Annotated in this window: 43 protein-coding genes (2 of these 43 only partly in view); 24 read left to right on the forward strand and 19 right to left on the reverse strand. The window is 62.8% G+C overall.

Going from position 1 to position 57,671, the window contains the following annotated elements:
* The 5 genes in view from MOK15_RS17325 to MOK15_RS17345 are tightly spaced (at most 37 nt apart) and all read left to right on the forward strand, a layout consistent with a single transcriptional unit that may run on beyond the window.
* On the forward strand, positions 1 to 187 hold the 3' portion of the coding sequence (locus MOK15_RS17325) for an MFS transporter (RefSeq protein ID WP_242932965.1). Its footprint begins 1,247 nt before the window's first position; only the last 187 of its 1,434 coding nucleotides appear in the window; its start codon lies off the left edge, out of view; the stop codon is at positions 185 to 187.
* 37 nt (positions 188 to 224) lie between these two features.
* Positions 225 to 983 (forward strand): nuclear transport factor 2 family protein, encoded by a 759-nt coding sequence (locus MOK15_RS17330; RefSeq protein WP_242932966.1) that lies wholly within the window; start codon positions 225 to 227, stop codon positions 981 to 983.
* 7 nt (positions 984 to 990) lie between these two features.
* On the forward strand, positions 991 to 2,418 hold the full coding sequence (locus MOK15_RS17335; RefSeq protein ID WP_242932967.1) for an NAD-dependent succinate-semialdehyde dehydrogenase: 1,428 nt from the start codon (positions 991 to 993) through the stop codon (positions 2,416 to 2,418).
* Positions 2,419 to 2,421: 3 nt separating this feature from the next.
* Positions 2,422 to 3,477 carry an amidohydrolase family protein gene (locus tag MOK15_RS17340; RefSeq protein ID WP_242932968.1) on the forward strand — a complete coding sequence of 352 codons (1,056 nt, stop codon included), beginning with the start codon at positions 2,422 to 2,424 and terminating at the stop codon, positions 3,475 to 3,477.
* Positions 3,474 to 5,078 (forward strand): MFS transporter, encoded by a 1,605-nt coding sequence (locus MOK15_RS17345; protein ID WP_242932969.1) that lies wholly within the window; start codon positions 3,474 to 3,476, stop codon positions 5,076 to 5,078. Before MOK15_RS17340 ends, MOK15_RS17345 begins: the two co-directional genes overlap by 4 nt.
* Positions 5,079 to 5,081: 3 nt before the next feature.
* Here MOK15_RS17345 and MOK15_RS17350 read toward each other — a convergent pair whose 3' ends face one another.
* Entirely contained in the window at positions 5,082 to 6,551 is a 1,470-nt protein-coding gene (locus MOK15_RS17350) for a carotenoid oxygenase family protein (RefSeq protein WP_242932970.1), read from the reverse strand.
* A 103-nt stretch (positions 6,552 to 6,654) separates the two neighbouring features.
* Here MOK15_RS17350 and MOK15_RS17355 point away from each other — a divergent pair, with 103 nt between their 5' ends.
* From MOK15_RS17355 to MOK15_RS17385, 7 genes are all read left to right on the forward strand, one after another.
* On the forward strand, positions 6,655 to 7,119 hold the full coding sequence (locus tag MOK15_RS17355) for a MarR family transcriptional regulator (protein ID WP_242932971.1): 465 nt from the start codon (positions 6,655 to 6,657) through the stop codon (positions 7,117 to 7,119).
* Positions 7,120 to 7,403: 284 nt separating this feature from the next.
* Positions 7,404 to 9,911 carry a TonB-dependent receptor gene (locus tag MOK15_RS17360; RefSeq protein WP_242932972.1) on the forward strand — a complete coding sequence of 836 codons (2,508 nt, stop codon included), beginning with the start codon at positions 7,404 to 7,406 and terminating at the stop codon, positions 9,909 to 9,911.
* Positions 9,912 to 9,970: 59 nt separating this feature from the next.
* Positions 9,971 to 10,738 (forward strand): glutathione S-transferase family protein, encoded by a 768-nt coding sequence (locus tag MOK15_RS17365; protein ID WP_242932973.1) that lies wholly within the window; start codon positions 9,971 to 9,973, stop codon positions 10,736 to 10,738.
* On the forward strand, positions 10,735 to 11,484 hold the full coding sequence (locus MOK15_RS17370; RefSeq protein ID WP_242932974.1) for a glutathione S-transferase family protein: 750 nt from the start codon (positions 10,735 to 10,737) through the stop codon (positions 11,482 to 11,484). The genes MOK15_RS17365 and MOK15_RS17370 overlap by 4 nt, the downstream gene beginning before the upstream one ends.
* 4 nt (positions 11,485 to 11,488) lie before the next feature.
* Positions 11,489 to 13,051 (forward strand): AMP-binding protein, encoded by a 1,563-nt coding sequence (locus tag MOK15_RS17375; protein WP_242932975.1) that lies wholly within the window; start codon positions 11,489 to 11,491, stop codon positions 13,049 to 13,051.
* 85 nt (positions 13,052 to 13,136) lie between these two features.
* Positions 13,137 to 15,266 carry a PQQ-dependent dehydrogenase, methanol/ethanol family gene (locus tag MOK15_RS17380; RefSeq protein WP_242932976.1) on the forward strand — a complete coding sequence of 710 codons (2,130 nt, stop codon included), beginning with the start codon at positions 13,137 to 13,139 and terminating at the stop codon, positions 15,264 to 15,266.
* A complete protein-coding gene (locus MOK15_RS17385; protein ID WP_242932977.1) occupies positions 15,256 to 16,158 on the forward strand; it encodes an amidohydrolase family protein in 903 nt (300 codons plus the stop codon). Before MOK15_RS17380 ends, MOK15_RS17385 begins: the two co-directional genes overlap by 11 nt.
* A gap of 68 nt (positions 16,159 to 16,226) precedes the next feature.
* Here MOK15_RS17385 and MOK15_RS17390 read toward each other — a convergent pair whose 3' ends face one another.
* From MOK15_RS17390 to MOK15_RS17415, 6 genes are all read right to left on the reverse strand, one after another.
* Positions 16,227 to 16,571 (reverse strand): L-rhamnose mutarotase, encoded by a 345-nt coding sequence (locus tag MOK15_RS17390; protein ID WP_242932978.1) that lies wholly within the window; start codon positions 16,569 to 16,571, stop codon positions 16,227 to 16,229.
* Positions 16,571 to 17,326, reverse strand: a complete 756-nt coding sequence (locus tag MOK15_RS17395) for an SDR family oxidoreductase (RefSeq protein WP_242932979.1) — start codon at positions 17,324 to 17,326, stop codon at positions 16,571 to 16,573. The genes MOK15_RS17390 and MOK15_RS17395 overlap by 1 nt, the downstream gene beginning before the upstream one ends.
* The gene (locus tag MOK15_RS17400; protein WP_242932980.1) at positions 17,299 to 18,501 is read right to left on the reverse strand and encodes a UxaA family hydrolase; all 1,203 of its coding nucleotides are present in this window, start codon (positions 18,499 to 18,501) and stop codon (positions 17,299 to 17,301) included. The genes MOK15_RS17395 and MOK15_RS17400 overlap by 28 nt, the downstream gene beginning before the upstream one ends.
* Complete coding sequence (locus MOK15_RS17405) at positions 18,498 to 19,757, reverse strand: aldo/keto reductase (protein ID WP_242932981.1); 1,260 nt, start codon at positions 19,755 to 19,757, stop codon at positions 18,498 to 18,500. Before MOK15_RS17405 ends, MOK15_RS17400 begins: the two co-directional genes overlap by 4 nt.
* Positions 19,758 to 19,783: 26 nt before the next feature.
* Positions 19,784 to 20,965, reverse strand: a complete 1,182-nt coding sequence (fucP, locus tag MOK15_RS17410) for an L-fucose:H+ symporter permease (protein ID WP_242932982.1) — start codon at positions 20,963 to 20,965, stop codon at positions 19,784 to 19,786.
* A 138-nt stretch (positions 20,966 to 21,103) separates the two neighbouring features.
* Positions 21,104 to 23,812 (reverse strand): TonB-dependent receptor, encoded by a 2,709-nt coding sequence (locus MOK15_RS17415; protein WP_242932983.1) that lies wholly within the window; start codon positions 23,810 to 23,812, stop codon positions 21,104 to 21,106.
* Between the two features lie 252 nt (positions 23,813 to 24,064).
* Here MOK15_RS17415 and MOK15_RS17420 point away from each other — a divergent pair, with 252 nt between their 5' ends.
* The 7 genes from MOK15_RS17420 to MOK15_RS17450 all read left to right on the forward strand — a co-directional run bounded on the left by MOK15_RS17420 (position 24,065) and on the right by MOK15_RS17450 (position 32,928).
* Positions 24,065 to 24,850 carry an IclR family transcriptional regulator gene (locus MOK15_RS17420; RefSeq protein ID WP_242932984.1) on the forward strand — a complete coding sequence of 262 codons (786 nt, stop codon included), beginning with the start codon at positions 24,065 to 24,067 and terminating at the stop codon, positions 24,848 to 24,850.
* A complete protein-coding gene (locus MOK15_RS17425; protein ID WP_242932985.1) occupies positions 24,847 to 25,815 on the forward strand; it encodes an alpha/beta hydrolase in 969 nt (322 codons plus the stop codon). Before MOK15_RS17420 ends, MOK15_RS17425 begins: the two co-directional genes overlap by 4 nt.
* Positions 25,812 to 26,606, forward strand: a complete 795-nt coding sequence (locus MOK15_RS17430) for a GDSL-type esterase/lipase family protein (RefSeq protein WP_242932986.1) — start codon at positions 25,812 to 25,814, stop codon at positions 26,604 to 26,606. Before MOK15_RS17425 ends, MOK15_RS17430 begins: the two co-directional genes overlap by 4 nt.
* Before the next feature lie 8 nt (positions 26,607 to 26,614).
* On the forward strand, positions 26,615 to 27,421 hold the full coding sequence (locus tag MOK15_RS17435) for an SGNH/GDSL hydrolase family protein (RefSeq protein WP_242932987.1): 807 nt from the start codon (positions 26,615 to 26,617) through the stop codon (positions 27,419 to 27,421).
* Entirely contained in the window at positions 27,421 to 29,046 is a 1,626-nt protein-coding gene (locus tag MOK15_RS17440) for an alpha-L-fucosidase (RefSeq protein ID WP_242932988.1), read from the forward strand. The genes MOK15_RS17435 and MOK15_RS17440 overlap by 1 nt, the downstream gene beginning before the upstream one ends.
* Positions 29,047 to 29,121: 75 nt before the next feature.
* Positions 29,122 to 31,458 carry a glycoside hydrolase family 31 protein gene (locus MOK15_RS17445; RefSeq protein WP_242932989.1) on the forward strand — a complete coding sequence of 779 codons (2,337 nt, stop codon included), beginning with the start codon at positions 29,122 to 29,124 and terminating at the stop codon, positions 31,456 to 31,458.
* Positions 31,459 to 31,470: 12 nt separating this feature from the next.
* On the forward strand, positions 31,471 to 32,928 hold the full coding sequence (locus tag MOK15_RS17450) for a GH1 family beta-glucosidase (RefSeq protein ID WP_242932990.1): 1,458 nt from the start codon (positions 31,471 to 31,473) through the stop codon (positions 32,926 to 32,928).
* Between the two features lie 8 nt (positions 32,929 to 32,936).
* On the opposite strand, the gene MOK15_RS17455 is transcribed toward MOK15_RS17450, so the two are convergent.
* Positions 32,937 to 33,863: a LysR substrate-binding domain-containing protein gene (locus MOK15_RS17455; protein WP_242932991.1), complete on the reverse strand. Its 927-nt coding sequence runs from the start codon at positions 33,861 to 33,863 to the stop codon at positions 32,937 to 32,939.
* Between the two features lie 308 nt (positions 33,864 to 34,171).
* Between MOK15_RS17455 and MOK15_RS17460 the strand changes: the two genes are divergently transcribed.
* Genes MOK15_RS17460 through MOK15_RS17470 form a run of 3 tightly spaced genes read left to right on the forward strand, consistent with a single transcriptional unit; the run spans position 34,172 to position 39,951 of the window.
* Complete coding sequence (locus tag MOK15_RS17460) at positions 34,172 to 37,363, forward strand: efflux RND transporter permease subunit (RefSeq protein WP_242932992.1); 3,192 nt, start codon at positions 34,172 to 34,174, stop codon at positions 37,361 to 37,363.
* The gene (locus tag MOK15_RS17465; RefSeq protein ID WP_242932993.1) at positions 37,356 to 38,561 is read left to right on the forward strand and encodes an efflux RND transporter periplasmic adaptor subunit; all 1,206 of its coding nucleotides are present in this window, start codon (positions 37,356 to 37,358) and stop codon (positions 38,559 to 38,561) included. The genes MOK15_RS17460 and MOK15_RS17465 overlap by 8 nt, the downstream gene beginning before the upstream one ends.
* Entirely contained in the window at positions 38,551 to 39,951 is a 1,401-nt protein-coding gene (locus tag MOK15_RS17470; RefSeq protein WP_242932994.1) for an efflux transporter outer membrane subunit, read from the forward strand. Before MOK15_RS17465 ends, MOK15_RS17470 begins: the two co-directional genes overlap by 11 nt.
* 87 nt (positions 39,952 to 40,038) lie before the next feature.
* Here MOK15_RS17470 and MOK15_RS17475 read toward each other — a convergent pair whose 3' ends face one another.
* A complete protein-coding gene (locus tag MOK15_RS17475) occupies positions 40,039 to 42,822 on the reverse strand; it encodes a TonB-dependent receptor (RefSeq protein WP_242932995.1) in 2,784 nt (927 codons plus the stop codon).
* 281 nt (positions 42,823 to 43,103) lie between these two features.
* Between MOK15_RS17475 and MOK15_RS17480 the strand changes: the two genes are divergently transcribed.
* Together MOK15_RS17480 and MOK15_RS17485 are read left to right on the forward strand one after the other, a co-directional pair.
* Positions 43,104 to 44,441 carry an MFS transporter gene (locus tag MOK15_RS17480; RefSeq protein WP_242932996.1) on the forward strand — a complete coding sequence of 446 codons (1,338 nt, stop codon included), beginning with the start codon at positions 43,104 to 43,106 and terminating at the stop codon, positions 44,439 to 44,441.
* Complete coding sequence (locus MOK15_RS17485; protein ID WP_242932997.1) at positions 44,441 to 46,264, forward strand: hypothetical protein; 1,824 nt, start codon at positions 44,441 to 44,443, stop codon at positions 46,262 to 46,264. The genes MOK15_RS17480 and MOK15_RS17485 overlap by 1 nt, the downstream gene beginning before the upstream one ends.
* Before the next feature lie 28 nt (positions 46,265 to 46,292).
* On the opposite strand, the gene MOK15_RS17490 is transcribed toward MOK15_RS17485, so the two are convergent.
* From MOK15_RS17490 to MOK15_RS17535, 10 genes are all read right to left on the reverse strand, one after another.
* Complete coding sequence (locus MOK15_RS17490) at positions 46,293 to 47,846, reverse strand: carboxylesterase/lipase family protein (RefSeq protein ID WP_242932998.1); 1,554 nt, start codon at positions 47,844 to 47,846, stop codon at positions 46,293 to 46,295.
* Positions 47,843 to 48,733 (reverse strand): LysR family transcriptional regulator, encoded by an 891-nt coding sequence (locus MOK15_RS17495; RefSeq protein ID WP_242932999.1) that lies wholly within the window; start codon positions 48,731 to 48,733, stop codon positions 47,843 to 47,845. Before MOK15_RS17495 ends, MOK15_RS17490 begins: the two co-directional genes overlap by 4 nt.
* 42 nt (positions 48,734 to 48,775) lie before the next feature.
* Positions 48,776 to 49,693, reverse strand: a complete 918-nt coding sequence (gene kdgD / locus MOK15_RS17500) for a 5-dehydro-4-deoxyglucarate dehydratase (RefSeq protein WP_242933000.1) — start codon at positions 49,691 to 49,693, stop codon at positions 48,776 to 48,778.
* Between the two features lie 181 nt (positions 49,694 to 49,874).
* Positions 49,875 to 50,540 carry a peroxiredoxin-like family protein gene (locus MOK15_RS17505; RefSeq protein ID WP_242933001.1) on the reverse strand — a complete coding sequence of 222 codons (666 nt, stop codon included), beginning with the start codon at positions 50,538 to 50,540 and terminating at the stop codon, positions 49,875 to 49,877.
* A 90-nt stretch (positions 50,541 to 50,630) separates the two neighbouring features.
* Positions 50,631 to 51,980 (reverse strand): LLM class flavin-dependent oxidoreductase, encoded by a 1,350-nt coding sequence (locus MOK15_RS17510; RefSeq protein ID WP_242933002.1) that lies wholly within the window; start codon positions 51,978 to 51,980, stop codon positions 50,631 to 50,633.
* Positions 51,981 to 51,996: 16 nt separating this feature from the next.
* Positions 51,997 to 52,788: a class II aldolase/adducin family protein gene (locus MOK15_RS17515; RefSeq protein ID WP_242933003.1), complete on the reverse strand. Its 792-nt coding sequence runs from the start codon at positions 52,786 to 52,788 to the stop codon at positions 51,997 to 51,999.
* 82 nt (positions 52,789 to 52,870) lie between these two features.
* Positions 52,871 to 53,821, reverse strand: coding sequence for an ABC transporter substrate-binding protein (locus MOK15_RS17520; protein WP_242933004.1), 951 nt, complete (start codon positions 53,819 to 53,821; stop codon positions 52,871 to 52,873).
* The gene (locus tag MOK15_RS17525) at positions 53,811 to 56,360 is read right to left on the reverse strand and encodes a TonB-dependent receptor (RefSeq protein WP_242933005.1); all 2,550 of its coding nucleotides are present in this window, start codon (positions 56,358 to 56,360) and stop codon (positions 53,811 to 53,813) included. Before MOK15_RS17525 ends, MOK15_RS17520 begins: the two co-directional genes overlap by 11 nt.
* A 155-nt stretch (positions 56,361 to 56,515) precedes the next feature.
* Positions 56,516 to 57,490: an aliphatic sulfonate ABC transporter substrate-binding protein gene (locus tag MOK15_RS17530; RefSeq protein ID WP_242933006.1), complete on the reverse strand. Its 975-nt coding sequence runs from the start codon at positions 57,488 to 57,490 to the stop codon at positions 56,516 to 56,518.
* 3 nt (positions 57,491 to 57,493) lie between these two features.
* Positions 57,494 to 57,671 carry the final stretch of an LLM class flavin-dependent oxidoreductase gene (locus MOK15_RS17535; RefSeq protein WP_242933007.1) on the reverse strand. It continues 911 nt past the right edge of the window, so only the last 178 of its 1,089 coding nucleotides appear in the window; its start codon lies beyond the right edge, outside the window; it ends in the stop codon at positions 57,494 to 57,496.

Raw genomic sequence — 57,671 nt, forward strand, 5'->3', positions numbered from 1 at the left:
CTTCGGGGCGATGGGCAGTTTCCTGGTGGGCCTGGTGCAGGACCATCTGATCGGCGATCCCAAGCAACTCTGGAAGACCCTGGTGCTGACGGCGAGCATCCTGCTGCCGATCGCCACGCTCTGCATGATCCGCGCCATCCGTCCTTATCGCGAGGAAGTCGAACGATTGGCGGCGGAGGCTAGCTAGTCTGTAAGTATTACATACAATAATAGGAGAGAGATTCATGCCCGACACGGATCGCATTGCCCGATTGGAACAGACCGTCACGGACCTCACCACCCGCCTGCAGCGGCGCGAGGATGAACTGGATGTGCGCAAGCTCCAACATCTCTACGGATATCTGATCGACAAATGCCTGTATAACGAAACGGTCGACCTGTTCACCGAGGATGGCGAGGTGCACTTCTTCGGTGGCATTTGGCGCGGCAAGGAAGGTATTCGCCGCCTCTATGTCGAACGTTTCCAGAAGCGCTTCACGCACGGCACCAATGGTCCGATCGACGGCTTCCTGCTCGACCATCCGCAATTGCAGGACATTGTCGATATCGACACCGATGGCGTCACCGCTCATGCCCGCGCCCGATCGATGATGCAGGCGGGCCGGCACAAGGATTATGCCGATCCGACCAACCCGATGCAGGCCGCACGCCAATGGTGGGAAGGCGGCATTTATGAGAATATCTACAAGAAGGTGGGCGGGATCTGGCGCCTCCATATCCTCAATTACATGCCGCAATGGCACGCCGATTTCGACACCGGCTGGGCGAACACCAGGGCCGAATATGTGCCCTTCCCCAAAATCACCTATCCTGAAGATCCGACCGGTCCCGACGCATTGATTACCGATCACTGGCTGTGGCCGACCCACAAGCTGGTTCCTTTCCATATGCCGCACCCCGTCACGGGCAAGCCGATCGTCGCCGAGCGCTGGCAGGGAGACATCGACCGCGAACGGGCAGCGCGCGAAGCGGTGAGCGCCTGAACGCCCCATGACATATCCTGATCTTTACCTGATGATCGACGGCCAGCGCCTGTCGGGTGGCGGACGACGCACGCATCGCGTCGTCAACCCCGCCACCGGCAGCGTGCTGGCCGAGCTGCCGCTGGCCGATACGGCGGACCTGGACGCCGCGCTCGCGGCGGCGGCACGCGGATTTCGTCGCTGGCGCGATTCCACCCCGCAGGAACGCGCAGCCGTGCTGCAGGGCGCGGCGCGGCTGATGGTCGAGCGGCAGGAGGAACTGGCCCGCATCGCTACGCTGGAACAGGGCAAGACCCTGGCCGAAGCGCGCATCGAAGTGATGATGAATGTCGGCCTGTTCAACTTCTATGCCGGCGAAGTCTTCCGCCTCTACGGCCGCACGCTTGTCCGCCCGACGGGGCATCGGTCCACCGTGACCAAAGAGCCGGTCGGCCCGGTCGCCGCCTTCGCCCCGTGGAATTTCCCGATTGGCAATCCGGGACGCAAGCTGGGTGCGCCCATCGCTGCGGGCTGTTCGGTGATATTGAAGGCGGCGGAGGAAACCCCGGCTTCCGCGCTGGCCGTGTTGCAATGCCTGCTGGACGCGGGACTGCCGGGTGATGTGGCGCAGGCCGTATTCGGTGTGCCGGACGAGGTGTCGCGTCACCTGCTCGGATCGCCCATCATTCGCAAGATGAGCTTCACCGGCTCCACCATAGTCGGCAAGCATCTCGCCAAGCTGGCGGCGGAGGATTGCAAACGCACGACCATGGAACTGGGCGGCCATGGCCCGGTGCTGATCTTCGCCGACGCCGATCTCGACAAGGCGCTCGATACGGTGGTTGCGGGCAAATATCGCAATGCCGGGCAAGTCTGCGTATCGCCAACCCGTTTCATCGTTGAAACAGCAGCTTACGATCATTTCCTCAAGGGATTTATTGAGCGCGCGGAGCGGATCGCCATTGGCGATGGTCTTGATGTCGCCAGCGTCATGGGGCCGATGGCCAATGCTCGGCGGCTCGATGCGATGGACCGGCTGATCGGCGATGCGGTGGCAAAGGGCGCCAGGCTGGAAACCGGCGGCGCGCGGATCGGCAATGCAGGCTTCTTCTTTGCGCCCACCATTTTATCGAACGTCCCGTTGGACGCCACGATCATGAATGAGGAGCCATTTGGCCCGGTCGCGCTCATCAATGCCTATTCCGATAAGGATGCGATGGTCGCCGAAGCCAATCGCCTGCCCTATGGCCTGGCTGCCTATGCCTGGACCGCCGATGCCGCGCGGCAGCGCCGGATTGCGCGCGAACTGGAAGCCGGCATGGTCGGCATCAACACGGCGATGATCGGCGGCGCGGACGCGCCCTTTGGCGGGGTCAAATGGTCGGGCCATGGCGCGGAGGACGGGCCGGAAGGCGTCGAAGCCTGCCTCGTCACCAAGGCCGTGCACGAAGGATAACCGATGACGCATATATTGAAGACCGGCGGCGACCGTGGCTATCTGCGCATCGCGACCGAGGAAGCCTTTGCCACGCGCGAGCAGATCGACGCTTATCTGCGAATGCTGCGCGACGGCACGGCGGATAAGGGCATGGTGTCGCTCTGGGGCTTCTACGGCCAATCCCCGTCGGAACGGGCGACGCAGATTATCGACCGGTTGCTGGACCTGGGCGATCAACGCCTGGCCGATATGGATGCGACGGGGATCGACGTGGCGATCCTGTCGCTTACCTCACCCGGCGTACAACCGCTGCTGGATGTCGGGGAAGCCAAGGCGATGGTCAGCCGCGCCAACGATCATCTGGCCGCTCGCTGCGCCGCTCATCCGACGCGCTTCGTCGGCATGACCTCGATCGCGCCACAGGACCCGGAATGGTCCGCCGCGGAAATCCGGCGCGGCGCCCGCGATCTGAACTTCAGGGGCGTGATGGTGAACAGCCATACCCAGGGCGAATATCTGGACGATGCGAAGTTCGACCCGATCTTCCGGGCGCTCGCCGATACCGGCCAACCGCTCTATATCCACCCGTCGACACCACCGGACAGCATGATCGGGCCGATGCTGGAGGCGGGGCTGGATGGCGCCATCTTCGGCTTCGGGGTGGAAACGGGGATGCATCTGCTGCGGCTCATCACCATCGGCATTTTCGACCGTTATCCCGATTTGCAGATTGTGGTCGGCCATATGGGCGAAGCGCTGCCCTATTGGCTCTATCGCCTCGACTATATGCACCAGGCCGGCGTGCGGTCGCGGCGCTATGCCCGGATGAAGCCGCTCCAGAAGAGCATTCACGATTATATGCGATCGAATATCTGCGTCACCACCAGTGGCATGGCCTGGGAACCGGCGATCCGTTTCGCGCAACAGGTGCTGGGAGAGGATCGGGTGATGTACGCGATGGACTATCCTTATCAATATGTGCCGGACGAGGTGCGGACCCATGACCTGCTGGACATTTCGGACGAGGCGAAGCGCAAATTGATGCAGACCAATGCCCAGCGTGTGTTTCGGCTGTGAGCAATTCCGCCCCCTCGCGCGCCACCGCTTATTATGCGCTGGCGCTGATCGCCGGGACCAATCTGGTCAGCCTGCTCGACCGCAACATCCTCGCGATCCTGGCGCCGGCGATCAAGGCGGACCTGAAGATCGGCGATGCGGAGATGGGGCTGCTCTACGGCACTGTATTCGCGCTGTTCTACGCGCTCTTTTCGTTACCGCTGGGACGGTTGGCGGATGGATGGATACGCACCAGGCTGCTCGCCATCACAATCACTTTCTGGTCGCTCGCCACCGGCTTCGCGGCGTTCGCGACCGGCTTCTTCACGTTGATGCTCTCACGCCTGTGCGTGGGCATTGGCGAGGCGGCTTCCCAGCCCGCCGGAACCAGCCTGGCCTATGATTATTTCCCGCGCGAGAAACGTGGCATGGTCATGGCGGTCATGGCTGCCGCGATCGCCATCGGCCTTGGTGGGTCGCTCATCATCGGCGGGGTGGCTGCGCAATGGTGGGACGCACGCTATGTGAGCGGCAACGCGCCGCTGGGCCTAAAGGGCTGGCAATTCGCCTTTGCCGTCGCGGCCCTACCCGGCTTCCTCATCGCCTTCCTCATGTCTCGCCTGCGGGAGCCACAGCGCGGCGCGATCGATGGGATCGTGACGCCGCCCGATCCACATCCTTTCCGCGCGAGCCTGGCCGTGCTGGGCGCGGTGACACCGGGCATCCATTGGCTGAGCCTGGCGCAGGCCCGCGCCAGCGGACGCGACTGGGCGCGCAATATCGGCTTGCTGGCGCTGATCGTCCTCGCGGTCCTGCTGGCGATCCACTGGGCGGAGGTTTTTTCCCCTCGCCCGCCGCTCATGCTGGGCGGCCTCGCGGTCAGCCCGCATGTCGTGCAATGGAGCGTTATCGGCTTCGGCGCCTTCGTCGTCGCCAACCTGCTGCAAAATCTGAAGCAGCGTGATGCCGTCGCCTTTGCAGTCATCACCCGCAATCCTTCGCTGCTGCTCTGCATCGCGGCGGGGGCATTGCAGAGCGTCATCAACTATGGCGTCATGGGCTTCACCCCATCCTTTCTCATGAAGAATTATGGCCTCTCACCTGCCGATACGGGAATGCAGTTCGGGTTGCTTTCGGCCGCGCTGGGCGTGGTCGGGCCGCTGATCGCCGGGCCGCTGTCCGACCGGATCGGGGCGCATCGGCTGTCGCGCCGTGTTTGGGTGGCGCTCTTTGCCATGGGTCTGTCGCCACTGCTGGCGCTATGGGTCTATCGCGCGTCCGATCCGGGCGCCTTCTACCTGCGCTTCACGCTTTACAGCCTGGTGCTGACCATGTGGATGCCGCCGCTCTATGCCGTGCTGTTCGAACAGGTGTTGCCACGAATGCGGGGGCTGACGGTCAGCCTCTATATCGTCGTGTCGACCATCTTTGGTCTCGGCATCGGTCCCTATGCGGTGGGGATGATAAGCGACGCGCGCGGCGGCGATCTGGCTACGGCAATCCTGTCGATCAACTGGGTTGCGCCGCCACTGGTGCTGTTGCTGCTGATCCTGCTGGTCCGGGTCGAGCGTGACCATGCCGGCCTGCTCCCCCGCGCACGGGCGGCGGGGGAGAAAGTCTGAAGATCAGGCCGCCAGTCCGATCTGCGCCGCCGTCGCCCAATTGCCGTGCAGCCCGAAGCGCAGGCGGATGGGCACGCGGATTTCGGCGATCGGTCCTTTGGCGATCTCCAGCGCGTTGAACAACAGCAGATCACTGCGATGCTCCTCCAGCCGATTGCAGATCTGGACGATCCAGCCGTCTCCTTCGGCAGCATCCGGGCTGCGCGGGATGAAACAGGGTTCCTGTAGCGACGACAGCGGCCCGCACCACCATTTCTGTTCCTCGCCGGTCTGGTGATCGATCAGGCCCAGCGTATTCATCAACATGCCCGCCGGACTGCCGCCCTTGAGTTCGACCGGCTTGGTCGGGTCGATCACCAGCATCCAGCCATAGCGATAAGGCAGGCCGGTATACCGATCGTCGATGCGCGGAAATTCGCCCATCATATTGGTCAGGCGCTGCACGTCCGTAAACGCCTCGCCATTGGACGCCATGTCCACCGTCCAGCGGGTGAGGAAGCTCGCCGCCTCCAGTGGATTGAATGGCTTCCCGTGAATGTCGGGGAAGAAGGGGAACATATTATTCTTCGCCTCGGGCGTATCGAAGTGGATCTTCGTGCCTTCCTGAAAGGCGTTCATGACATGGCTGGCGAAGCAATTGTCGCGCTTGAACCAACGGACGTCCGCGCCGGTCGCGTCGGCCCGGCGCGGCAGCACGCCCAGATAGACGGGCAATGTCGTATCGAACCCGAAATGCGGCAGTCCCTGTTCCAACCTCTCCCAGTTGGACGTGCTCGGCACGACATGGAATAGCGCATAGTCGGGCGTGATCGCGAAATCATGCATCATGGCATAATAGGGCAGTTCGAACCACAGCTCCCGCGTCAGCGTTCCGTCGGGCGCGACCTCATAATAGGTCATGTCTCGCGTCAGCACCCCCTTGGCCGCATAGCCGAAGGCGATCATGTCGCCTGTCGCCGGGTCGATCTTGGGGTGAGCGGTGAAGGTTTGCCCGGTCATCTTCCCTTCGAATCGCGTATAGCCGTCCGTCTCCAGCGTCGCCGGGTCCATGACCAGGGCCGGACTGTCCTCCTTCAACGCATAGAGCCGGCCGCCATGGATGAACGCCGTCGTGTTGGCCGTGCCGCGTATCTTGCCCTTGACGGACTCCTCGTCTGTCAGGGGGTTGCGATAGGCGCCGAACAACGCCCGGCCCGCTTCCTGCTCCAGCTTCCATTTGTCGGTCTTTGCCCAGCGCTGGCGCAGGTCGACCTTTCCATCCTTGATACGGAACATGGAGATCATGCCGTCGCCATTGAAAGCGATGTCGTCCCCCAACAGCGGTGGAAATTGCGGGTCGGGCTGTACCCGGTAGAAGGCGCCATCCAGTTCGGACGGCACCGCCCCCTTCACGTCCAGGTCGATAATGTCGGCCTCGATCCGCGAGGGCGTGTTGAAGCCGGTGAAGGCAGGCGTATCCGGGAAATGCGCCACGACGTGATCCTCTCCTGTTCTTGATGGCGATATTGTATGTATCACTCACATTTTTTCAAGTCGCAGGATTGACGCATGACTATTTAGTCCGCACACTGTTACTATGAATACCATGGACGATATGGAGCCGCTTGGCCTCTTCCCCGATCCTCGTCTCAGCGGCATCGACGGTCTGGTCGGGTTCCACATCCGGCTGGCGAGCGCGGCGGTCTACCAGCATTTCACCGAAACGTTCAGCGACCTTGGCCTGACACAGAAGCAGGTGGCTGTGCTCTGGCTGATCGAGGACCAGCCTGGCATCGCCCAGGCCGATATCGGCCGCCGATTGAAGATGGACCGCGCCAGCGTTATGGCGATCGTCAACCGGATGCAGGACCGGGGCTTCCTGAAACGCGGCGCTTCCGTCCAGGATCGCCGCCGCCAGACGCTCAGTCTGACCGAGTCGGGTCATGCCTCGCTCGAACAGGCGCGCACCTGTATCGCGGATCATGAGAAATGGCTGAAGGCGCGCTTCACCCCTGCCGAGACCGCGATGCTGGTCGAACTGCTGCGCCGCGTCTACGTTTGATCTTTCCTGCCATTGCCATCCCTGGTGAAAATCAGGGAAATAATGACGGATATTTCAGACAGACGACTTCATCCTGTTATTCCTGATACCACCAATAGAAATACCGATAGTATTTGCCCTCTCCCAATATCGGTAAATATTTTCATTATGGTCGTTGCTGAGCGGTTCAGGCTCTTGCAACGATGAAAATTGTATGTCTTACTAACAATATTACGGAAGGCGTTTACGGCGGATCACGTCTGGTCAGGACGGATCTGAAGCCGGTCTAGGAGAGGGGATTTCCCATGCAACACGATCTTCGTGCGATGATGGCGCGCGCCCTGTTGGCGTCCGCTTCGATAGTAGCGATCACCACCCCGGCAAGTGCGCTCGCGCAGGCCCAGCCAGCGGATACCGCGCCGCAGGCAGCCGATCAGGAAGCGCTGCCCGCCAACGCTGTGGCCGACATCGTCGTCACCGCCCAGTTCCGCGCCCAGCGGCTGCAGGACACGCCGATTTCCATCACCGCCGTCGGTGCGGCCGAACTGGAAGCCAAGAGCCAGACCAATCTGGCGCAAATGGCCGACGCCGCGCCCAACGTCTCATTAAAGCCGCAAGGCGCATCCTTCGGTCCGTCCATCACCGCCTCCATCCGTGGCGTCGGTCAGAACGATTTCAACCCCGCCTATGAGCCGGGCGTAGGCATCTACATCGATGACGTCTATTATCCGCAGCTTACGGGCGCCGTGTTCGAACTGCTCGACCTCGACCGCGTGGAAATATTGCGCGGGCCGCAGGGTACGCTTGCCGGCCGCAATGCAGAGGGCGGCGCGATCAAGCTCTATTCCAAACGTCCCTCCGGGGACGGCGGCGGCTTTGTCGAGGTGAATTACGGTATCCGCAACCGCATCGGCATCCGCGCCGCCGCCGATTTCGGCATCACCGATACACTGGCGGTCCGCATATCCGGCGTCGCCAAGCAGCAGGACGGCTTCGTCGACCGGGTCGACTATGGCTGCGCCAATCCGGGAAGCGGCATTCCCTCGACCCAGCCGCCCGGTGATTGCGTCATCAGCAAGCTGGGCGGCGTCGGCTATCAGGCGATCCGTGGCATCCTCTTCTGGGAACCCAGCGACAAGCTCGATGTCACCGTCATCGGCGACTATACGCGCGATGAACATACCATCGCGGGGGAAGTGCTGCTCGCCACCAGCCCGGTCAATTCGCCCAATACCAATCCGGCGCCCGGCATTCCCTATGACAACCGCTTCATCTGCGGCCGCTATTGCAACTATATCGGGACTGGGCAGCCGGCAGGCACCTGGACCCCGCCCATCCCGGTCGACCCTTATGGCGCCGCCGGTACGCCGCTCGCCGCAACGCAGGGAACCGATCGCAGCCTCTACAAGGGTTGGGGCGTTTCGGGACAGATCAACTACAGCCTGTCCGACGCCTTCAAGCTGACGTCGATCACCGGCTATCGCAGCTTCAATACCCAGTTCGATTCCGACGACGACATCTCACCCGCCAATATCGGTTTCGGCCGCAACTATCTGGAAAACTGGAGCTTCAGTGAAGAAGTTCGGTTGAACGCGGAGTTGGGGGATAATCTGAACGGCACGGTCGGCGGTTATTATTTCAAGCAGAAATCGACCTATGACTCGTTGCAGGACATTCGCTACGTCCCGGTCTATCCGCTCCAGTTCCGCCAGCCCGACCCGACCAAGGCCGAAGCCAAGGCCGCGTTCGCCCATCTGTCCTGGAAGCCGATCGACCGGCTGACCCTAAGCGGCGGCGTACGCTATACCAGCGAGACCAAGGATCAGACCTATTATCGCCTGAACTTTGATGGCACGGTCAATCACTTCCTCGATCCGGTGGGCGCCGCTTATGGTATCGGCTATTCGGGTGCGGACACGCTGGACTATAATGGCAACGGCAACACGTCCGAGATCGTCACGGCGCTTTCAGGCCTCACCGCCCATTACAGCGCCAAGCGCTGGGATTATCGCGTCGCGGCCGACTACCGCCTGACCGACAGCCTGATGGTCTACGGCTCGGTATCGACCGGCTTCAAGGGTGGTGGCTCCAACCCGCGTCCCTTCACCACGCAGCAGGTCATCGCCTTCCGCCCGGAAAAGCTGACTGCCTATGAAGTCGGCTTCAAGAGCGACTTCTTCAACCGCCGCGTCCGCCTCAATGCCGCGGCTTTCATCAACGACTATGTCGATATCCAGATCCCGGTGCTGACCTGCCCCACCGCGCCCTGCGCCGCGCGGCTCAATGCGGGCGATGCACGGGTCAAGGGGTTCGAAGCGGAACTGTCCGCCTATCCGATCGACGGCCTCGCGATCGATGCCTCGATCAGCTATCTCGACTTCAAATATAAGGCGAGCAGCCTCAGCCCGGCGGCCTCCTACCCGACCAATCCGGGCGGCGTGTCGGCCGATGATCCGCCCGTGTCGCCGCCCTGGAAGTTCAGCCTGGGCGCGCAGTACAAGATCGACCTCGACAAGGCCGGCAGCCTGACGCCCCGCTTCGACGTCACCTATGAGGACAAGAAGTTCGGCGGCGCATCGGTCATCGGCGGCACCCGCGTACTGAACTTCGTACCGGCCTACACGCTCGCCAATGCGCGGCTGACCTGGGCCAATGCGGATCAGGACCTCGACGTCTCGCTCGAAGTCACCAACCTGTTCGACAAATATTATTTCCTCTCCGTCTTCGACCTGCGCGGCGCGGGTGCGGGCGTCCGCAAGGGCCGCCCCGGCAATCCGCGCGAATGGGCGGTGACGGTGAAGAAGAAATTCTGATGCCTTGCCCGGCCGGGTGGCGCACCGCCTGGCCGGGTCTTCATGGAGACTTTCGCGGCATGACCGACGTCACACTCTATCATTGGGAACCCAACGCCAATTCGGGCAAGCCGATGCTGGCGCTGTTTGAAAAGGGTGTCGCGTTCGACAGCCATTATCTCGACCTGCTGAATTTCGACCAGCACAGGCCCGACTATCTGGCGGTCAATCCGCTCGGCACCATTCCCGCCATGACCCATGGCGACAAGGTGCTGACCGAATCCACCGCGATCATGGAATATGTGGACGAAGCGTTCGATGGCCCGCGCCTGATGCCCGCTGATCCGGTCGATCAATGGCGTGTGCGCTGGTGGATGAAGTTCCTCGACCAATGGCTGGCCCCCAGCTTCTCCATGATCGGCTGGAGCGTTTTCGTCGGCCCCTCCGTCCGGCAGAAAGACCCTGCCGAACTGGAAGCCGCGATCGATCGCATTCCCATGCCCGAACGCCGAACTGCCTGGCGCAAGGCGATCTATGGCGCTTTCTCGGCGGAGGAAATGACGGAATCGCAGAGGCGGGTCGCACTCGGCATCGGTTATCTGGAGGAAGCGTTGGGAAAGCGCGCCTGGCTGGCGTCGGACAGTTATAGCCTGGCCGATATCAACGGCTTCAACCTTGCCTACGCCATGCCGCTGTCCCAGCCGCAACTCTGCAATGACAGCCTGACCCCCAATATCATGCGCTGGCTGCGCGCCATCTATGCACGGCCCGCGACCCGCGCCTGCTGGGCGCTGGGCCGTACCGACCTTGCCCGCCGCATCACCCTGCTCGAAAGCGAACCCGCATGACCGGCATTCTCTATCATGGCCAACCCAACGGCCCCAGCTTCACCGTTCTCGCCGCCGCCTTCGAGAAGGGCGTCGATCTCGACCGCCGCCCGATCGATCTGGTCGCGGGCGAGCGACATTCCTCCGCCCTGCCCCACGGGCATGAGGTGGACCAGTCGATCGAAGGCGAAGGCCCGGTGCTGTTGGTTGGTGAGGTGGCGATGACCGACAGCATCTTCCTTGCCTGCTATCTGGATGAAACCGGTTCCGGCCCTGCGATCCGCCCGGCCGATCCCTATGCCCGCTGGCAAATGATGGCCTGGTGCCGCTATGTCATCGAGCGCGTCGCTCCGGCCGCTGCCTGCCTGGGCAATGCCGCCGCGCCGCCTGCTGCCGTGCCCGCTGGCATCGCCAGCGCGGATCTTGCGGCTCGCTGGAAGGATGCGGTTGAGCGCCATGCGGACGAAACCAAGCTGGCTGACAGCCGCACGAAGATCATCCAGGCGGTCGAGAAGGTCGAGGCGCAACTGGCCGATGGCCGCGACTGGTTGATCGGCGATTTCTCCATCGCCGATCTGGAGAGCTTCGCCTGGCTTGCAGGGATGCGCCGGATCGTCCCCGAAGCCTTCACCGCTTCGCCCCGTACCGATGCATGGGACGCGCGCCTACGCGCGCGACCTGCCGTGGCGCAGGCACTGGGCCTTGCCACCGTCCCGGAACCCGAAGCAGTCTGGGCGCCCGGCCCGGAGATTAATCGCTGGGGCTGACAGGATGCGTGCGATCGACTATTTCGACCGGGGCCATGATCGTGACCCCGCCTGCCCCTGCCTGATCGACGCGGCCAGCGGCGAGACGCTGAGCTTTGCGCAGGTGAGGGTGCTGACGCAGCGGATCGCCGCTGCCCTCCATGCGGCGGGATTTCGCGACCAGGAGCCGGTCGCGCTCTATGGTCCCAACAGTGCAACGATGATGATCGCCCTGCTCGCCATCTGGCGCGCCAATGGCCAGTGGGTGCCGGTCAACACCCGCAATGCCATCGACGCAAACGCCGCCTATCTCGACTATGTCCGTTGCGGCTGGCTCTTCTATCATTCAAGCCAGGCGGCGGACGTCGCGCAATTGAAGGCGCGCGTGTCCAGCCTGACCCGTTTCGTCTGCCTCGACCGCGAGATGGCGGGCGATCCCTCTCTTGATCGCTTCATTCGAGACAGCGAAGCGGACAGCTTGCCGGACTTTTCCGATCCGTTCGGCAAGCCCGACGACGTGGTAGGCCTCTTCCCCACCGGCGGCACGACCGGGCCGTCCAAGGGCGTGGTCGTGACCAATCTTGGCTGGGGCACGATGATCGAGACGTTGGCGCAAGCCGTCGATGGCCGCACGGACGCACCTGTCTCACTCGTTGTCGCGCCTATCACCCATGCCGCTGGCCCGGTGGCGTTGGCGACGCTGTCATTGGGCGCGACCCAGATCATCCTTCCCGGATTCGACGCCGGCGCCGTGCTGGAGTCGATCGAGCGCTATCGCGTCACCCATGTCTATATGCCGCCGACCGCGCTTTATTCGCTGCTCGACGCGCCGGGACTGGCGACCAGGGACACCACGTCGCTCAAAATCTTCCTCCTCGTCGGCTCTCCCGTTTCCCCGGAGAAACTGCGCCGCGCAGTGGAAATATTCGGCCCCTGCCTCTGCCAGGCCTATGGCCAGGTGGAATCGCCGATGATCGTCACCTGGCTTTCTCCGGAGGTCGTCGCCGCTGCTGCCGCCGGGGATCGCCCCGAACGCCTCGCGAGCTGTGGCCAGCCCAGCCGATCCGTCACCGTCGCGATCATGGATGAGGCAGGCAATCTCCTCCCCGATGGCGAAGCGGGCGAACTGGTAGTGCGCGGCGTCCTGGTCTCCCGCGAATATTATGAGATGCCAGAAGCCACCGCCGAAGTCCGCACCCATGGCTGGCACCATACGGGCGACATCGCCCGGCGCGATACGGACGGCTATCTCTACATCGTCGATCGCAAGAAGGACATGGTCGTTTCCGGTGGCTTCAACGTCTTTTCCGCCGAAGTGGAGGCTGCCGTCACCGAATTGCCCCAGGTGCGCGAATGCGCGGTTATCGGCGTGCCCCATGAAAAATGGGGCGAGGCAGTCCACGCCATTGTCGTTGCCGACAATATCGGGGAAACAGAGATCATCTCTCATGCCAAGGCCCGGCTGGGCGGAGTGAAGGCGCCCAAGAGCGTCGCCTTCGTCCCCGCCATTCCCCGGACCGCCGCCGGAAAGATGGACAAGAAAGCCCTGCGCGCCGCCTATTGGACCGGCGTGCGGATGGTCAACTGAACGATTTCCAGTCAATCGGAAGTCACAACAAACAAACGGCCTGAGCGAGATGAAGACATCCGCTCGACAGATGGAGAGGAAGAGGATGCGGATCGCCATTGCGCTGCTGCTGGGAACGAGCCTGGCCCTGTCGGCTTGCAGCCGGAGCGAAAACCAGAACGCCGCTGCTGTCTCGACTTCGGACGGAGTCGATGCCGCTCGCATCATCGCGGCCAAGCCGGCCGAATGGCTCTCGACCGGGCGCACCTATGATGAGCAGCGGTTCAGCCCCCTCTCCGCCATCAACCAGGAGAATGTCGGCAAGCTGGGCCTTGCCTGGTCGGCCGACATGGACACCAATCGTGGGCAGGAAGCGACGCCCCTCTTCATCGACGGCGCCCTCTATGCCTCCACCGCCTGGAGCATGGTGAAGGCCTATGACGCGCGCAGCGGCAAGCTGCTCTGGTCCTACGATCCGGAAGTCCCGCGCGAGACTTTGGTGAAGGCCTGTTGCGACGCGGTCAATCGCGGTGTTGCCGCCTGGGGCGACAAGATTTTCGTCGGCACGCTCGACGGCCGGCTGATCGCCATCGACCGCAAGAGCGGCAAGCCGGTCTGGAGCGTCGTCACGCTTGATCCCAAGAGCAACGCCACCATCACAGGCGCGCCGCGCGTGGTGGACGGGCTAGTCGTGATCGGCAATGGCGGCGCGGAGTTCGGCGCGCGCGGCTATGTCGCCGCCTATGATGCCGATACGGGCAAGGAACGCTGGCGCTTCTACACCGTCCCGGCCCAGCCCGGCACGGAAAAGGAACCGGACTATCTCAAGAAAGCCGCCGCCACCTGGTACGGCGAATGGTGGAAGCAGGGCGGCGGCGGCACCGTGTGGGATGCCATGGCCTACGACCCGGAACTCGATCTCCTCTATATCGGCGTAGGCAATGGATCGCCCTGGAACCAGGCCTATCGATCGGAGGGCAAGGGCGACAATCTCTACCTCTCCTCGATCGTCGCGGTCCACGCGAAAACAGGGGAATATGCCTGGCACTACCAGACGACGCCGGGCGATAGCTGGGACTTCACGGCGACCCAGCATATCATGCTGGCGGACCTGGAAATCGATGGACACAAGCGCAAGGTGCTGATGCAGGCGCCCAAGAACGGCTTCTTCTATGTGCTCGATCGCACCAACGGAAAACTGCTGTCGGCGAAGAATTTCGTGCCGGTCAACTGGGCGAGCGGTATCGACATGAAGACCGGCCGGCCGATCGAGAAGCCGGAAGCGCGCTATTATAAGACGGGCAAACCCTTCATTGGCTCCCCCGGCGCGACCGGCGCGCATAGCTGGCACCCCATGGCGTTCGACCCGAAATCATCGCTGGTCTTCATCCCCGCCAACCTCGCCGCCTTCCCTTATTTCCCGGAAAAGGGATGGAAGGCAAACAAGCTGGGCTTCAATGTCGGCGTAGACATTGCTGCTGCCGCTATGCCTGCTGACAAGGCCGTGCGCGACGCGGCGATGAAAGCGACCACCGGCGCGCTCATCGCTTGGGACCCGGTGGCGCAGAAGGAACGCTGGCGCGTTTCCTACAAGGGGCCGTGGAATGGCGGTCTGCTGGCGACTGGTGGCGATCTCGTTTTCCAGGGGACGGCGACGGGTGACTTCAACGCCTACGCGACCAGGGACGGCCGTAAGCTCTGGTCCTTCCCGGCGCAAACCGGCATCGTCGCCGCGCCGATCAGCTATGAACTGGACGGCCAGCAATATGTGGCGGTGATGGCGGGCTGGGGCGGCGTCTGGGCGCTGGCGCCCGGCATCCTCTCCGACAAGAGCGGCCCAAGCCGCAACATCAGCCGCCTGCTCGTCTTCAAGCTGGACGGCAAGGCGACCCTGCCCGCGCCGCCGCCCCATTCGGCCATGCCGCTCGACCCGCCGCCTTCCACCGCCAGCGCGGCGGATATCGCGGCCGGCGGCGCGCGTTTCGGCCGCTATTGCAGCACCTGTCATGGCGACGCTGCGGTCGGCGGCAGCATCGTCCCCGACCTGCGCCGCAGCGCCGCGCTGAACGACAAGGGCACATGGCAGATGATCGTCCATGACGGTGCGCTCAAGGATAATGGCATGGTCGGCTTCGCGTCGATTTTCTCAGCTCAAGAGATCGAAAATATCCGCGCCTATGTCATCCACCGGGCCAATGAGGACAAGAGACTGGAAACCACCGCCAATGCCCATTGATCCGACCAAAATCCTCGCCATCGACGTTCATGTCCATGCCGAAGTGTCGTGCCACGATCCCGAAGACCCGGTGATGGCCAAATATTTCGACGCCGCATCCACCTATTTCAAGGCGGATCGCAAGCGTCCGACCATCCCCGAAACCATCGCTTATTATCGCGAGCAGAATATTGCCTTCTGCCTGTTCACCGTCGATTGTGAGAGCGGCATCGGCGCCAAGCGGATCAGCAATTATGAAGTGGCGGAACTGGCCGCCGACCATAGCGATATCGTGATCCCCTTTGCCTCGATCGACCCGCGCAAGGGCAAGTTCGGCGCACGGGAAGCCCGCGATCTGGTCGAGAATTACGGGGTGAAGGGCTTCAAATTCCACGGCATCATGCAGGATTGCCATCCGGCCGATCGCGTAGCCTATCCCATCTACGAAGTTATCGCGGAGTATAAGCTGCCCGCCATCTTCCACACCGGCCATTCGGGCATGGGCACGGGTATGAAGGGTGGCGGCGGCGTGCGCCTGAAATACGGCCAGCCCATGCTGGTGGACGATGTTGCGGTCGATTTCCCCGACATGAAAATCATCCTCGCCCATCCAAGCTGGCCCTGGACCGACGAAAGCCTGTCGATGGCTTTGCACAAGAACAATGTCTTCATCGACCTCAGCGGATGGTCACCCAAATATTTTCCCAAGCAGATCATCCAATATGCCAACACGCAGCTCAAGCATAAGATGCTGTTCGGTTCCGACTGGCCGCTCATCCGCCCGGAAAAATGGATCGACGCCGCCCGCGAAGCAGGCTTCCGTGAGGAGGTGCTGCCCCTCATCATGAAGGATAATGCGGTGAAGCTGCTGGGGCTGGGCCAGAGCATTTTCCAGTCAGGTGGAAACGCCTGACTGGAAAATGCTTTAAACCAAAAACGTAGGGCGTTTGGCCTCAGAAACAAGGATCAGGAAGGCGTCTTTCAGGGCTGTTCGGCGAGGGAGTAGATACGGGTCGCTTCGGTCCATTTAACGCCGGGTATCGCCCAGGGAAGCGGGCGCTGGACTTCGTCCATCTGCGTTTCCCACGCCTGCACCGCCGGATTGGAGGCGTCGGCGGCCGCTTTGGCCGCCGGGTCGAAATCCGGGCCGGTCTCCATCAGCATGACCAGCCGATTGCCGCTGCGATAAATGTCCATCGCGGTGATGTCCGCATCGCGGATACTCTCCCCTATCGCGGGCGGAACCGCGCCTGACGCGTGCCAGGCTTCGTAGCGGGAGATGGCCTCGGCCTCGTCGACCAGGTCGATCAGCAGGATATGCCGCATCAGTTGACCCATCCACCGTCGATGACGTGGACCGCGCCGGTGGTGAAACCGGCCTCGTCACTGGCAAGATAAAGCACCAGCGCCGCAATCTCCTCCGCGCGCCCCAGGCGCCCCATCGGCTGGCGCGCCACGAACGCCGCCTGCGCCGCCTCATAATCGCCAGTGTCATGCAATCGCTGCTGCAAGGACGGCGTATCGATCGTGCCGGGGCAGATGCAGTTGCAGCGCACGCCCTGCCCCACGAAATCGGCCGCGACCGCCTTAGTCAGGCCGATGACGCCCGCCTTGCTCGCGCCATAAGCGAAGCGGTTGGGGATGCCCTTCACCGAACTGGCGATGGAGGACATGTTGACGATGGAGCCTGCCCCCTTCTCCAGCATCCCCGGCAGGAAAGCGCGGATCGTATGATACATGGCGGTCATGTTGAGCGAGAGGGCGAAATCCCAATCCTCCTGGCTACATTCCAGGATGTTGCCTGCATGGACCACGCCCGCGATATTGGCGAGTATGTCGATCGCGCCGACCTCCGCCGCCAACGCCCGCACCGCCGCGCCATCGGTCGCGTCGAGCGCGCGCAATTCGCAGCCGTCCAGGCCGTCCAGCGCTTGCGCGTCCCGGTCAGTCGCGATCACCCGCGCGCCCTCCGCCAGGAAGCGCTGCGCCGTGGCGCGACCGATACCGCGCGCCGCCGCCGTCACCAGCGCGACCTTGCCGTCAAGACGCCCGCTCATGCGCGCGCCCTCGTAGGCAGACATTCTGGGCCGATGGGATCGAAAGCCTTGTACGTCAAAATAAACTCCTGATGGCCGAGGGATTCCGAAATGCTGCGTTCGCCCGCCGCGACGGCAAGCACCTTGTCATAAATTTCCATGCCGACCTGCTCCAGCGTTGCTTCGCCTTCCAGGATTCGGCCGGCATTGATGTCCATGTCGGCGGCCAGGCGGCGCGCGGTGTCGGGATTGGCGCAAATCTTGATGACCGGCGAAATGGCCGATCCGACCACGGAGCCGCGCCCGGTGGTGAAAAGGGTGAGGTGCGCGCCGCAGGCGATCAGTTCCACGATCTCCGCATTGTCGGAAATATTGGGGAAGCCAAAACGCGGCTCGCCATCGGGCACTACGTCGAGCAGATAGAGGCCACCTGTCGGCGGCACGTCGCCCGGCTTCAATATGCCGTCGATCGTGGAGGAGCCTGATTTGCTATAGGCGCCCATCGACTTTTCTTCCTGCGTGGTAAGGCCGCCCTCTGCATTGCCCGGCGCGAAACTCCCGAAGCCCATGATGGTGTAATAGGCTTCGGCCTTCTGCACACAGGCCTCGATCGCCGCGGCCAGGGCAGGGGTCGCCGCGCGATCGGCCATGATCGTCTCGCAGCCGACCAGTTCGCCCGTCTCCTCGAAGATGCAGGACGCCCCGTCCGTCACCAGCCGGTCGAAGGCGCGCCCTACCGCCGGATTGGCCGTGATGCCGCTGGTGCCGTCCGACCCGCCGCATATGGTACCGACCACCAGTTCCTCTATGCCCATCGGTACGCGCGGGGTGTCGGCGATGGCGGCGCGCACGCGCTGCACCGCCGCTTGTCCCGCCGCGATCGTCGCCGCCGTGCCACCTGTTTCCTGGATCACCAGCAACTCTGCGGGACGCCCGCTCGCTCGCGCCACCGCCAGCAACCGCTCGCGGTTGAAGCTCTCGCAACCCAGCGACACGATCACCAGCCCACCGACATTGGGATGGGTGGCGATCGCTTCCATCATCCTGGTAGCATAGGCATTGGGATAGCAGCCGGGGAAGCCGATAAGCTGCACGTCCGGATCGTCAGCCTTGTCGACGATCCGCCGCGCGACATGATGCGCGCATTCGACCAGATAGGCGACCGCAACGACATTGCGGATGCCCTTGCGTCCATCCTGCCGGAGCCAGGCCTCGATCATGCCCCTTCCTCCAGAGCGTTGCGCGTATGGCTGCTGATATAGTCGCTTTTCATATTGTGCATATGGACCCAATCGCCCGTAGTGGCGTCGACCGTCATCGACCCGATTGGCGCGCCATATTTGATGACCTTGTCCCCGATCCTGAGCGGCACGCGGGCGACCTTGTGCCCGATCGGGATGCCTTCGCGCGCCGGGATGGTGCCGCCCGAAACCGTGAGCACGTCGTTCGCCTCGATCGCGCGGACGCAGATCAGCACATTGTCGTCGGGGTGCAGCAGGATCAGCCGCACATCGTCCTGCAGCATGGCGGGACCTTTCTGGAAGGGATCGGGGTTGAGCGCCGCGTCGAGCGCGGGCCAGAGCGGTTCGGGCAATGGCGTTGCCATGCGCGCGATGGTGTCGGCAACCTGATCCGCGCCGACCAGGCCTGGAATGACACTGACGACCTGCGGGTGCCGGAGCGGGAATTGCAGGGCGGCGGCGGGCAGCGGCACGCCGAAATCGGCGCAGGCCTGGGCCAGGCGCCGGGCCTTGCCGATAATCTCTTCGCTGGGCGCAGCATAGTCGAAATGCAGCGTGCCACTCAGGTCGCGCGCCAATATGCCGCTATTATAGGGACCACCGACGATCAGCCGGACACCCTGCTCGGCGCATCGCTCCAACAGCTTAATGGCGCTGCGGTCGAGCAAGGTATAGCGCCCCGCAAGCAGGATCACGTCCAGCTCGACATGATCCAGAAGCGTGTCGCAGATTGCGACCTCATTGACCCCGATCCCGATCGCGCCCACCGCGCCACCTTCGCGCAAATCGCGCATGGCGCGATATCCGCCGTTCAGGAAAGCGTGCAGATGACCCTCATGCGCGTCGCCATGGGTCGCGCGACCCAGGTCGTGTGCGAGCAGCAGGTCGATCCGGTCCCGTCCCAGCCGTCCGCAACTCCCCTCGAAGGATTGCAATATGGCGTCATGCGAATAGTCGAAGACCGGCTCGAACGGGTCGGCATCGACGAAACCGTGCCGCTCGCCCCCTATATCGGTCGGCACCAGCAGGCGGCCGACTTTGGTCGAAACGATGGCCTCGCCCGCCCGATCGCGGTCAGACAGCATCGCGCCCAGCCGCCGTTCGGCCAGGCCGAAACCATAATGGGGCGCCGTATCATAATAACGGATGCCTGCATCCCAGGCGGCGTCCAGCGTCGCGCGGGCCTCCGCCGCATCCACTATGCGATAGAGATTGCCGACGGGCGCGGTACCCATACCTAGTGTGGGGAAATGTGCTTGGGTCATATAGGTCCTGCTCGACATGCGGCGCGGGCATACAATGCGACGACGGCGAAGCAAAGCGCAGGCACCAGCATCGCCGCACGGATCGTGCCGGCCAGATCGGACAATAGTCCCATCGCCATGGTGAGCACCGCGCCACCGATGATGGCCATGACGATCATCGACGCGCCCGCCTTGGTCAACGGCCCCAGGCCGCGCAGCGACAGGATGAAGATTGTGGGGTACATGATCGACATGAAGAAGCTGGTGATTACCAGCGCGGCAAGGCCGATGACACCCCCTGCCATCGCCGCCAGAAGCGACAGCGCGATGTTGACGCCGGCGAACAGCACCATCAGCCGCGCGCCGTCGAAGCGCGCCAGCAACGCCGTGCCGATGAAGCGGCCAAGCATGAAGATCGCCAGCGACAATGTGAGCAGCCAGGCGGCCTGCTGCGCACCGATGCCCGGCACTGCGGCTTCGGCATAACGGATCAGATAGCTCCAGATCCCGACCTGCGCACCGACATAGAAGAATTGCGCAGCCACGCCCGCCATATAGCGCGGACGTCGCAGCAGGGCGCCATAGCCCGCGAAGATCGGGCCGGACACCCCCTCCGCCTGGGTCGCGGCGCGCGGGAAACGGGTGCAGGCCAGCACCGCCGCCCAGCCCAGCACGACCAGCGCGATGACGAGATACGGCAGCCGCACTGCCGCAGCCCCCGCCGCACCCTGCCCCGGCGCGTCGGACAGGATCAGCGTCGCGCCGAGCGCCACGCCGGCGATCGAACCCAGGGGATTGAAGGCCTGCGCCAGGTTGAGCCGCTGTGCGGACCCTTCCGCCGGTCCCATCACCGCCACCATCGGATTGGCGGCGGTTTCGAGGAAGGCGAGGCCGCTGGCGATCACGAACAGGGCGACCAGGAAGAAGCCATAGCTCAGTTGCATCGACGCGGGCAGGAACAAGAGCGCTCCGCCGCCGAACAGCAACAGCCCCATGATGACCGTCGCCTTGTAGCCCAACCGCTCCGCCGCCAGCGCGGCTGGAATGGCAAAGCAGAAATAGCCGAGGTAGAAGGCCGACTGGACCAGCCCCGACTGGAAGTCCGACAGCGAAAAGACATGCCGGAAATGGGCGATCAGCACATCGTTCAGATTGTTCGCCACGCCCCACAAGAAGAAGAGGCCCGTGGTCAGGACCATCGCTCTCCGACTGCTTCGTTCGATGCCGGCTCCCTGCATGTGCATCAGGCTATCCTCTCTTGTTCCTCAAGAGGCAGATCGGCCCTTTATGGGTCCGATCTGCCAGGGAAGGTGCGTTATGAATGGCTACGTGCCGGATCAATAAGTGATCCGGGCCGTAAGGCTGATGCGGCGATCGTTGACGACGACGTCACGCGGCCGCGTATCGATGCCGAAATAGGTCGAGCGTCGGGTGTTCGTCAGGTTCACGCCATCAAGCGCCAGCGCGAATTTCGGCGTCACATTATAGCTGATGGACGCATCGAGCTGACCGAATGGCTTGTTGAAGATCGGCAGATTGCCCGTCCCGTTTCCGGCCGTAGTGACCACATATTTGCTGCGCCAATTATAGGCGACACGGGCCGACAGACCACCCAGTTCATAGATGCCGACCAGATTGTAATTATATTTGGACAGCATTTCCAGCGGCACGTTCGTCACCGGACCCGAAGTCGCCGGCGAGGGCGCTTGGGAGTCGACATAAGTGAAGTTGGCCTGCATCCCGAGGCCTTTCAGCGGTCCGGGAAGGAAGTCGAAGAACTGCTGATAGGCGAGTTCGAAGCCCTTTACCTTACCCTTGGTGACATTGTCGTAGGACGTCACTTGATAGTCATAGCTGTTGCCATTGTCGAAGGTGACAGTGCGGGTTGAGACCGCTGTCTGGATATAGTTATGAATATTCTTGTAGAAGGCCGCCGCGGTCAGCGATCCGGTCCGCGAAAAATACCATTCCAGCGAGGCATCCAGATTGTCCGATTTCATCGGTTTCAGATTCGGGTTGCCGCCACTTGTCAAATGGAGCTGGTTCTGCTGCGCTTTTCCCGGCTCGGTGATCGTCAGGCTCGGGTTGAGTTCCGTGAAGGACGGACGCGAGATGTTCTTCGCCGCCGCCAGACGCAATTGCAGATTATCGGTCAGGTGGACACGCAGGTTCAGGCTCGGCAGCACCGAAGTATAATCGCGCGACGCCGCGATCGGGTTGAACACGGTCGGGCCGTTGCTCTCGTTACCATTCTCGTCCAGCACGATCGAGGTCTGCTGATAATAGCCCGACACGTCGAGATTGGTGCGGACCACCCGGACGCCGATATTGCCGTCGACCGGGTCGGCCTTGAAGAAAGCGCTGACATAGCCGGTATAAGTCTTCTGCCGCTGCTGATTGGTCCCACTCTGGACATAGGCCGGCGCACCGGCGATGCCCAACGTGTCGAGCGTGTCCTGATAATTGCGGATGATGCCACGGTTGAAGGCGATGATGTTGCCGAACAGGTCGGCATCGCCACGGAAGAAATTGCTGAGGTCGACATTTTCCAACTGCGTCGGCACGCTCGGCAGGCCGCTGTAGCGATAGCCGGTGTCGATCATCTTGTTGCGACGATCGGCATAGCGCAGGCCAGCCTTGATCGACGACAGGATGCCCGCGTCAAACCGATATTCCGCGTCCAGACGCGCGGTTTTGTCCGATGCCTTCGACTCATTGAGATTATCGAGATAAAAGGCGCTGTCGTAACTGGCAGGGTTGGTCAAACCCGTCGCAGAACCGATGTTGACCACCGGCACCGAACCGGAAAGATCCTGATACAGCGTGTCAGCTGTACCTTCGAGACCAAGGATCGAACGCAGATTCTTGGTCTTTGCGTCGACATATTGGCCGTCGGCCGTCACGGTCAGATTGGCCGTGGGCTTCCACTTGAGGTTCAGTGAATAGTCGGTCGTCGTGGAGTGACGGGTCTGTGCGCTGGTGTTGTTGCCAGTCGGCAGGTTGATGAAGGTGCCGCTCTGGAAATCCCCATTATCGGCATAGGTGAAGGGCGCGCCGGGTTGCGGCACGATCGCACTGTTCGAGGTGTAGGCGAAGAAGCTGTAATCGTCGAAACGGAACTTATAGTCCGAACGGAAGACTTCGGCGGTCAGTTCCAGCGTGTCGCTTGGGCGCCACTGGACGGCGATGTCGGTGCCCAGGCGACGGCGATCGCCATAGACTTCGCCGATACCCGTGCCATGCGGCAAGGTGGTCGTCTGGCCGGTGCGGCCCAACGTTGCCAGTACGGCGGCGTCGGCCGGAACGCTGGGGTCGAGCGTATAGAAAGGCTCGGTCGAGATGGTGTCCTGGCGAAAGGCGGTCTTCTGGTAGGAGACGCTGGCGAGAACGCCGATTTCACCGATGCCCGTATCCCAGCGATCGCTGAGCAGCAGCGAGGCCGACGGCCGGAACTTGTCGGTCAGGTCGAAATAGCTCTGGGTGAAGGCTGCCGCTGCCTTGAACCCGTCAAAATCGAAAGGCTTGCGCGTGCGGAAATTGATCGTACCCGAAAGCTGGTCTTCGATCAGGTCCGCCGAGGGGTTTTTGTAGACATCGATACCAGCGAGCAATTCGGACGGGATGTCTTCCAGGCTCAACTGGTTCGCCCCGCTGGCGGTGAAAATGTCGCGGCCATTGAGTTCGGTGCGGACCTGGGTCAGGCCGCGGATCGCGACGGAGCTGCCCTCGCCATATTGACGCTGAACCTGGATGCCGGGGATGCGCTGGAGCGCTTCGGCAATGTTGCGGTCGGGCAGCTTGCCGATGTCTTCTGCAACGATGGAGTCGACGATGACGTCGCTGTTGCGCTTGATCGACTGGGCGCTGCTCAGGCTCGCGCGTACGCCGGTGACAACGATGTCCCCTTCGCTCGCGGCGGAATCGTCAGTCTGTTGTGCAGCGGCGTCCTGGGCATGGACGGCCGTACTGCAACCAAGCGCAACGCTGGCCAGCGAAATACCTGCAAGCAATTCCGCTCGCGACGGCATATGAAGATTTTTGAACATCTAACCCTTACTCTCCTCAGGCTCCTTGTCCGGAGCGCTGATTGATTCGACACCGCATATGTGCGGCAAATATTTCCTTGGCGTCCGTATCCGCCCGATTGGGAGCGATACCAAAGCACGGCGCTATTACGCTCGCAATTCGATCTGTGAAATATAAAAATTGATTTTACCTGTAGGCGGTGTGTAGGAAGAGCCCAACGGATGATGGCGCTACCAAAGTCGGCAGAGCGCCCGTAGAGGAGGGGGAAGGCGATGAACGGCAAGACGCGCTACCAGGCACCCGCCCTCAAAAAAGGGCTGGAAATTCTGGAGCTTCTTGCCGGCGCCAGTGATCCGCTCATCATGTCCGACATCTCCACCGCGCTTGGACGATCGGTCAGCGAAATCTTCCGTATGCTTCAGGTGCTGGAGGAGCATGGCTATATCACCCGGGCCGAAGACGGCTATCGCCTGACCAATAGATTGTTCGCCCTGGGCATGAGCCAGCCGCCCATTCACGACCTGGCCTCCACCGCCCTGCCCGTAATGCAGGAACTGGCGCGCAAGGCGGGGCAAAGCTGTCATCTGGCCGTCGCCTCGGGCGCGGAAATGGTTGTCATCATTGCGATCGAAGCGCCGGGCCTGTCCGGCTTTGCCGTGCGCGTCGGCTATCGCCGCCCGCTCCATCGCTCCAATTCCGGCCGCATCCTGCTTGCCTTCCAGCCGCCCGAGGCGCGGGCCGGGATGCTCGACGCGATCCGCGCGACCGGCGACCAATGGGACGAAGCGGAGCTTGAGGCGCGCCTGAAGGCTGCTGTTGCAGCAGGCGGCGCGATTTCGCCCAGCCCGATGCTGACAGGCATCACCGACCTGTCCGCACCGATCCTGATCGGCGGGGAAGCGCGGGCCGCGCTCACTATGCCCTTCGTCGATGGCGCCGCCAATCGCGCAACGGTGGAAAAATGCGATCAGTTGGTGCGACATGCTGCCGCCACGATCGGCACTGCCATGTCGCCGATCATGGCGGTGCCGCCCCGGAGCAAAGAGGAAGAACAATGACGGTTCTGGATCGCCGCACGGCCCTGATCGCGGCGGCGGGGCTGGCCGCCCTGCCCCACCTAGCCGTCGCGCAGACCAGCGCCGCTGACGAGATTGTCGAGCTGTGGCCCGGCCCGCCGCCGGGCGATACCGGCGCGAAGATCGTTCGCAAGATTGTCGACCAGTCGAAGGATCCCGCCAAGCCCGACCGCTGGGTGACGGGGATCGCGCGTCCCGTCCTCGTCGTCCGTCGCCCCGCTCGCCCCAATGGCGCGGCGATGCTGGTGGTGCCGGGCGGTGGCTATGGCTTCCTGTCCTACGACAATGAAGGCACCAGCCAGGCTGCATGGCTCAACGACCGTGGCATCACCGCCTTCATCCTGCTCTACCGCCTGCCCGGCGAAGGCTGGGCAAGGCGCGAGGATGTGCCGCTGCAGGATGCGCAGCGCGCCATGCGGCTGATCCGCGCCCAAGCTGTCCGTTTCGCTGTTGATCCAAGGCGCGTGGGCGTGCTCGGTTTCTCGGCTGGCGGGCATCTCGCAGGATCATTGGCGACACGTCATGACGAGAAAGTCTATGACGCCGTTGATGCCACCGACGGGCAGGACGCACGCCCCGATGTCGCCGGCCTGATCTACCCCGTGGTCAGCCTTGAGGCGCCTTTCACCCATGGTGGATCGCGCGACAATCTGCTCGGTCCGAACGCAACGGAACAGGCGCGGAAAGCCCGGTCCGTCGAATTGCGGGTCGATGCGACAACCTCACCCATCTTCCTGGTCCACGCCACGGATGACGGTCTTGTGCCGCCTGCCAACAGCATAGCGTTGTTCCAGGCGATGGAGGCCGCGAAGCGCCCTGTCGCGCTGCATATTTTCGAGGATGGCGGCCATGGCTTCGGCACGCGCCTGCCCGATACAATGCAGGCAGCGGCCTGGCCCGGCCTGTTTGCGACTTTCGCTGCAAGGCATGGATTAATCGACCAATGAAGACAGCGCTGTCTATTCTGACACTTGCGCTGCTGGTCGCAGGCACGGCACAGGCCGCGCCCGACGAATATCAAAGCGCGCCGCAGCGACGCACCGTCATGGAGAAGGACTGGGGACCATGGCTCGGCCCGTTCCGCGCCAGGCTGGTGCCCAGCCTGATGCAGGATTTTGGCGAGCGCTATCTCTACGCCCCGGCCAACGCCGCCCTGCCCGCCCCCAGGCCGGGCGAGCGGCGCGTCGTCTTCCTGGGCGATTCCATCACCGATCGCTGGAACCTGGCCGCCAGCTTCCCCGGCAAGCCCTATATCAATCGGGGCATCGGCAGCCAGGTGACGGCGCAGATGCTGTTGCGCTTCCATCAGGACGTGGTCGCGCTTCACCCCCGCGCCGTCGTGATCCTTGCCGGGATCAACGATGTGCAGGGTTTCATGCAACAGGAAACGCCCGAACAGATTGAGAGCAATTGGGAAGCGATGGCCGATCTGGCCGACGCCCATGACATCAAGCTGGTGTTCGGGTCGATCCTGCCGGTCAACAACTATACCAAGGCCGCAAGCAATGTGGTGAAGGAACGCAAGCCCGAGGAGTTGGCCGCTCTCAACGCCTGGCTTCGCGCCTTCTGCGCGCGGCGCGGCTATGGCTATGCCGATTATCATACCGCGCTGGTCGACAGGAACGGGCTGATGGCCGCCGCTTACACACAGGACGGCGTGCATCCGCTCGACAATGGCTATGCCGTGATGGCCCCGATTGCCGAGCGGGCGATCGACCAGGTGCTCCAGAAGAAGTGAGGAAGAAAATGCTGCGCCTTACCGCCCTTGCCTGCGCGCTCGCGCTTGCCACTCCAGCCCTGGCCGAAACCAAGGTGCCGGGCGATCCCTATGCCGACGATCCGGTCGGCATCGTTGCCGATCCCTGCCCGGTGCATCCCAAGCCGACCGACGGGGCGGGCTGGCAGATGGGGAATCTCCACATGCTGACCCGCGATTTCGGTCAGCTATGCCGCTATGCCGCCGATAATCACGCGCTGGCCAGCCAAATCGCCGATCGCAAGGTGCTTGTCGTCTTCATGGGCGATTCCATCACTGACAACTGGATCAATCTGGACCCGGAGATGTTCAAAGGCGGCCTGGTCGATCGCGGTATCAGCGGTCAGACCACCGCGCAGATGCTGGTCCGCTTCCGTGCCGACGTGATCGCGCTGAAGCCGCAAGCCGTCCACATCATGGCGATGACCAACGACATCGCCGGCAATACCGGCGCGGCGACGATGGAAACCGTGCTGGGCAACATCCAGAGCATGGCTGACCTCGCCCGCGCGCACGGGATCAAGGTCATCATCGCGTCCGTGCCCCCCGCCGGCGCCTTCCCCTGGAGCCCCGACAAGCAGCCTGTGCCGCAGATCGCGGCGATCAACCAGTGGCTGGCGGACTATGCCCGCGCCAATGGCTTCACCTTCATCGACTATCATGCGGCGATGGCCGAGGCGGACGGTGCGATGAAGCCCGGCCTTTCAAGCGACGGCGTGCATCCGACCAAGGAAGGATATGCGATCATGCGCCCGCTCGCCCTCGCCGCGATCGCCAAGACATTGGGAGAGAAATAATGCGATCCTTCGGACGGCGATCCTTCCTCGCCGGGACGGCTGCGCTTGGCCTCGCCCGCGCCGCGCGCGCCGCCAGCCCCATGGGCGCCGCGCGCGGGCTGGTCCAGGCAAGCTGGTCCTCGCTGGTCGACAATTACCGCTATCCCGACTGGTTCCGCGACGCGAAGCTGGGCCTCTGGTCGCATTGGGGACCGCAGGCAGTGCCCGAACAGGGCGACTGGTATGGCCGCCTCATGTATATGCAGGGCCATCCGATGTACGAGCATCACCTCAAGACCTACGGCCATCCGTCGGTGACGGGGATGATGGACATCCAGAATCTGTGGACCGCCGACCAATGGGACCCGGACGCGCTGATCGCCCGCTACCAGAAGGCCGGCGCCAAATATTTCATGGCGCTTGCCTGCCATCACGACAATCTCGATTGCTATGACAGCCGCTATCATGCCTGGAACAGCCTGCGCGTTGGGCCGAAGAGGGATGTGGTCGGCATCTGGGAAAAGGCAGCGCGGCGCGCTGGCCTAAAATTCGGCGTGTCGAACCATGCCGCCCATGCCTGGCACTGGTATCAGCCCGCTTATGGCTATGATCCGGTCGGCCCGCAAAAGGGTGTGCGCTACGATGCGTTCAGGCTGCGCAAGGCAGACGGTACGGGCAAATGGTGGGACGGCCTGGACCCGCAGGAACTCTATACCGGGGGCCACGCCGTCCTGCCCGACGGCATCGATTCCATCGAAGCGATGAACCAGTGGCACAACGCCCATAACGGCCAGTGGATCGAAAGCGGACCGAAAGACGACCCGGCCTATGTCACCCGCTGGCTGCTGCGCCAGACCGACCTGATCGATAAATACAAACCCGATCTCGTCTATTTCGACGATTATGAACTGCCCTTTGGCCCAGTGGGGCTGGAGGCGGTGGCTGACTATTATAACCGCTCGATCGAATGGCACGGCAAGATCGACGTGGTGCTGACCGCCAAGCAGTTGAAGCCCTATGCGCGTTTCGGCGTGGTGCAGGACGTCGAACGTGGCTTCACCGACCATATCTGGGACGAACCGTGGCAGACCGACACCTGCATCGGCGACTGGTTCTACAATGTCGCCCGCCTCAACGACAAAAGCTACAAGACCGCCGAAGAGGTGATCCAGCGCCTGGCCGATGTAGTGTCGAAGAACGGCAATCTGCTGCTCTCTATCCCTCAGCCCGGCAATGGTTCGATCGACAGCGAGGCGGAAAAGACCCTCGACGGCATGACCGACTGGATGACCCACGGCAGCGAAGCGATCTTCGGGTCACGCCCCTGGCGCATCTATGGCGAGGGACCGACACAACCGGTCGTGGGTATGCAGAATGAGGATCAAGCCAAGCCTTTTACCCCACAGGATATCCGCTTCACCACCAACAAAGGCGCGCTCTACGCGCTGTTCCTGGGTCGACCGGGCGGACCTACGACTATCCGCTCACTGGCGCGCGGCCATGTTGACGGCATGATCGAGCATGTGACGCTGTTGGGCGGCGGTCCGCTCCGCTTCCGTCAGGATGCGACGGGTCTCCACATCGACATGCCGCGCAGCACCGGTTTCGTTCCCGCCATCCGCATCGATGGCCGGGGGCTTGTCTAGCACTCCACATGGTCCTGCAAAGGCGCGACCATGTGTCAAATCAAACGGGCACATAGAACGCAAGGAAAGACAGGGATGATCACAAAAGGCTTCAAGACGAAACTGGCAGGCATGGCGCTCGGCGCATCCTGCCTCGCAATGGCGGCCCCTGCCTTTGCGGAGCCGCTGGCTTTGCTCGATCGTCATGGCAGTAGCGTCGCGATCGAGCCTTATGCGCCGAACATCGTCCGCGTGACGATCGCGCTGGACAAGGCGCTGGCCGAAGCGCCTCCGGGCGAAGGGCCGAACGCCAAATCGGACGCGGCCGGATGGACCCATCGTACCGACGCGACCGGCGACATCTTTTCCTCCTCGGCGCTGACCCTGACGGTAGACGCCAAGCCATGGCCGGGCGCGCCGACACAGATGCAGCGCTATTTCGCGCCCGCTCTGCCGCCGGTCAGCCTGTCCGTTCGCGATGCCAGCGGCACGGTGCTGACCAAGATGACCGGCTGGGAAATGGCGCCGGTGACAGTGAACGGCGAAAAGACCTTCAAGGTCGGCGCCAGTTTCGATTCCCCGGCGGACGAACATTATTACGGCCTGGGCCAGAACCAGGAAGGCTATATGGACCTGCGTGGCAAGCAGATCGATTGCCAACACTATTATGACGCGCCGGCGGGTGAGACGGTCTGCGTGCCCTTCATGGTCACGAACAAGGGCTATGGCATCGTCTGGGACAATCCGGCCCGCACGCTGATCTGGCCGGGCCTGCACAGCAGCACCCATTGGCAGAGCCAGGTGGGTGAACGCGTCTCCTTCTTCGTCATCACCGGCAAGACGACCGATGAACTCTATGCCGGATACGCCAAGCTGACCGGCGCGACGCCGCTGCCGCCCAAGGCGGGCTTCGGCCTCATCCAGAGCAAGGCGCGGTACGAGAGCGAGAAGGAACTGCTCGACATCGCCAATGGCTATCGCCAGCGGAACCTGCCGCTCGACGTGATGGTGCTCGACTGGTTCTACTGGACGCGCATGGGCCAGCTCGACATCGACCGCACCTATTTCCCCGATCCCAAGGGGATGAACGACCAGTTGAAGTCGATGGGGATGCGGTCGATCATCAGCGTGTGGCCGCGCTTCGAACGGGAATCGCGTTATTTCGACATGCTGGCGACCAAGGGCTGGTTCTTGCACGACAAGGATGGCAATCCGGTCGATGGCCTGCCGATGCGTTCCGATCGTGCAGGTGCGCTGCTCGACAGCACCAATCCCGAAGCGCGCGAATGGTTCTGGGGCAAGCTCCGCGACAATATCGCGAGCCAGGGCTTCGACTGGTTCTGGCTGGACGAGACCGAACCGGACCTCGTTCCCGACGGCTATTTCTATGCCAAGGGTTCGGGCGACCGCTATCACAACCTTTACCCGCTGGTGCATACGACCGGCGTGGCGGAAGGGTCTGAGCGCGACCGCCCCGGTTTCCGCAACATGATCCTGGCCCGCGCCGCCTATCTGGGGTCGCAGCGCAATGGCGGCCTCTTCTGGTCGTCGGACATCAAGTCAACCTGGGAAGCGCTGCGTCGACAAGTGCCGGCCGGCCTCAACTTCACTGCCTCGGGCCTTGCTTATTGGGGCAGCGATATCGGCGGCTGGCAGTGGCCCAACGGTCCCAAGGCGGAAAATCCGATCCTGGTCGATCCGGCGGGCGCGACCGCGATGGGCGCCGGCTATCCCGACTATCCCGAATTGTTCGTGCGCTGGTTCGAATATAGCGTCTTCACGCCGACTCTGCGCATCCATGGTCAGCGTCCGGGCACGGCGCTGTGGGAATATGGCAATGCGGCCGAGCCGATCCTGGCCGACTGGCTGCGCCTGCGCTACACGCTGATGCCCTATATCTATGCACTGGGCCGCCACACCTATGACACGGGCGCGCCCTTCATGCGCGGTCTGTTCATGGATTTCCCGAACGATCCCAAGGTCTCCGACATCGGCGACCAATATATGTTCGGTCCCGCCTTCCTGGTCGCTCCAGTGACGCAGCAGGGCCAGACGAAACGCCCGGTCTATCTGCCCGCCGACACCGCCTGGTACGATTATTGGACCAACCAGCGCTATGAAGGCGGCCAGACGGTCGAAGTCGACACGCCGATCAACCGCATTCCGATCTTCGTGAAGGCCGGGTCGATCGTCCCCATGGGCGCGCAGGTGAAGAGCACGGCGGAGAAACAGGCATTGGAGAGCATCCGCGTCTATCCCGGCGCCGATGCGCGCTTCACCCTCTATGATGATGATGGTACGACCAACGCCTATCGCAAGGGCGGCGCTAAGGCCGAATTGGTCTGGGACGACAAGGCAAAGACGCTGACGAGCAAGACGAAGCTGCCCACCGGCCAGGCTGTAACCGGCCTGGTGCAGGTCGTCGGTCAGTAAGGAGACAGGAACATGACAGGCATTAATCGCCGCGAATTGGGCATGGGCTTGGGTGCTGCGGCGCTGGGCGCCTCGCTCATCGGCAGCACGACCGCCACGGCGCAGACCGCACCGGCCGCTATGCCACGAGACGATCTGTCCTTCCCGCCCGACTTCCTCTGGGGCTGCGCCACCGCCGCCTACCAGATCGAAGGCGGTGTGAAGGAGGATGGTCGCGGCACCACCAACTGGGACATCTTCTCCCACACGCCCGGCAAGGTCGCCAATGGCGATACCGGCGATGTCGCCTGCGACAGCTATCACCGCTATCAGGATGACATCGCCCTCTTGAAGGCGTTGGGCGTCAAGGCCTATCGCTTCTCCATCGCCTGGTCGCGTATCTTCCCAGACGGCAAGGGCAGGCCCAACCAGAAGGGCGTGGACTATTATAACCGGCTGGTTGACGGACTGCTGGCGGCGGGCATCACGCCGCACGCCACGCTGTTCCACTGGGATCTGCCCGCCGCCTTGCCGGGCGGCTGGCAGAACCGCGACACTGCCTACGCCTTTGCCGACTATGCGGGCTATATGGCGGGCCGGCTCAATGACCGGGTGAAGCATTTCATGACAGTCAACGAACTGCGTTGCTTCACCGATTTGAGCTACATGACCGGCGGCAAGGCGCCGGGTCTGAAGCTGCCCATGGGCGAAGTGAATCAGATCCGCCATCATGGCGTGCTCGCCCATGGCCTGGGGGTGCAGGCGATCCGTACCGCGACGAAGACGGGGACGCAGGTCGGCATCGCCGATAATCCCAGTATCTTCGTTCCCGCGATTGAAACGCCCGAACATATCGACGCGGTGAAGAAAGCGGTGCGCGAAGAGAACGCCATGTTCCTGACCGCAATCCTGGAAGGCCGCTATATCGACAGCTATCTGACCGCGCAGGGCAAGGACGCACCCAAGGTCAGGGATGGCGACATGAAGCTGATCGGTGCGCCGCTCGATTTCCTGTCGGTCAATGTCTACACCGGCAACACCGTGCGCGCCGACGCCTCGCAGCCGTCAGGCTACAAGATCCTGCCGCATCCCGGCCAGGCACCGCGTATGCCCTCCCCCTGGCTCTACGTCACGCCGGAGGTCATCTATTGGGGGATGCGCGCCATCAGCGAGAACTGGAAGCCCAAGGCGCTCTACATTTCCGAAAATGGCTGCTCGGCCGACGACACGGTCGCGGCGGACGGGAAGGTCTATGACACAGATCGCGTCATGTATCTGCGCAACTATATGACCCATCTCCAGCGCGCCTCGCGCGAAGGCCTGCCGGTGAAGGGCTATTTCGTCTGGAGCCTGATGGACAATTTCGAGTGGGAGGACGGTTATACTAAGCTGTTCGGCATCCACCATGTCGACTTCAAGACCCAGAAGCGCACGCCCAAGCTGAGCGCTGACTGGTATCGCGAACTGGTGCGCACCAACAAGCTGGTGTGAGGGCGTGACTACCCGATACTGGCCGTTGATGGCGATGATTCCTCGTCGCCATCAACGGCCAGTATCCTTTGCTTGAACATCAGCGACGTGGGCGACAGATCATGGCGGTGGACCAGCCATAGGCGGCTGATGACTGGCGTCGCCAGCGAGCGATAAGCCAGATTGTCGATATGTAGGCGCGTCAGCGATTGCGCCAGGATTGTCGCGCCAAAGCCGGCCGCCACCAGCCCGAGCAAGGTGGCGAGGCTGCCCGCTTCCTGCGCGATAATCGGACGGAATCCGGCGGTTTCGCAAAGCGCGAAGAAATGCTCATTGAAACCGGCGCCGATGATGGCGCTGTACAGCACCATCGGTTCACCCTTGAGATCCTCGATCGACGGGTTGCCGCTCTGCTGCGCCAATCGATGATCCTGCCGGATCGCCAGGAACATTTCTTCTTCGATCAGCGGCACAGATATCAACCCATCAGGCAAATAGGGTTGATCGAAGCCCCGGACGATCGCAACGTCCAGCTGCCTGCGTTCGACCGCATCGATCTGCTCGTCGCGTCCCAGTTCCAGCAGGGTCAGCTCAACATTGGGGAAAGACTGGCGGAACGTGTGTAGCGCGCCCGCGACGCGCGGAACAAATGGCCCCGACGCGGTAAAGCCCAGGGACAAGTGACCAATCTGTCCCATCTGCGCCAACCGCGCGGTCTGCGCTGCACGCTCGGCCTGGACGAGTGTGGCCTTTGCTTCCGGCACGAACAGCCGTCCTACCTCGGTCAATGCCACACGCCGGCTGGTCCGCTCGAACAGTTGGACGCCCAGTTCTTCCTCCAGCGCGCGGATCTGCTGGCTTAGCGGCGGTTGTGAGATGCCCAGACGCAGGGCGGCACGGCCGAAATGCATTTCTTCGGCCACGCACAGGAAATAGCGCAAATGTCGCAGGTCCATGAATCAAGTCGTCCAAGCTATCGATATAGCCATATTATATATTAGACCGGGAAGATTCTAGGTTGCATGACGAAACCAGATGTGGCGATGGTCCGTCGTCGTTCCGAAGGCTGCGCGCGATCCGCCCCCTGATGCCGTAGCCTGCCGGACCCGGACCATCGCCACATTCATGAATGACATTCATCAGCTCATGCCGTGACAAGCGGCTTTATCCGCAGGGATGATTGCGGTAACGACATGACATCCCTTCTGGAGAGGCATCATATTTTCAGTCCCGGCGTTTCTGCCGGCGCGTCCCGGAGTCGTGGATGATCGGTATCGTCAAGGTTGCCCTCAACCGTCCTTTGACATTCATTGTGATGGCTATCCTGATCGCGATCGTGGGCTTGCTCGCGGCCTTCCGCACGCCTGTCGACATGTTTCCCAATATCCGCATCCCGGTGGTTGCGGTCGCCTGGCAATATGCCGGTCTGGCGCCGGAAGACATGGCGAACCGCATCGTTGGCCCTTATGAGCGCGTGCTGACCACCACGGTCAACGACATCGAACATATCGAAAGCCAGTCGTTGCAGGGCATCGGTATCGTGAAAATCTATTTCCAGCCCGGCGCCGACATCCGCACGGCCACGGCACAGGTGACATCGGTGTCGCAGACGGTGCTGCGCCAGATGCCGCCGGGCGTCACGCCGCCCCTAATCCTGAACTACAGCGCGTCCACCGTGCCGATCCTGCAACTTGCCTTGTCCGGCAAGGGATTGTCGGAACAGCAATTGTTCGATCTGGGCCAGAACCAGATCCGCCCGCAGCTCGTCACCATTCCCGGTCTGGCCATGCCCTTCCCCTCGGGCGGCAAGCAACGGCAGGTGCAGATCGACCTCAACCCGCTGGCGCTCCAGTCCAAGGGGTTGTCGGCGCAGGATGTGGGCAACGCCATCGCCGCCCAGAACCAGATCAACCCGGCCGGCTTCGTCAAGGTCGGCGCTACCCAATATAGCGTCCGCCTAAACAATGCGCCCACCTCGATAGAGGCGCTCAACGACCTGCCGGTCAGGGTGGTGAACGGCGCGACCATCTATATGCGCGACGTTGCCTATGTCCGTGACGGCAGCGGTCCGCAGCAGAATATCGTCCATGTGGAAGGCAGCCGTTCGGCGCTGTTGACCGTGCTCAAGAACGGCGCGACCTCCACCTTGGCGATCGTCGACGGGGTCAAGGAAGCGCTGCCACGGATCGCCGCGACCCTGCCCGATACATTGAAGATCATCCCGATCGGCGACCAGTCGCTGTTCGTGAAGGCCGCGGTCGAGGGTGTCGTTCATGAAGGCGCGATCGCCGCGGCGCTGACGTCGCTGATGATCCTGCTCTTCCTGGGTAGCTGGCGTTCGACCGTCATCATCGCCTTGTCGATCCCGTTGGCGATCCTGGCCGCCATCGCCGCGCTTGCGGCCTTCGGTCAGACGCTCAACGTCATGACCCTGGGTGGACTGGCGCTGGCGGTCGGTATCCTGGTCGACGACGCCACGGTGACGATCGAGAATATCAACTGGCATCTGGAACAGGGCAAGGGCGTGACCCAGGCGATCCTGGACGGCGCGGCGCAGATCGTGACGCCGGCCTTCGTCGCTCTGCTCTGCATCTGCATCGTCTTCGTGCCGATGTTCTTCCTGCCGGGCGTCGCGGGGTTCCTGTTCGTGCCCATGGCGCTGTCGGTCGTGTTCGCGATGATCGCGTCCTTCATCCTGTCGCGTACCCTGGTTCCGACCATGGCCATGTATCTGCTGAAGCCCCATGTGGAACATGGTGACACGCACATGGCCGGTAGCCCGACCTCGCATAACCCGCTGATCCGTTTTCAGCGCGGGTTCGAGCGGCGGTTCGAGGCGATCCGCACCGGCTATGTCGGACTGCTCCAGCGCGCCCTTATTGTACGGAAACCCTTCCTGCTGGGCTTTCTGGCGATCATGATCCTCTCCTTCGGGCTGCTGCCGATGCTGGGCAGCAATTTCTTCCCCTCGGTCGATTCCGGTCAGATCGCCATGCATGTCCGCGTGCCTGTGGGGTCCCGCATAGAGGATACTGCCGCCCGTTTCGACCGGATCGGTCAGGAAGTGCGAAAGCTGATCCCGGCGGCCGAACTGGGGTCTGTCACCGACAATATCGGCCTGCCGGTCAGTTCCATCAACACCGTCTATAATAATAGCGGCACGATCGGCCCGCAGGACGGCGATATGCTGATCGCGCTAACCCATGGCCATCGCCCGACCGACGACATCGTCGCCGAACTGCGCCGCGAACTGCCCAAGCGCTTCCCCGGCACCAGCTTCGCCTTCCTGCCGGCCGACATCACCAGCCAGATCCTGAACTTCGGTGCCCCCGCTCCGATCGACATCCAGATAGCGGGCCGGGATGCGCAGGCCAACCGCGCCTATGCGCAGGCTCTGCTGGCCAGAATTGCGACCATTCCGGGCCTGGCCGATGCACGCATCCAGCAGCCCGGCCGCGCCCCGCAGTTGGACGTCGATGTCGACCGCTCCCGCGTCGGCCAGTTCGGCCTGACCGAACGCGACGTCACCACCAGCCTGGCGAGCCAGCTTGCAGGTACGTCGCAGACGGCGCCCGTATTCTACGTGAACCCGGAAAATGGCATCCAGTATCCAGTCGTCGCGCAGGCGCCTGAATATCTGGTCGGGTCGCTCAGCGATCTGTCCAACGTCCCCGTCTCGGGCGCCAATGCGACGACGGTGCAGCCGCTGGGCGGGCTCGCCACCATCGTTCGGTCGAACACCGTGCCGGTCGTGTCGCACTATAATATTGCGCCGGTGCTCGACATCTTCGCCACCACCCAGGGCCGTGATCTTGGCGCGGTGGCAGGGGATGTCGAGGATGTCATTAAAGCGATGGAGAAGGACCAGCCCAAGGGCGCGACTGTAACCATTCGCGGGCAATATGCGACGATGAACACTGCCTTTTCGGGGCTGGGATTCGGCCTGGCCGGCGCGGTGGTGCTCATCTACCTGCTGATCGTGGTCAATTTCCAGAGCTGGGTCGACCCCTTCGTCATCATCACCGCGCTGCCGGCGGCGCTGGCGGGCATTGTCTGGATGCTGTTCATGACCGGCACCACCTTGTCGGTGCCGGCGCTGACCGGCGCCATTATGTGCATGGGCGTCGCGACCGCAAACTCGATCCTTGTGGTCAGTTTCGCGCGGGAGCGGCTCGCCGAACTGGGCGACGCGACCAAGGCCGCGCTGGAGGCAGGCATGGTCCGCTTCCGCCCGGTGCTGATGACCGCGCTGGCCATGATTATCGGCATGGCGCCCATGGCGCTGGGCCTGGGCGAAGGCGGCGAACAGAACGCCCCGCTTGGTCGCGCCGTCATCGGCGGCCTGATCTGCGCCACCATCGCCACTCTCTTCTTCGTTCCCACCGTCTTCGCCCTTGTCCACCGCAAACATGGTCAAAAGACCCCCACTACGGAAATGCAGCTGAGCCATGTCTGAGCATGAAACCCCCATTGATAATTCGGCCGAAGCCGGACCGGACAGCCGGACCTTGAAGCGCGTCGGCATCGGCGCGGGCATCCTGGCTCTCGCCGTCGTGGGCGTCGGCGTTGCTTCGCGTATCAGCGCGACCGAGGAACTGCGCCAGACCGCTGCGCAGGCAGCGTTGCCGACCGTCGCGGTGGTGACGCCCAAGGCGGATACGGAGGGCAATGCGCTGGTGCTGCCGGGCAATGTTCAGGCCTATAACAGCGCCGCCATCTACGCCCGTACCAACGGCTATGTCCGCCGCTGGCTGGCGGATATCGGCGATCAGGTGCGGACCGGGCAACCGCTCGCCATCCTCGATGCGCCGGAAGTCGATCAACAGCTCGCCGCCGCGAAGGCCGACTATCAGACCGCGCTCGCCAACCAGCGTCTTGCGGCGACGACATCGGTACGCTGGGCGACGATGCTGAAGGAAGATGCGGTATCGCAGCAGGAAACTGATGAGAAGGCCGGCGATCTCGCCGCGCGTGTCGCCGTCTCCAATGCCGCGCTCGCCAATGTGAAGCGGCTGAAAGCGCTGCAGGGCTTCACCCGCCTTGCCGCGCCGTTCGACGGCGTCGTCACCAGCCGTTCGGCCCAGATCGGTGCGCTGGTCGTCGCGGGCAACGCCGCCGCCCAGCCGCTCTTCACCGTGTCGGACGTCCATCGCGTGCGCATCTATGTCCGCGTGCCGCAAGGCTATTCGGCCGCAGTCAAACCGGGGACGGCAGCCACCTTGTCGCTGCCCGAATATCCCGGCCGGACCTTCACTGCGATCATGACCAGCAGCGCGGGCGCGGTCGATCCGCAGTCGGGCGCCGTGCTGGTGCAGTTGCAGGCCGCCAATCCCGACGCCGCGCTGAAACCCGGCGCCTTCGCGCAGGTCCGTTTCCAGGTCAGCGCCGGTCACGGCAATGCGCTGGCGCTGCCGGGCAGCGCGATCCTCTACGGCAATGACGGCCCAACCGTCGCGGTGGTCGGCAAGGATGGCCGCGTCACCGTGAAACCCGTCACCATCGCCCGTGACGAGGGCGCGACCGTCCAGCTTTCAAGCGGCGTCACCACGCAGGACAGGGTGATCGACACCCCGCCGGACGCGATCCGCACGGGCGACAGGGTTCAGGTGCAGACGGCTGCAGCCGAAGGGAAGGGCGTCGCGAATGGGCGTTGATCGCCGCGCCGTGGTACTATTGCCCGCGCTGTTGGCCGCTTGCTCGATGGCGCCGGACTATCATCCGCCCGAAACCGTCGCTCCCGCCGCCTTCAAGGAAGTGACGGGCTGGACCGCCGCTCAGCCGATGGATACCGCGTCGCGCGGCGCCTGGTGGGAGGCGTTCGGCGACCCGGTGCTGAACGATCTGGAAACCCGTGCGGAAAAAGCCAGCCCGACACTGGCCGCCGCCCTCGCCCGCTACGACCAGGCGCGCGCCGCCGCGCGGGTCGAGGCATCGGACCTTGTTCCAACCGTCAGCGCAGGGGCCGACGCCAGCCGTCGCCGCGTTTCGGGCAACCGCTTTCAGGGTAATGGCAATGCTGTTACCTATAACGACTATGTAGTGGGCGGTTCGCTCGACTATGAGTTGGACCTGTGGGGCCGTATCCGCAACAGCGTGAAGGCCGCCCGTGCCGATGCGCAGGCGAGCGAGGACGATCTCGCATCGGCCCGGCTCAGCCTCCAGGCGTCGGTTGCCGATGCCTATGCGCGGCTGCGCGGCCTTGATGCGCAGGCGGCGCTGTTCCGTCAAACCGTGGAGGCGTTCGGGCGGGCCTATAATTTGACTGCAACCCGGCGCAAGGGCGGCATCGCATCGGGCATGGATGTCAACCGCTCGAAGACCGCCCTCAGCAACGCCCGCGCGCAGATTTCCGCCATCGCCAACGAACGCGCTGCGACCGAGCATGAGATCGCTGCGCTGATCGGGGTGGTTACTTCCGACTTTTCCATCGCCCCGCAGGATGCGTTGCCGCAGATGCCCGTCGTCCCGGCCGGCACGCCGTCCGAGCTGCTCCAGCGCCGACCTGACATTGCTGCGGCCGAGCGTCGTATCTATGCCGCCAACGCCCGGATCGGCGTCGCCAAGGCAGCCTATTTCCCGTCCCTTACGCTGGGCCTGACCGGTGGCTGGGAAGCTACCCGCGGCGACCTGCTGAGCAGTGCCAATAGTTTTTGGGGGCTGGGTCCGTTGTCGGCGCTGGTCACACTGTTCGATGGCGGCCGTCGCAATGCGCAAGTGAGAATATCGCGCGCGGAATATGACGAACTGGCCGCAACCTATCGCGAAACGGTGCTGAACGCCTTCCGCCAGGCGGAGGACGCCATCGCCGCCAGCCGACATCTTGCCACCCAATCGGTAGACCAGCGCGACGCCGCGCAGGCGGCGCTGCGAACCAGCAAAATCGCTTATAGCCGCTATCGCGATGGTGCGTCGGATTATCTGGAAGTGGTCACAGCACAGACCGACGCGCTGGAGGCGCAGCGCGCACTGCTCGCCGTCGAAACCAGCCGGATGCGCGCCAGCATCGCGCTGGTGAAGGCCATGGGCGGCGCAGCGGGCGCCTGACCCGCACTCTTCCACACCCAAAAAGAAAGCCAGTTGTCCGGTAAGGACAACTGGCCTTGGGTGCGTCCCGCTTCGGGAAGGGAGGGATTAGAAGCTGTAGCGCGCACCGAAGTTGATCTGGCGACCGCTATGGGTCAGCACGTTTAGGCGGTTCGTCTCATCCACGAACTGGTCATTCTTCTGATCGGTCAGGTTGATCGCCTCGACGGTCAGCTTCAACCGGTCGGTCAGATTGTAGCTGGCCTGCCCGTCGACGTTGAGCGTGTGGTTGGTGCCATTATAGCTATTGCCTTCCGTTCCAGGGACGGCGGTCAGATATTTGGACCGATAGGCAAGCGACCCACGGATCTGGAACTTCTTGGTTTCGTAATAGAGGGTGAAGTTCGCTGCCTGCTTGGACAGGCCGACCAGGGGCGCGGTGACAGAAGAGGCTCCATCGGCCGAGGTCAGATATTCTATATCCGATTTCACATAGGTATAGTTGGCCAGTACGCCGAAATTGGAGAGCAGGCCCGGCAGGAAGCTGAAGGGCTGCTGGACGTTGATTTCGAAGCCCTTGAGGATGCCGCCATCCGAATTGACCGGCTGGCTGACGATGAAGATGTCACTGGGCGAGGCAGTGGTGCCGTCGAGCAGCGAGTCCGGCAAGCCGAGGCTGCTATAGGGCACGCCGACGCTGAGCGTCTGGGCGAAGGTGCCGATATCCTTGCGGAAGGCCGAAACCGCGTAGATCGCACCCTGCATCGGATACCATTCGATCGACGCATCCAGATTCTTCGAAGAGGTAGGCTTGAGGTCCGGATTGCCCGAGCTGTAGGTGCGATTGCCGCCCGACACGTTGAGATTGCCGCCCGGCGTCAGTGATGCGATGCCAGCACGCGCCAGCGTCTTGGCGGCGGCGAAACGAAGCTGGAGATTGTCGGTGATGTTGCCGACCAGATTGAGCGAGGGCAGCCAGCGCTTGTAGCTGCGATCAGCTGTGACCAGATTGACCGCACTGCCCCGGCTGGCATAGCCGGTCGAGAACTGATCGGTCTTCACATAGCGCAGGCCGATGTCGCCGCGGATCGGCACACCGACAAACTCCTGCAGATTGAACTGCGTCACGCCCCAGATGCCGGTATCCTCTTCCGTCACCGTGATATAGGAGCCGCGCGCCGTGGCGTTTTCAATGCCGCCGGTGGCGTAGAGCGGATTGCTGTAGATGCCGGCCTGGCTGATGAAGGCGTTGAGGTCCGGGACGATCCAGGCCGTCGGGGTGCCCGCCGGCACGTTCAGCCCCTTGCCGAAGCCGGAGAAGAGCGTCGTCATACCCGCCAACTGCGCGGCGCTGAGCGGCGCAACCACGGATTCACCCGACAATCGGCGGCGTTCGGTTGAGTCATATTCGAACTTGCGCCAATCGAGGCCGCCCTTCAGCGTCACGCCATCAATGGCTTCCCATTCGACAAATCCCTTGGCGGTGGTGAACCTATTGCTGACCGTCTGCGGCCGGATGCGTACTTCCGACGTGCCGTTGACGAAGGCCCAGGTCGACGGATTGGCGACATCGACGCCCGGTTGGATGTTCGGAAAGCGGGTCGAGAAATCATATTGGAAATTGCCGGTGTTGCTCGCGTCGATCGTCACCGTCGTCTGGATCGGGTTGCTGAATTCGGAACTGGCATGACCCGCCATCGCGAAGACCTTCAACCGGTCGGTGAAGCGATGATCGATCGAGCCAGTCACCTGATAGAATTCGGTCTTGAGCACGTCGTAACGCGACTGGGAGCGCAGATCGACATTGTCGAAAGTGCCGCTGACGATGTTGTTATTATCATCGACGACACCGTCGCGGATGATCGTCTGCGGCTTGCCGGTGCCTGAGCGGCTGAAGCTGATCGCCTGGAGTTGCGCCTCCTTGCGCGTGCCGTCGAGCCGGGAATAAAGGCCATCGACCGAAATCAGCGTGCGATCGGTCGGCTTGAACTGAACGGACCCCGCCGCACCCAGCCGTTGCTGGGAAATATCGTAGCTGACCAGGCCGGGAATGCGCGGGTGGAACAGCGCGGTGTCAGGGTTCGCATCGTTGATCTGGCCGGTCGTATAGCCCGGCAAGGTCGAGGCCGCATTGAACCCGTTATTGAACCCGCCATAGGTCCAGCGGGTGATGTTGGCGCCCTCTTCCTTGATCTTGCGCTCTTCATAGGCGACCGAAAGCAGGATGCCGAAACGACCATCGTCGGTCTGGGTCGCGACCAAGCCGGACAGGCGCGGCGTCGTCTTTTCGCTGAGGTCGTTATAGCTGGCAGCCGCCGACAGGGCGACGGTGGACTTGCGATAGTCGAGCGGCCGCGCGGTCTGGAGATCGACCGTGCCGCCCAGCGACCCTTCCTCCACATCCGCCGTCGCGGTCTTGCGGACGGAGAGATTGCTGAACAGGTCCGATGAGAAGATGTTGAAGTCGAAGCCACGGCCACGGTTCACGCCGCCCGAATTGTCAGTGCCGCCGGTGGTGCCGATCGCTTCCATGCCGTTGATGCGGACGCGGGTATATTCCGGGCCGAGACCGCGAACCGAAATATTGCGACCTTCGCCGTTGACGCGGCTGATCGCGACGCCGGGAATGCGCTGGAGCGATTCCGCCAGGTTAAGGTCGGGAAATTCAGCAATATCCTCCGCCTTGATCGCGTCGATCGTGGCGGTTTCGTTGCGCTTGACGGCCAGCGCGCTATTGAGGCTGGCGCGGAAGCCTGTAACCACGATGTCAGCGGCAGGCGTATCTTCCTGCGGTGCGATCTGATCCTGGGCCAGGATTTGGGGAGCCAGGACGAACGCGGCAACGGCGCTGGACAGGCTCAGATATGCTTTCAGTCGACGGGTGCCGTTCATGGCCTTCTCACTCCCCTAATTGATCGTCGCCCGGCCTTTGGACCGGATTGCTGATGTTTCGATAGACCCGCATCGACCGCAAACGCCAACCCCAATCCGGCATGAATCGATGCACGACTTGCACTGATCCGGGAAAGACACCGGTATCCATTGCTCGATCAAGCCAAGTCATGGCTGAATCATGCTACATTTGGACTTGGACCCGGCCGCCTTGTCGGTCTAGCGTCTGCGTCCACCCCCGACCGCTCCCACAGACGGGCGGCGCCTATGCGGAGAGCGTTTTGACCGAGGCCGTCGCAGTTTCCCCCACTCCCGCGCGCGCTACGCATGTGCGCTACAAGATCATCGCGCTGATCTTCATAATCACCTCGATCAACTATGCGGATCGCGCAACCTTCTCGATCGCGGGCAATGCCGCGAGTGGCGAACTGGGCCTTTCGCCAGTGCAGACCGGCTTCATCCTGTCCGCTTTTGCATGGTCCTATGTGCTGGCGCAAATTCCCGGCGGCGCCTTGCTTGACCGGTTCGGAACCAAGAAAATCTATGCCGCCGCGATCGCCATCTGGTCGCTTTTCACCGCGATACAGGGAACGGTCGGCCTGATCGCCGGCTTGCCGGTGGTGGCGACCCTGTTCGCGCTGCGTTTTCTGGTCGGCGCAGCCGAAGCCCCCTCCTTCCCTGGCAATGCAAGGCTGGTGGCGGCCTGGTTCCCAGGCGCCGAACGGGGCACCGCCTCGGCCATCTTCAACAGCGCGCAATATTTCTCGCTCGTCGCCTTCGCGCCGCTCATGGGTTGGCTCGTCCACAGTTTCGGGTGGCGCTCGGTCTTCTGGGTGATGGGGTCATTGGGGCTGGTCGCGACCGCCCTGTTCCTGCGCTATATTCACAGCCCCGCCCGCCATCCCGGAATCAACGCGGCGGAACTGGCGCATATCGAGGCAGGCGGCGGCCTGATCCACATGGAGGATGCCGGCGCCGGGGCGGCGCGCACGCCGACCTTCACATGGTCGAATGTGCGGCAATTGCTGGCAAACCGTATGATGCTGGGCATCTATCTCGGCCAATATTGCATCAATGTGCTGACCTATTTCTTCGTCACCTGGTTTCCCATCTACCTGGTGAAGGAACGCGGCCTCAATATCATGGAGGCAGGCTTCGCCGCCGCCGCGCCCGCGCTGTGCGGTTTTGTCGGAGGCCTTGCCGGCGGCTATTGCTCCGACCTCATCCTCAAGCGCACCGGATCGCTGGACCTGGCGCGCAAGACGCCGCTGGTGATGGGCATGTCGCTGGCGACGCTCATCATCGCCTGCGTCTGGGTGGAGGCCGAATGGCTGGTGGTGACGCTGATGGCGGTCGCCTTCTTCGGCAAGGGGATTGCGTCGCTCGGCTGGGCAGTGATGGCCGATGTCGCGCCTAAACAGCTTGCAGGCCTGTCGGGGGGCGTGTTCAACATGTTCGGCAATATGGCCGGCATCGTGACGCCGATCGTCGTCGGCTATATCGTCGCGGCGACCGGATCATTCGACCTCGCGCTGATGTTCGTAGGCGTGCATTGCCTGCTCACCATCTTCGCCTTCACCGTCATTGTCGGGCCGATCCGTCGGCTGGAGCTGGCTTGATGCGGGTCGATCGACGCGCCTTTTTGGGCGGTACGGCGGTCCTTGCCCTCCCCGCGCAGGCGCGAACGGTTCCGGCGATGCTGGTGGCGGACAGGCCGATGCCGGCACCGGAATGGGCCAGGATGCAACGACAGTTGCTGGACGCCAATCTGGCCGCTTGCGAAGCCTTCTACGCCCAATATGTGGACAGCCACGACCGCCTCAAAATATTTGAGCGCTGGGGTGCGAATGATGGTCCCGACGACGCGGCGGAAGCGACCAACGATTGGTTCCTGCTCCACGCGCTGGGTGGCAGCGACAGGATCAGGACGCTCGCCAGTCGTTTTTGGGAAGGGCATCTGCGCCAGTTCACGGCCGCCCGCACCATCGACGTACCGATTGCGCGGCAGGGCATGTATTATCGCGAATTCCCCACGCAAATGGACTGGCAGCATAATGCGGAGGGGTTGACCAGCTTCAACCTCATGGGATTGTCCATCCCACGCGATGCGAAGCTGCTGGCGCGAACGCGGCGTTACGCCGATTTCTACACCGGACGCGATCCTGACGCGCCCAACTATGATCCGCGCCTGAAAATGATGCGCAGCCTGCTGAACGGCAGCCGGGGGCCGATGCTGCGCCAGGCGACATCGCTCGACTGGGCGGGCGATCCGTTCGACCCCGCTCCCTTTCACATGGAGCATGGGGAAACAACCTATCAGGAGACGCTCGATCATTATGCCGAATATGGCGATGTGATCGGCGATAATCCGTTGAACCTGCAAGCGACGACATTGGGCCTCAACGCCTATGCGCTGGGCGGCGGGGAGCGGTTCCGCACCTGGGCGCTGGACTATCTGTCCGCCTGGGCCGATCGGGCGGCAAAGAATGACGGCCTGCTACCGAGCTTCGTCCGACCCGATGGTACAGTCGGCGGCGACTGGTGGAAGGGCATCTACGGTTGGGGTTTCTCCCCGGTCGTACCGCAAACCGGGAAGCGGGAAGATCGCAATCGCGTGCCCCGGTCCATCACGACCTTCATGGGCGGCGTCGTGATGAGCGGCGATCTCGGCTTCATCGACCTCTGGCGGCGGCACACGGCACGGCTCAACGATGCGTCCCGCAACGTGGACGGGGTGCTAAGCGCGCCCACCATGTATGGTGCCCAAGGTTGGTATGGCTGGAAACCCGGGCGTTATCGCGTCAATGGCTTCGAAATCTGGTATATGTCGCAAAAGGGTGAAGATCGAGAACTTGCGGGCGATGATCCATGGATCGATTTCCTCGAAGGGCGCAATGCAGACTATCCGGTTCAGGCGCTGGGCGTGGATCTGAAGCGGGTTGCCGATCGCGTGGCCGCACGGGAAAGGGACGATAGCACGCCACAGACGCGGCTCGCGGATTGGCCGATCGATATCAACCCGGCCAGCGTCAAGAGTCTGGTCCAGTTAATGACCGGCGGACTGCATATTGCGCGGCCACCCTGGTCGAAAAGCTCGCCGTCTCAAGGTGGCGTGCCGCTGCATTGCCGGTTGCGCTATTTCGACCCGGTGGCACGGCGGGCAGGCGTACCGGCGGATGTTGGCGCATTGGTTCACCGGTTGGTGGATCGCGAGACCGAGGTAACTTTGGTGAACCTGGGGCAGCAGGCGCGAACCGTGACGGTTCAGGGGGGTGCCTATGCCGAGCATCGGATCGATGCGGTCACGATGAATGGACGGACCGTTGCTGTCGGAAAACGGGATTTCACGCTGCGGCTGGAGCCGGGATGCGGCGTGCGGTTGGCATTGGCGATGACGCGCTTTGCGAACCGGCCGACTTTGGCCTTCCCCTGGGATCGATGACGTCCCCTTCCCATGCGGGCTGCTTTATCTATCCACCCGGCTTGATATAGGGGGCGACGGCGAAGAGCAGCCGTTCTTCCCGGCGCGGATCATTTTCGATGCGCACGGTGCGATCGAAGATCATCGTTGGACGCTGGTCGAGGGTGAATTGCGGCCATTGCGGAATGGATCGGCAATTGGGATCGCCCGTCCGGGCCAGCGCGATGAAGGCATCCGCCATCTGCCCGGCCAGACGCCGCGCTTCGGGACTGACACCGATACGAGAACCTTGTGCATCGACATTGTCGAACACCAGAGGAATGTCGAGCGTGTGGAAAGCGCCCAATATTCCCCCCGCTTCGGGGCAAGGAAAATCGAGCTGATACATCCAGGTCGGCGCGCCGATGCGGGCGCGTTCTTCGGCCTGGATAAGATGACCAGGCCAGGAGCGCCCCGCTGTCGACGCTGCGAGCAGGATTTGGCCGGGTGTACGGCCGGGATAAAGTTCGCGATAGCGGCGGATCACATAATCGGGTGCAAGATCCTTGACCGTCTCGCGCGCCAGCCGTTCGGGCAGATTGTCCCAGTTCGTGTCACCCGCACGCAAGCTCTTCTCGATCCAGAGCGCGGTTTCATCATGGGTATTCCCGACGATCAGCGGGATATGCGCCGCCTCGCGCGGAGCGTCCGGCACGAATGGGTGGCGCGGCAGGACGCCATGGTCCAGGGTGGACGTGAAGCTGATCTCCCCCTTCCCTTCCAACGGGTCGGTCATCGCCATAGCTTCGACCAGCCCGTCTATCGGCAGTTGCATCAGCGTGGCTATGTCAGGTGCACCGGCCTTCTCCATCCATGCCTTCGCGCGGGCGGTGGCGTGCATGGGGCCGGCGGCGGTGACATGCTGGCCGCTCATCGTGGCGGCGGCGTGGAAGAGAGGGCGCGCTTCGGGCATCGCCATCAGCGTCACCACCTTCGCACCGCCGCCCGACTGGCCGAAGATCATCACACGATCCGGATTGCCGCCAAAATTCGCGATATTGTCCCGCACCCATTGCAGCGCGAGAATGATGTCGAGATTACCGACATTGCCGGACTCCGCCGGCCCGCCAAGCTGGGCAAGATAAGCATAGCCCATCGCCGCCAGCCGGTGATTGAGCGTCACCACCACGACATCGCCGCGCCGGACGAGATTGCCGCCGTCATAGAGCGGGTCGCTGCCCGATCCATGGGCATGGCCGCCGCCATGGAGATAGACCATGACCGGACGCTTTCCCGCATCCAGCGCGGGAGTCCATATATTGAGGAACAGGCAGTCTTCGGATGTAGGTTCGGACGCCCTGGTCTGTGGCGCGGCTGGGCCATAGCGTGTGGCATCCGTTATGCCTTGCCAAGCGATCGGCGGGGCGGCCCGGTGGAAACGGGTAGTGGCCGTGTCGGCACCGTAGCGAACGCCGCGGAAGACGAACACATTCTTTTCGATCGTGCCGCGTATCCGGCCATATCGCGTTCGCGCGACCGGGCTGGAAGGTGAGCGCGTCGCCGATGCCGCGATCGGACTGGCCGCCAGCCCGGCGAGCAGGATGCGGCGACCGATTGGGATCATGTCGTCATTTCCGTGCATAATTGTCGCATGGCGGGAAGCGCGGGATTCCTGTTGTCACGCCGCCAGGCCATGTGCAGTTCGACCGGTTTTTCCTGCGGCGTCATCAGGCGACGAAAATGGACGTCGCTCATATGCAAACCGGTCGCGCTTTCGGGCACGATGGCGGGGGCGACCCCAGCATGGACCAGACCCAGCATCGAATGAATCTGTGTCACATGCTGGACATAGAGCGGGGCGGCCGCCACGTCATTAAACAGATTTTCCAGCATATTGTGAAAATAGGCAGCGCCCTGTCGCGAATACATGATGAGCGGCTGGCCATCGAAATCGGCGGGTGTGAGCGCCGCCATCGCCTTGCGCGGGTCGCCGGGTGGGAGGGCGACGAACAGAGGCTCATGCAGGACGCAGGCGCTGTCGAACTCATGACGATTGACCGGCGGACGGACGAAACCGATGTCCACCAGGCCGGTAAGCAGGGCATCGACCTGATCGCCCGACACCATTTCCCGCAGTTCCAACTCGATATTGGGAAGGACGGCCCTCGCCTGCGCAACGATGCGGGGAACTATATTGTAGCTGGAGACAGCCGTGAAGCCGATGGCAACCCGCCCGGCATCGCCTTTCGCAACGCGCCGAGCGGAGAGGGCCGCGCTGTCGGCCAGGCGAACGATCCGACGCGCCTCGATCAGGAAAACGCTCCCCGCCGGAGTGAGGCTTACCTGTCGACTGGTGCGTTCCAGAAGCTGCACGTCCAATATGCGTTCGAGCAACTGGATCTGGCGGCTCAAGGGCGATTGCGTCATGTTGAGCCGCTGGGCGGCCCGGCCGAAATGCAGTTCTTCGGCGGCGGCGACGAAGCAACGGAGCTGGCTGAGTTCGAACATCATGCCAGACTATCCGTGCTGAACCCGCAAGTCACTGCCGGCCGGTCACGCCGTGGCGCGTTCGATGAGCGCGCGCAACTCCGCCTCTTCCTCCGCCGACAGGTCTGTGAGCGGCGATCGGACAGGACCGGCATCGCGACCGATGATGCGCATCCCCGCCTTGACGATCGACACGGCATAGCCCCGCCCCCGGTCACGCAGGGCGATATAGGGAAGAACGAAATTGCGTAGCTGATCCATGACATGGGTCTGATCCCCGGCGCGCACTGCCCGGTAGAAGGCTAGCGCCCATTCTGGCATGAAGTTGAAGATAGCCGAACTATAAGTCGTGACGCCCATGGTGAGATAGGGCGTGGCGAAGGTTTCCGCCGTCGGTAGCCCGCCAATATAAGTCAGCCGGTCGCCCATGCGGGCATAGATGCGGGTCATGAGTTCGATATCGCCAACCCCGTCCTTGAACCCGATGAGATTGGGATTGCGATCGCACAGACGCGCCAGCGTCTCGTCATTCACGATGGCATTGTCGCGATTATAGACGATGACGCCCAGCCCGGTGGCGCGGCAGACAGCCTCGATATGCGCGGCCAACCCCTCCTGCTTGCTGTTCATAAGATAGGGGGGGAGGAGAAGCAGACCGTCCGCGCCCACCTTCTCCGCGTCGCGCGCAATGCCGGTGGCGATCGCGGTGCCATAACCACAGCCGGAGATGACGGGAATGCGGCCATTGCTTTGGGCGACCGCCGCCGCAACCACCTGCGCCACTTCGGCCGGGGTCAGCGAGAAGAACTCGCCGGTGCCGCCCGCCGCAAACAGGCCGCTCAATTCGCGCTCCAGCATCCAGCCGCAATGATCGCGATAGGGGCCTTCCTGAAATGCGCCCTGTGCATCGAAATGCGTAACCGGAAAGGACAATAGCCCCTGGCCCAGTTGGCGTGCCAGATCATTGGGGCTAAAATGGCTCATGTCGCTAATTCTCCTCTCCCGAACGACTGGCCCGGCCAGCGTTGATGGAGTGGAGATAGGCTTTGGCCGACAGCGGGTCCAAACCAAATGCGCGCACGATCGATGCACAGCTTGGCATGATCCGACATTGCCCGCGCGGCGAAGATTGTCCGGCCTCGCGGTGCAGGCCGGACGACCTGATTCAGGACAGGTGCGGCGTGATGTGGCGTAATATCTCTTCGGCCTCCGGCCGGTCCAGCCAGTCCGGACTGACATGCAGCCATTCGACACGGCGCCCCGGCCCGACCAGCACGGCGGCCGGCTGCGGCAATTCCCAGCTATTGGTGCCGGTCACTTCACCAATCCATCCGGCAGGCGGCGGCGATGGCCGATTGTCCGGGACGAAGCTGATATCCAATAGTCGGGCAAAGCCGTTGTCCGTATCAGTGGCAACGGCAAAGGGCAGCTCATGACGCCTCTTGATATCCCTCAATCGGTCGGGTTGCTGCGGGCTGAGCGCTATGAGTGGGATACCCAGTTCCTTGAGCGCAGGGTATAGATTCTCCGCATAATAAGGCAGCGCAATATTGCAGGCCGGACAGCCGGCGAAGCGGAAGAAAAGGAACAACGCCGGTCCACTGGCTGTCAGCGCATCAAGGCTGAGATGTCCGCCATCGACTTCGGCGAAGGTCAAGGGCGGGAGAATAGTGCCGGGCTGCGCGACTGCTGTCGGGTCGAAGCGCTCGATCAGTTGGGCGCGTTGACGGGCATTCCCCTCCAGTTGCGCGGCGGTCCAGCTACGCTCCCGCTCCGCCTGCAACGCGGCATAACGGGTCTTGAGCGTATCGGTGAGAAGTGTCGCCATCATGGTCTCCTTGCGGTCAGGACCATAGTGGCAACAGCCAGTGCCCCCCGCCAATGAGAGTTGGCCGGGGAGCGTCGATGAATTTTTATAGATTCAGGCGGCGTCGCGATGCGTCTGAAGCGACCGACGCCGATCCACCGGCACGGGAAGACCCAGATTGCCGCGCAACGTGCCGGCCTCATATTCGGTGCGGAACAGGCCGCGTTGCTGGAAGATGGGAACAACCTCCTCGACGAAACGCCTGAACTGCGCGGGATGGCCAAGATGGACATTGAGACCATCGAGCGCACGGCTTTCGAACCAGCGCTGTATCTCGTTCGCTACCGTTTCGGCCGACCCAACGAAGGGGCTGCCGCGCCCCGCACGGACCCGCTCCACCGCCTGACGCAAGGTCAGGCCCTGCTCGGCCGCCTGGTCCGTGATCTTCTTCGCCTGCGTGTAGAAGCTGCTCTTTGCATGTTCCAGCGCCTCTACCGGGAAAGGCGCGTCCGGATCATACTGGCGAAAATCATGCCAGCCGAACGGGCGGCCAAACTCCGCCAGCGCTTGGTCGAAACTCTGATCGACGCTGCGATAGTGGCGCTCAATCTCCTGCGCCTGCGCGTCTGTATCACCGATATAGACGAAGAAGCCGGGCAGGATCACGATCTGGTCGGGATCGCGGCCTTGCCGGGTGGCGCGTCCCTTGATGTCCGCATAGAAGGCTTGGCCCTGCTCGATCGTCGCGGCGTGGGTGAAGATGGCGTCTGCAATGGTGGCGCCAAGATCACGCCCCTGATCGCTGTCGCCCGCCTGAAAGATCACCGGCTCGCCCTGGGGCGATCGCTGGATATTGAGCGGCCCCACGACTTGGAAAAATTCGCCGCGATGGTCGAGACAGTGCAGCTTGTCGGCGTCGAGGAACTGGCCGGTCGCCCGATCGCGGACCAACGCCCCTTCCTCCCAGGACGACCATAAGCCCCGCGCCACATCAAGAAACTCAACGGCACGACGATAGCGCGTATCATAGTCGAAATGTTCGGGCAGGCTGAAATTGCCCGCCGTCCCCGCGTCCCCGCTGGTGACGACGTTCCACCCCGCGCGTCCCTTGCTGATAAGGTCGACCGAAGCGAAGCGGCGGGCAAGATTGAACGGGTCATTATAGGAAGTGGTGAGCGTGCCGACGAGGCCGATATGCTTGGTCGCCACCGCCAGCGCCGACAACAGGGTCAGCGGCTCCAGCCGATTGAGATAATGCGGCGGCGAATTGGCGGTGATGAACTGGCTGTCGACAATGAACACCAGGTCGAACTTGGCCGCCTCCGCCTGCCGCACGATATCGATATACCAGTCGATATTGACGCTGGCGTCGAGTGGGATGTCGGTGTCCAGCCAGCGATTGCTGTCGCCGGGACCGCCGACGCCCGTGGGCACGAGACCGAGTTTGAGTTGGCGTTGAGACATCAGGCTTCCCGGTCGGTCAGGCGTCGAAGCCGGGCGACTGACGCTCCGCCTTGCGCAGCGCCGCTTCCCAGACGAGGTCGTAATGGGATTTGGCACCTTCCACCGGCTTGCGTTCGCGACTCATCTGGCGGCGGACTTCCTCTTGCGCGGCTTCGGGTGCGATCAGCACATTATCGCGACCGATGGAAAGGCTGCGCACCTGCGCCTTGCAGGCTTCCTCCAGATGATAGATGCCGCTGAACGCTTCGCCCGGTGTCGCGCCCAGGGCCAGCGTGCCATGGTTGCGCAGCAGCATGACCTTGGTGTCGCCCAGATCCGCGACCAGCCTTTCCCGCTCATCCAGGTTGAGCGCGACGCCCTCATAATCATGGTAGGACAGACGTGGGATGAGGGCGAGCGCGCGCTGGTTGAGCGGCAGCAGTCCTTCCGCATGGGCGGAGACTGCCATGCCGTCCGCGCTGTGGAAATGCGCGATATAATGGGCATCGTCACGCGCGCCGTGGATCGCGCTATGGATCACGTATCCGGCATAGTTGATGCCATAGTCGCTTTCCCCGATCACATTGCCGTCGAGGTCGACCTTCACCAGGCTGGACGCCGTGATTTCATCGAACATCAGGCCAAAGGGATTGATGAGGAAATGATGGTCCGGCCCCGGCACGCGGGCGGAGATATGGGTATAGATGAAGTCGTCCCAGCCATAGAGGGCGGAGAGGCGATAGAAAGCAGCCAGGTCGACGCGGGCTTTCCATTCCGCTTCGCTGATGCCCGAATGGCGGAAACGATCATCCTTCAAGACTGTAGCCATGGCGATGCTCCTTTGCGGACAAGTGTAGGGAGGCGGTTCCATGCCGCCCAATGAGGATTTCTGAAGAGTCGGACAGCGGCGCTCATGCCGGGAAGATGCCCGGATCGACGATGCTGGCCACATTCACATGGGCGGGCAATTCGCCATCGGCATAGAAACGATCGACGACCCGCTGCAACGGTTTTACCACCGCCGCGTCGGGCGCGATCAGCAGCGGGTTCTGCGACTTCACCACCAGAGCGGCCAGTTTCGGGTCCATCTTCGTCTGTTTGGCGAAAATGCGGGTATAGGCTTCGGTATTGGCCTGCGCCCAGATACTGGCTTGTTTTAGCCGGCTGACGATATCGCGCAACGCAGCGCGTTTGGCCGGATCGTCCAGCGCAGTCTGCGACACGGCGAGCAGGCCCAGGCCGGTATTGATCCCCTGTCCGTCACGCAGCAGCCGCGCGCCACGTTCTTGCGCCGCGATCTGATAGGTGCCGAAGGTCGCCCAAGCGTCGATCCGTCCAGCCGCGAAGGCGGCGGCGGCGTCATTGGGCAGCATGAAGCCGATATCGACCTTGCGCCGGTCCAGCTTCGCTTCCTTGAGCGCTTCGAGCAGCAGATAGTGCGAAATGCTGCCCCGCGCGCTGGATACGATGACGCGATGGCCCGCCAGCCCCGCAACCGACCGGATCGGTGAACCGGGCGGCACGAGGATGCCGATATCCCTGGTGGACGACAGCGCGCCGGCGACGATCTTGAGCTGTGCGCCCGCCGCCGCTGCCAGCACCACCGGCAGATCGCCCGCGATGGCAGTATCGACTGCCCCCGCGTTCAACGCCTCCAGCAGCGGAGCGGCGCCGACAAACTCCGCCCATTCGATATCATAGGGCAGATTGTTGAGAGTGCCCGCCGCCTCCGCCTTCGACTGAAGCAGGTGGACCTGATCGCCCAGGACCAGTTTCGTGCGACCGCCCTTCCCGGCCCCGCCGCACGCGGCGAGACCGAGCGCAGCAGCGCCGGCAAGGAAAGTCCGGCGATCAGAAAGCAAGTGCGATCCTTCCATAATAATAGCCGCCTGCGGGGTTGAAGGGCGACGGGCCGTAATAGCCCTGGCCCGTCTGGGGATTGCCCGGCCCGTTGGTTTCGGGGCGAACGTCGAACAGGTTGGTGGCGCCGACCGAGAGCGTCGCGAACGACGTCACCTTTGCGCTGATGCTGGCGTCGGTGATGATCTTCGCCCCGAAATAGCGATCGTCGCCCGCCGCCGTGCGCTGCGTATATTTGCCATAGCGGGTGGCAGTGAGGCTGAGGCCGAAAATGCCCTTCGACCAATTGAGCGTGCTGACCAGCTTGGTATGCGGCTGGAGCACTTCCAGCTCGCCGATCTTGTCGCCGCCGAAGAATACCGATCCCGCGCCCAGCAGCGAATTGCCATTGGCGTCGAACAGTTGCGACGGCGTGGCGACGACATCCGTCACCTTGGTCTTGGAATAGTTGAAGGCGACGGTCAGACCCAGCTTGCCAAGATCGCCCAGGTTGCGACTATAGTCGGCAACCAGGTCGAAGCCCTTGGTTTCGGTGTCCGCGGCGTTAATGAAATATTCCGCCTGCTCGATATCGGACAGGTCGTTCGCGGCGAGGATAGCCGAAATGCCAGTGCCGAACAGGCGGCCTGTACGCTCGATCCGATCCTTGATCCGGATATAATAGCCGTCCAGCGTCACCGATAGCGACGGCAAGGGCGTAAAGACAAGGCCGAGGCCGGCATTCCAGGTCTTTTCCGCCTTGAGTGGCTTGGCGCCCAGCAACTGACCGACGGTCGAATCCGCCGTTACCAGCTTGGCGACGGTGGGGCGCAATTCGGTCTGACCCGTCGCCGGGTTGAAGAAGGAGGATGTGCGCCCGTCCGTCTGCGCATAGCCGATCTGGGTCAGCGACGGCGCGCGGAAGCCGGTGCCGACCGTGCCGCGAATGGCGAGCGCCGGGCTGATCTCATAGCGGCTGTTGAGCTTCAGGCCGACCGGGCTGCCCGAACCGTCGCTATAATGTTCGGCGCGAATGGCCGCGCCGATATACCAGGCGTCGGTCGGATAGAGGCCTAGATCAATATAGCCGGCATAGACTTTTCGGCTGATGTCCGCTTCATCCGCAGGCGAAAGGACGATCGCGCCCTGCACCACCGGGGAAGCGACGCGCCCGACATTCCAGTCATATTGCTGGTCGCCGGGCTTGAAGGTGTAGGTCGCATCCTCATAGGCGAGCGGATCGCCGGCGAAGGTGCGGAACCGATCGAGCCGATATTCGCCACCGATCGACACTTGCAGCGGCTTGGCGAAGCCGATGTCGAACTCACGTGTCAGGTCGATATTGTGGGTCCATTGGCGGAACTCGAAATTGGCGAGATTGGGCCAATAGGTCGGACTGTCCGGTCCGAGCGACGGGCGCACGGAGAGCTTCGAATATTGGCGGCTGGCGTTGCGGCCGAAAGAGGAGGAGATGTCATAATCCCATCCCACGAGCGTTCCGCGCAGACCGCCGACGAACTGGAAATCATTCTCGTCGATATTGTTGAGCGGATAATAGCCGTCCGGGAACAGTGCCGTGAAATCGGCGGTGCTGTTGGGACGGCGGAAATTATTGCCAATCTGCGCGTCGCGTTCGCCATAAGTACCGAAGCTGTAGAGCGTGACATTGTCCGTCACCGGCAATTGCGCATTATAGCTGAGGTTGAACGCCTTGATCTGCGGGTCGCCATTATGCGCACCGTCGCGGTTCCATTGCGCGTTGCGGGCATTGGCGTCAGCGATATTGGCCTCCACCTGCGCACGGGTCAGACCGCTGGTCGCCACCACCTGGTCGATCGTGCGGCCGGCGGGCAGGCCGTAGAGGTTGGTGTCGGTCGCGGGCAGGTTCCACCAGGCGCCACCGCGCTTGCGGATGTCGCCGCTCAAGGTCAGGAAGCCGCCGTCGTCACCGATCTTCGTGCCATAGCGGATCGTCCCCTTCCAACTGTCCGGCCTGCCATTGGCGTCGTAGAGCGTGCCATAGGTGAAATCGCCGCCCAGCCCTTCCTTCTCGGAGAGTTGGATGTTGATGACACCGGCGATTGCATCCGTGCCATATTGGGCGGCGGCGCTATCCTTCAACACCTCGATCCGGTCGATGGCGCTGGTCGGAATGAGGTCGATGTCGACAGGGTTGGCGCCGGACGTGTCTGCGGTCGAATTGCTGAGGAAGGCGCCGTTGTGACGTCGCTTCCCGTTGACCAGCACCAGCGTATAGGCGGGTGCCAGGCCGCGATTGGTAACGGGGCGACCGATCGAGAAGACACCGGCATGGGTCGATCCGAAATTGAGCGAGGGCAGCAGCTTGGACAGCGCTTCTCCGAACTCGGCCGAACCGGTCGCCTGCAACTTATCCGCGCTGACCACGTCGATCGGCGCGGGGCTTTCTGCAATGGTGCGGGGCGCCCCGCGCACGCCGGTAACGATAATCGTACCGGCGGCATCGGAGGCGTCACCGACGGCCGCTTGAGGCGCAACGATCGTTTGCGCCGCCAACGGTACGCTGGAGAGCAGAACGCCCACAATCGCGGTAGTTGTGAGATATGACCCGTTATGTTTCATAATTATATACCCCCAAATATTCTCCGAGGGATCATGTATTTTCTACTTATTTTGTTGAATAACGACTTCGCGCTTCAATCTATGATTAAAGCTAAACTTTAGATCTTCTTTTCATCTTAAAACTTATTATTTTTCCCACCTTTGCCGAAACTGACATCGAATGCTTCGGCGACAGCGCGTTTGCCGTCGGTTAGACCAGCCTTCCGGAAACGTGCGGTAATCGCCTGCTCATGCGCGATGATCTTGCCGTCGATCGGTTGCGACACGCGGTTGTTCCGATCGAAACTGGCGCGAGCGATATCCAGTGGCAGGCCCGTTTCCTTCGCCAGAACCTGCGCGAACTGGTCTGGATGCGCGCGTGCCCAGGCGACGGCCTTGGCTTCGCGCTGGAGGAAATCCGCCAGCAAGGCGCGCTTAGGATCGATGGAATCCGCATGAGCGATGTCGATATAGAGCGGGAGACCATAGTCCTTGGCGTCGATCACCGCGCGCGCGCCTTCCTTGATCGCGACGTTGGTATAGGGCGTCCAGGTAGCCCAGGCGTCGATCGATCCACTGTCGAATGCCGCCTTGGCATCGCCCGGAGGCAGGAAAGTAACATGCACCTTGTCCACCGGGATATCGGCCCGCTCCAGCGCCTGGAGCAGCAGATGATGGCCGATCGAACCGCGCGTGGTCGCAATCGACTTGCCGACCAGATCCTGCGCACTCTTCACTGAAGAGCCATTTTTCACCAGGACGGCCAGCGCTTCCGCCGCTTGGTTGGCCGGAGCCTGCACGGCGATGGCCTTGACCGGACTGCCGCTCTGATAGGCGAAGATGAAGGGCGCATCGGCGGCCAGGCCCAGGTCGGCCGCACCGCCGCCCACAGCCTCAAGCAAGGGTTGCGCGGCGGGAAATTCCGACCATTCGACCGTATAGGGCGCGTCCTTGAGCACGCCCGATGCGATCATCATCGCCTTGACCTGCCCCTTCTGGTTCGCAACGCGCAAGACCTTGTCATCGCCGCCACGAAAATTCGCGGCGGCGAGCCCGATGCCCGCCACCGCGATAAGGGTCGCCGACAGGATGGCGACAGTCTTCTTGGCCATCGATCAGCCCGCCAGCGCGAGGCCAGACGCCTCGCGTTCGGCGACCTTGCGCCGAACGACCGGCAGCAGTTCGCGGCCATAGAGGATGGAATCGCCCAGCGGATCGAAGCCACGGATCAGGAAATGGTCGATGCCGATGTCATAATAATCGAGCATGGCGTCCGCGACCTGCTCCGGCGTG

It is taken from the genome of Sphingobium sp. BYY-5 (assembly GCF_022758885.1).
Taxonomy (GTDB): domain Bacteria; phylum Pseudomonadota; class Alphaproteobacteria; order Sphingomonadales; family Sphingomonadaceae; genus Sphingobium.

Excerpts from the sequence above, each read along its gene's own strand:
- MOK15_RS17330 (WP_242932966.1), top strand. The coding sequence starts at position 225 with ATGCCCGACACGGATCGCATTGCCCGATTGGAACAGACCGTCACGGAC.
- MOK15_RS17335 (WP_242932967.1), top strand. The coding sequence starts at position 991 with ATGACATATCCTGATCTTTACCTGATGATCGACGGCCAGCGCCTGTCG.
- MOK15_RS17340 (WP_242932968.1), top strand. The coding sequence starts at position 2,422 with ATGACGCATATATTGAAGACCGGCGGCGACCGTGGCTATCTGCGCATC.
- MOK15_RS17355 (WP_242932971.1), top strand. The coding sequence starts at position 6,655 with ATGAATACCATGGACGATATGGAGCCGCTTGGCCTCTTCCCCGATCCT.
- MOK15_RS17360 (WP_242932972.1), top strand. The coding sequence starts at position 7,404 with ATGCAACACGATCTTCGTGCGATGATGGCGCGCGCCCTGTTGGCGTCC.
- MOK15_RS17365 (WP_242932973.1), top strand. The coding sequence starts at position 9,971 with ATGACCGACGTCACACTCTATCATTGGGAACCCAACGCCAATTCGGGC.
- MOK15_RS17370 (WP_242932974.1), top strand. The coding sequence starts at position 10,735 with ATGACCGGCATTCTCTATCATGGCCAACCCAACGGCCCCAGCTTCACC.
- MOK15_RS17375 (WP_242932975.1), top strand. The coding sequence starts at position 11,489 with ATGCGTGCGATCGACTATTTCGACCGGGGCCATGATCGTGACCCCGCC.
- MOK15_RS17380 (WP_242932976.1), top strand. The coding sequence starts at position 13,137 with ATGCGGATCGCCATTGCGCTGCTGCTGGGAACGAGCCTGGCCCTGTCG.
- MOK15_RS17385 (WP_242932977.1), top strand. The coding sequence starts at position 15,256 with ATGCCCATTGATCCGACCAAAATCCTCGCCATCGACGTTCATGTCCAT.
- MOK15_RS17390 (WP_242932978.1), bottom strand. The coding sequence starts at position 16,571 with ATGCGGCATATCCTGCTGATCGACCTGGTCGACGAGGCCGAGGCCATC.
- MOK15_RS17395 (WP_242932979.1), bottom strand. The coding sequence starts at position 17,326 with ATGTCTGCCTACGAGGGCGCGCGCATGAGCGGGCGTCTTGACGGCAAG.
- MOK15_RS17400 (WP_242932980.1), bottom strand. The coding sequence starts at position 18,501 with ATGATCGAGGCCTGGCTCCGGCAGGATGGACGCAAGGGCATCCGCAAT.
- MOK15_RS17405 (WP_242932981.1), bottom strand. The coding sequence starts at position 19,757 with ATGGGTACCGCGCCCGTCGGCAATCTCTATCGCATAGTGGATGCGGCG.
- fucP (WP_242932982.1), bottom strand. The coding sequence starts at position 20,965 with ATGGTCCTGACCACGGGCCTCTTCTTCTTGTGGGGCGTGGCGAACAAT.
- MOK15_RS17415 (WP_242932983.1), bottom strand. The coding sequence starts at position 23,812 with ATGTTCAAAAATCTTCATATGCCGTCGCGAGCGGAATTGCTTGCAGGT.
- MOK15_RS17420 (WP_242932984.1), top strand. The coding sequence starts at position 24,065 with ATGAACGGCAAGACGCGCTACCAGGCACCCGCCCTCAAAAAAGGGCTG.
- MOK15_RS17425 (WP_242932985.1), top strand. The coding sequence starts at position 24,847 with ATGACGGTTCTGGATCGCCGCACGGCCCTGATCGCGGCGGCGGGGCTG.
- MOK15_RS17430 (WP_242932986.1), top strand. The coding sequence starts at position 25,812 with ATGAAGACAGCGCTGTCTATTCTGACACTTGCGCTGCTGGTCGCAGGC.
- MOK15_RS17435 (WP_242932987.1), top strand. The coding sequence starts at position 26,615 with ATGCTGCGCCTTACCGCCCTTGCCTGCGCGCTCGCGCTTGCCACTCCA.
- MOK15_RS17440 (WP_242932988.1), top strand. The coding sequence starts at position 27,421 with ATGCGATCCTTCGGACGGCGATCCTTCCTCGCCGGGACGGCTGCGCTT.
- MOK15_RS17445 (WP_242932989.1), top strand. The coding sequence starts at position 29,122 with ATGATCACAAAAGGCTTCAAGACGAAACTGGCAGGCATGGCGCTCGGC.
- MOK15_RS17450 (WP_242932990.1), top strand. The coding sequence starts at position 31,471 with ATGACAGGCATTAATCGCCGCGAATTGGGCATGGGCTTGGGTGCTGCG.
- MOK15_RS17455 (WP_242932991.1), bottom strand. The coding sequence starts at position 33,863 with ATGGACCTGCGACATTTGCGCTATTTCCTGTGCGTGGCCGAAGAAATG.
- MOK15_RS17460 (WP_242932992.1), top strand. The coding sequence starts at position 34,172 with ATGATCGGTATCGTCAAGGTTGCCCTCAACCGTCCTTTGACATTCATT.
- MOK15_RS17465 (WP_242932993.1), top strand. The coding sequence starts at position 37,356 with ATGTCTGAGCATGAAACCCCCATTGATAATTCGGCCGAAGCCGGACCG.
- MOK15_RS17470 (WP_242932994.1), top strand. The coding sequence starts at position 38,551 with ATGGGCGTTGATCGCCGCGCCGTGGTACTATTGCCCGCGCTGTTGGCC.
- MOK15_RS17475 (WP_242932995.1), bottom strand. The coding sequence starts at position 42,822 with ATGAACGGCACCCGTCGACTGAAAGCATATCTGAGCCTGTCCAGCGCC.
- MOK15_RS17485 (WP_242932997.1), top strand. The coding sequence starts at position 44,441 with ATGCGGGTCGATCGACGCGCCTTTTTGGGCGGTACGGCGGTCCTTGCC.
- MOK15_RS17490 (WP_242932998.1), bottom strand. The coding sequence starts at position 47,846 with ATGATCCCAATCGGTCGCCGCATCCTGCTCGCCGGGCTGGCGGCCAGT.
- MOK15_RS17495 (WP_242932999.1), bottom strand. The coding sequence starts at position 48,733 with ATGATGTTCGAACTCAGCCAGCTCCGTTGCTTCGTCGCCGCCGCCGAA.
- kdgD (WP_242933000.1), bottom strand. The coding sequence starts at position 49,693 with ATGAGCCATTTTAGCCCCAATGATCTGGCACGCCAACTGGGCCAGGGG.
- MOK15_RS17505 (WP_242933001.1), bottom strand. The coding sequence starts at position 50,540 with ATGATGGCGACACTTCTCACCGATACGCTCAAGACCCGTTATGCCGCG.
- MOK15_RS17510 (WP_242933002.1), bottom strand. The coding sequence starts at position 51,980 with ATGTCTCAACGCCAACTCAAACTCGGTCTCGTGCCCACGGGCGTCGGC.
- MOK15_RS17515 (WP_242933003.1), bottom strand. The coding sequence starts at position 52,788 with ATGGCTACAGTCTTGAAGGATGATCGTTTCCGCCATTCGGGCATCAGC.
- MOK15_RS17530 (WP_242933006.1), bottom strand. The coding sequence starts at position 57,490 with ATGGCCAAGAAGACTGTCGCCATCCTGTCGGCGACCCTTATCGCGGTG.